This window comes from Micromonospora sp. C31 (assembly GCF_018070575.1).
In the GTDB taxonomy this organism is placed as follows: domain Bacteria; phylum Actinomycetota; class Actinomycetes; order Mycobacteriales; family Micromonosporaceae; genus Micromonospora.
The window spans coordinates 170,593-226,667 of sequence record NZ_JAGPXN010000002.1 but is presented as its reverse complement, the minus strand read 5'-3'; the positions used below and the strand labels follow the sequence as shown (position 1 = coordinate 226,667).

Genomic DNA, 56,075 nt, shown 5'->3' with positions numbered 1-56,075 from the left:
CCGACCAGCTCGACCGTTCCCTGGGCGCCCTGACCGTCGACCTCGCCGAGGCCACCCTCGCCCGCCTGGACGAGCTGTTTCCGCCTGTCGGTGACGGCGGCCCCGGCCCGGAGGCGTGGGCCTGGTAGCCCGGCGGCCAGACCAGGGGTTCGCGTCGGGACCGGTGCGGTTCCCCCTGGTCGGCGCCGCCGTACCGGCGGTAGGGGCCGGCCAGCGGACGGCCGTCAGAGGGGCCAGGCGGCCAGGCGGTCGTAGGTGGGGCGGGGGCCGGGGTGGCTGCGCACGAGGACCATCTCGCCGGCCGACCACTGCGGCCCCTCGTAGGCGTCGAGGGTGGTCACGTCGGCGGCCACGTCGGCCGGGGACATCCGGTCGGCCGGGCGGGCGATCGTCAGGTGCGGGCGGAAGGGCTTCTCGTCGTACGGCAGGCGGCCGTGCCGCAGCCGGGAGCGGATCAGCCGGGCCAACACCTGCACCGGCTGAACCTCGCCCCGCAGGTCGACCCAGAGGACGGTGAACCGGCCCCGCCCGAACCGCCCGCCGCCGGCGAGCCGGAGCCGGGGCGCGGCCTGACGGCCGTCGCGGAACCACTCGGCGGCCAGCCCGAGCGCGCTCTCCACGGCGACCAGCCGGTCCGCGTCGACGTCGCCGAGGAAGGCGAGGGTGACGTGCGCGTTGGCCGGGTCGGCGAGCCGGACGTTGGTCCCGGCGGCGGCCGCCGCGCCGACACGCAGCCGGGCGACCTGCGCGCCGAGGTGCGCGACCGCCCCGGGCGGTGGGTAGAGCGCGACGAAGAGCCTCACGCGGCCGAGCCCTCAGCGGTGCCGCTGTCGGTGGCCGGGCCGGGCGGCGGGCAGGGTCAGCCCGGCGGCGTGCAGCAGGCCCTCCACCCGGACCCGTTCCAGCTCCAGGTCGACGCCCTCCAGCTCGGCCAGGTACTCGGCGAGCCCCAGGGCCCGGCAGGCCAACCGGAGCCGGTCGTCGTACGCCTGGAGGACCATGCCGTGCCAGATGGGCTGGCGGCCGTCGGAGCCGACCCCCTGGCCGCGCAGGCGGCGCAGGTCGGCGGCGAGTTCCTCCAGCGGACGCCGGTCGGGGCGGTCGAAGCCGGTGAGGTCGATGTCGCGGGTCAGCTCGTCGGCCGCCACGGCCCGGTCCAGCCGGACGATGGTGCGCCGTTCCCGCCGGCGCTCCCGCCACTCGGCGTACGCGCAGGCGAACCGGTCGATGATCTCGTCCGCGCAGGAGACCAGGGCGATCACCACCGGCACGCTGGCCGCGGCGACGAAGATCAGGATCAGCAGCAGCGCGCGCCCGAGCTCCACGTATCGACGCTAAGCCTCTTTCCCCCTTACCGCCACCGCTTTCGTGTCATCCACGCCATCCGTCGGACGGGACGGAGCGTCCCGCCCCGGGCGGCGCGGCGCTCAGCAGTCGGCGGAGGTGACGTAGAAGCGCGGCATCGGCAGGACGCGGAAGCGCAGCCGGGCACCGGAGCGGCGCAGCTGCCAGGTGAGCGCCACCAGGATGGTGGCCAGCGAGATCAGGCCGCCGATCCAGATGCTGGCGCCGGCGCCGTAGGTCTCGGCGACCCAGCCGATGAGCGGCGCCCCCACCGGGTTGGTGCCGAGGAAGACCAGCACCCACAGGGCCATCACCCGACCGCGGAAGGCGGCGTCCGTGCCGAGCTGGACCCGCTGGTTGGCCGCCTGGGCGAAGAAGACCATGAAGAAGCCGGTCGGCAGCAGCAGGGCCACCACGATCCAGTACGCCGGGGCGAGCCCCACCAGCGTGCCGAAGCTGGCGCAGCCGACCCCCGCGCCGAGCACCAGCCAGACCGAGGGGCGGCTGCGCCGCCCGGTGCCCGCGAGCGCCCCGACCAGTGCGCCGACCGCCAGCGCGGTGCTGAACAGCCCGAACGAGGCGGCACCGGTCTCGAACACGGTCTTGGCCAACGCGGCGAGGGTCAGTTGGAAGTTGAACAGCGACATGCCGATCACCGACATCAGGGCCATCGGCAGCAGCAGGTCGGGCCGGCGCCAGACGTAGCGCAGCCCGTCGACCACCTTGGCCGACGCCCGCTCGTCGCGTGGCGGCAGCGCCTCCCGGTGCAGCTCGGCGGGGTGCATCCGGATCACGGTGACCAGCGGGGCGATCGAGCTGAGCGCGGAGAACAGAAAGACCGGCCCGACGTCGAAGGCGGCGATGGCCAGGCCGGCGACGGCGGGGCCGATGATCCGGGCCGAGTTGAACACGGCCGCGTTCAGCGAGAGCGCGTTCGGCAGCAGCGACGTGCCGACCAGTTCGGAGACGAACGCCTGCCGGACCGGGGTCTCCACGGCGTTCGAGACACCGAGCAGGGTGGCGAACGCGAAGACGTGCCAGAGCTGCACGAGGCCGGTGATCACCAGCAGGCTCATGGCGAGCGCCAGCACGGTCCAGAACGCGTTCGCGACGAGGAGCAGCATCCGCTTGTCGTAGCGGTCGGCGAGCCGCCCGGAGAGCAGGGTGAGCAGCAGCACCGGGGTGAACTGGAGTGCGACGACCACGCCGAGCGCGGTGGCGGAGTTGTCGGTGAGCTCGAGGACCAGCCAGTCCTGGGCGATGAACATCATCCAGACGCCGACCAGCTTGATCAGCTGCCCGGATGCGAAGAGCCGGTAGTTGCGGACCTGTAGCGACTGGAACATCGTGCTCAGCTTTGCCTGCACTCTTGGTGCGCCTCCTCGCGGTCGTACGCGTCATCGACGTCGGACGGCGCGGAGGCACGACGCGCGGGTCAGGCGCGGGCCAGCTGCTGAAGGATCTCGGCAGCCTGCCGCAGGGTGTCCCGCTCGGCTTCGGTCAGCTCGGCCAGCCGGTGGGCCAGCCACTCGTCACGGACCCGCTCGAACTGGTCGAGCACCGCCCGTCCCCCCTCGGTAGCCGCCAGGATGACCTGCCGGCCGTCGGTCGGATGGGGGGTGCGCTGCACGAGGCCGCGCTCCTCCAACTTCGCAACGATCTTGGTCATCGTGGGCGGCTGCACCCGTTCCACGTCGGCCAGTTCCCGAGGCGTCAGCGCACCCGCCAGCCGGAGGCTGGTGAGTGCGGAGAGCTGGGTGACCGTGAGGTCGCCGACCGGCCGGGCCTGGCGGACCCGTCGGTTGAGCCGGGTGATCGCATCACGCAGCTGCGGTGCCAGCTGCGCCGGTGGCATGCGTTCCGCCGTCACCGTCCGCTCCGTCACGATAGTTAGCCTAACTAATTAGCCAGGCGAATGAGTGGCGATATGACCATGCTCACGAGAAGTTTGCCCTGCTCCGGGCCGGGAATCCTGTTCGTTCCGGCCCGGAGCGGGCGGCGTGTCAGAGCAGCACGGACTCGATCGGCCCGCGCAGGAAGTAGAGCACGAACAGGGCGGCCACCCCGTACAGCAGCGGGTGGATCTCCCGGGCCTTGCCCCGCGCGAGCTTCACCACCACGTACGAGATCAGGCCGGCGCCGATGCCGTTGGAGATCGAGTAGGTGAAGGGCATCAGCACGATCGTCAGGAACGCCGGGATGGCGATCTCGTAGTCGGACCAGTCGATCGTCCGCACCGCGGTCATCATCAGGAAGCCGACCACCACCAGCGCGGTGGACGCCGCCTCGAACGGCACCACCACGACCAGCGGCGCCAGGAACATCGCCAGCAGGAACAACCCGCCGGTGACCAGGTTGGCCACGCCCGTACGGGCGCCCTCCGCCACACCGGCCGCGCTCTCGATGTACGACGTGTTGCTGGACGTGCTCGCCGCACCGCCGGCCGCCGCCGCGATCGAGTCGACCAGCAGGATCTCCCTGGCCCGTGGCGGGGTGCCCTGCTCGTCGAGCATGTTCCCCTCCTGGCCGACCGCGACCATCGTGCCCATGGTGTCGAAGAAGTCCGTGATCAGCAGGGTGAACACGAACATCAGCACCACGACCCAGCCGGCGCGGCCCCACGAGTCGAAGACGTTGAACTTGCCGAGCAGCGACAGGTCCGGCAGGTCCACCCAGGTCCTCGGCAGCTCCGGGACGTTCAGCGCCCAGCCCTTCGGGTTGGGCTTGCCGTCGACGAAGGACGGCCCGATGTTCGCCACCGCCTCGACGATGATCGCCAGTACGGTGGAGCCGAGGATGCCGATCAGGATCGCGCCCCTGACGCGGCGCACCAGCAGCACGATGGTCAGCAGCAGGCCCACCACGAAGACCAGCAGCGGCCAGCTGGCGAGCTTGCCGCCGATGCCCAGGCTCACCGGGACGGTGCTGTTCTGCACGTCCGGCACCCGGCGCACGAAACCGGCGTCGACCAGGCCGATGATGGTCAGGAAGAGGCCGATGCCGACGCCGATCGCCGTCTTCATCTGCGTCGGCACCGAACGGAACACCGCCGTACGCAGGCCGGTCAGCACGAGCACCGCGATGATCACACCCTCGATCACCACGAGGCCCATCGCGTCCGCCCAGGTCATCTCCGGGGCGATCTCGTACGCGACCAGCGCGTTGACGCCGAGGCCGGCGGCGAGCGCCAGCGGGAACCGGCCGACCACGCCCATCAGGATCGTCGTCAGGCCCGCGACCAGGGCGGTTGCCGCGGCGAGGGCGGCGATGGACAGCTTCTGGCCGTCGCCGTCGACGGCACCACCGATGATGAGCGGGTTGAGCACCACGATGTACGCCATCGTGAAGAAGGTCGCCAGGCCACCGCGCACCTCGCGGCTCATCGTCGAGCCACGGGCGGAGATCTCGAAGTACCGGTCGAAACCGTTACGCGGGTGCGCTGGGTCGGGTGGTGTGCCGTTCTCGGGCGGCGCTACTGACATCAGGTCCTCGCAGGTGATCTTCCGTTGTCGCGCGCATCGTCGCAGATCACCGGCCAGCAGGAAAAGTTGATCGCGTACGCTTGCCGCGTGCCGAAGGAGCAGCCACCGCGGCCCGAGCCGCTCGACCCGCCGATGGTGCCGTTCGCCCTCGCCGGGATGGCCGCCTGGGCACTCGCCGGGCTGGTGTTGCTGGTCTTCTTCCGCGGCTGGCTGACCGCGCACGGTCACCAGGACTGGCTGTGGATCTGCCTGGCCGGCTTCCTGTGGGGTTTCCCCGGTCTTGCCGTGATGATGCGGCACGACGCCCACCGGCGCCGCCGCCGCACCGGCCGCTGACCTGCGACGACACCGATCCGCCGGACCGGCCCGCAGCCGGTCGCGTCAGGGGTGCCCGTACGGCTCCGCCGGCTCGGCCGCCTCGACGGAGCCCGGTGCCCGGCTGACCGCCACGGGCTCGACCGCGCTGTCGTCGTAGACCGTCGGCATCTCCTCGACCTGGGTCTCGGCGGCCTCGATCAGGGTCTCCGAGTGCGCCCCGCAGCCGTGGTCGGCGCTGACCACCCGGCCGTCGTCGGGGGCGTAGAAGTTGCCGCAGGCCCCGAAGGCCTGCCGCAGGGCGCCGGCGAGCGGCAGATAGAAGCCGCAGGTCCCGCAGCGGGCGGCGGCGGGGGCGGCGGCCGAGATCGCGGCGGACGGACCGTGGTCGCCGTCGTACCAGCGCTGGGCGGCCTCGCTGCGCCCCTCGCGGGAGAGCACCCGGGCCCGCCCGAGACCGAGCTCCCACGCGGTCTCCTCGACCGCCGGGTCGTCGGAGAGCAGGTAGCCGGGCTGGAGCCGGTCGTCGTCGGCCGGAGTGGGCAGCAGGTCACCGGGGCCGAGGTCGCCCGGCTTGAGCCGCTCCTGCCACGGCAGCCAGCCGGGGGCGAGCATCGCGTCCGTGCCGGGCAGCAGCACGGTCTCGCAGATCGTGACGTTGCGGCTGCGCGGCACGCGGGTGACGGTGACCGCCCACCGCCAGCCCCGGTAGCCCGCGAGCCGGCACTCGAAGTAGTGCGTGACGAGTCGGTCGCCCTCCGCGACGGCCTGCAGATGGTCGCCGACGTCCGAGGGGTCGACCTCGGTGATGGCGTCACGTGCCACCTCGACGGCGGCGGCGCAGACCTGGTCGAGACGAGCGGCACGGGCGGAGGCGGGCCTGGTCACCAGACCATTGTTCCCCATGCGTACGGCGGGCCGACAGGCACCCGCCGCTGATGTTCTGCGACAGTGGTGCGGCGCGGACGGGCCGGATGGGCGAGGATGGTGGACATGCCGCTGTTCTCCCGCTCCGGGCGGTCCGTACTCGGGCGGACCGTCGGCACCGGCATCAAGGCCGTCCGCCTGTTGTTCCGGGGCTCGGTCAGTGGTGGGCGCTGGATGACCCGCCGGGCGGGCCGGGCGCGTGCCCGGGGCGCCGGGGGCGAGGTCGGCATGGTCCGCCTCTTCGACCTGCACGCGATCTCCTGCGCCGGCGACACGCTGATCGCCATCGGCCTCGCCGGGACGATCTTCTTCAACGTCCCGCTCGGCGAGGCACGCAGCAAGGTGGCCCTCTACCTGCTGGTGACCATGGTGCCGTTCGCCATGCTCGCCCCGGTGGTGGGGCCGCTGCTCGACCACTTCCGCCACGGCCGCCGGTACGCGCTGGCCGCCACCATGCTCGGCCGGGCCTTCCTGGCCTGGCTGATCTCCGACTACATCCACGGCTTCGGCCTCTATCCGGCGGCCTTCGGCGTGCTGGCGCTCTCCCGGGCCTACGGGGTGGCCCGCTCGGCGGCCGTCCCGCGACTGCTGCCCGAAGGGCTGGGCCTCTCCCAGGTGGGCGCCCGGGCCAGCGTCTACGGCACCGTGGCCGGCGCCCTGGTGGCCCCGATCGGCTTGGCCGCCTTCTGGTTCGGGCCGCAGTGGCCGCTCCGGGTCGCCTCGATCATCTTCCTGGTCGGCATGGTGATCTCCCTGCGGCTGCCACCGAAGGCCGACTCCGAGCCGCCGGAGCGGGTGCCCCGCCCGCTGCGGGTGTTCGGCCGGCGCACCGGCGACCGCCCGCTGGGCCGGGGGCGACCGGCCGGCCGGCTCGTGATCGCCACCCTGGTCGGCGCCGCGACGCTGCGCGGGTTGTACGGCTTCCTGCTGCTCTTCCTGGCCTTCGCGATCAAGGCCGGCGACCTGACCACCGTCGTCTTCGGCCGGGACCTGGGCGACGAGGGAGCGCTGGGCCTCGTCGGCGCGGCGCTGGCCGTGGGCACCTTCCTCGCCACCGCGATCGGCACCCGGCTGCGCATCCACCGACCAGTCGCGATCCAGTCGAGCGGCATGATCATCGTGGGCGGGGTGGCGGTCCTCGCGGCGCTGATGTTCTCGCTGCCGATGGTCGCCCTGCTCTGTCTGGTGGCCGCGCTGGCCAGTGGCATCGCCAAGCTCGCCGTGGACGCCTCGATCCAGGAGCGCATCCCGGAGCGGCTGCGGGCCAGCTCGTTCGCCCATTCCGAGACGGTGCTGATGCTCGCGTTCGTCGCCGGGGGCGGGTTGGGGCTCGTACCCTTCGACGGCCGGGTCGGGATCGCCGTCGCCGCCGGGGTCGGCACGCTGGCCGCCGTCCGGGGCGTGGTGGTGGCGGGCCGCCTGCGTGCCGAGCGGCTCGCCGGTCGCCCGCTCGCCGACGACGAACTGGCCGACGAGACCGACGAAGCCGGCGGCGACAACGGCACCGGCAGGAACGACGGGACCGGCACGGGCACCGCGGGCGACACGGGCACCGCAGGCGACACGGCCGACGCACGAACCAGGACCGGCACGGGCGCCGGAGGAGACGCAGCTGGCACGGGCGCCGGAGGAGACGCAGCCGGCACGGGCGCCGACGCCCGCACGGAGGCAGGGGCCGGCCCCGACGCCGGGGTGGCGCCCGTCTCGCCCGCCCCGGCGCAGGGCGGCTCGCCGCTGGACGACCCGGCCCTGGCTCCGCCGGGTTACCACATCTACCGGCCCTCCTCGGCGGTCGGCGGGCCGGGCGGGGCGGACGACGAATCCCGCCGCGAACCGCAGGGACCCCTGCCGTGACGGGCCTGCTGGTGGTCACGGCGGTGCCCGCCGAGGCCGAGGCGGTCCGCGCGGGCCTCACGGATCCGTCGACGGCGGTGCTGCCGGTCGGGGTCGGGCCCGCCGTCGCCGCCGCCACCACCACCCGGCTGTTGGTGCTCGCCGAGGCCGCCGGGCGTCCGTACCGTGGCGTGGTCAGCGCGGGCGTGGCGGGCGGCTTCGCCGGGCGGGTGGAGGTCGGCGCGACGGTGCTGGGCTCCGTGTCCGTCGCCGCCGACCTGGGCGCCGAGTCCCCGGCGGGCTTCCTCCCGGTGGACGAGCTGGGCATGCCTCCGGAGTGGCTCGGTGGTGGCCTCGCGCTCGCCGCCGACCCGGGGCTGCTGGCCGCTCTGCGGGCCGGGCTGCCGACGGCGACGGTGGGCGCGGTGTTGACCGTCAGCACGGTGACCGGCACCGCCGCCAGCACGCACGCCCTACGCCAACGTCACCCCGACGCCGTCGCCGAGGCCATGGAGGGGTACGGCGTGGCGGTCGCCGCCGCGCAGGCCGGCGTCCCGTTCGTCGAGCTGCGTACCATCTCCAATCCGATCGGCCCCCGCGACCGCGACGCCTGGCGCATGCGCGAGGCGCTCGCCGCCCTCACCGCCGCCGCCGCCGCCCTGCCCTGAGCCCGCCCTGGCCTGGCCTGCCCTGGCCCGGCTCAGCTGCCACCCAGCGGGCAATCCTGGGCTGGATCAGCCGGGCTGGCCGGCCCGGCGATCATCTTTCGGACTTCGGTCGCCGATCGAATCGCAGGGCCGCCGGCCGGCTCGACTCCAACTGGTAGCCGCAGGCGATCAGGAAGCCGATCCCACCTTTGTCGGCGACGGCGCGCACCGTCCGGATACCGGCTCCGTCCAGTTGCTCGCCGAGGATCTGTAGCAGCCGGCGACCGATGCCCAGGAACCGCAACTGGGGCGCGACGAGGACTCCGTCCAGCACCATCTCCCGCCGGTCGCCCAGATCCTCACCGAGCAGCAGGTCTTCGCTGCGTTCGTGTGCCCGGAGTTCGCCGACCAGCTCACCGTCCGGCAGCTGGGCCACTAACCGCCAGCACCCCTCCGGCACCCCCTCCGTCACCCGACGGAGACTGACCCCGGCGCGCGCCCGTTCCCGTACCCGCCGCTCGTCGCGTCGCCCACGGTGGAGGTCGTACGTCCTCTCCGGTACCCGCACCGGCCACTGCTCCGGTGGGACGTACCAGTGCCGCCACCACGCACCCGGCCAGTCCTTCAGCGTCCGGACCTCGCGGACGTCGAGGTGCGCGGGATAGCGGCGGCCTCCCTCGTCGCGTCGTCCGTCGTGCGGAACGGGCGGCAGCACGGCGATGGTCCCCGGGGTGCCGTCCGTGCCGTTTGTGCCGTCTGTGCCGTCTGTGCCGTCTGTGCCGGCCTGGTCGACGGTCGGGACGCCGACCGTCAGCTCTCCACCAGCAGCACGGACCAACCGCTCCACCGTCCGCAAGCGCGGATCGGCTGCCGGATCGGCCTCGATCCGCGCCACTGTGCTCTTGGGTACGCCCGACCGACGCGCCAACTCTCGCTGGCTCAGGTCTGCCTGGCGACGGAGAGCACGCAGCGCCGTCCCCACCTCGATCGGTCCGGCCCGCTCCGCCATGTGCCGATCGTTGCGATGCCACGAGCGAAGTTCAACAAGCGCGACACACCTGTGGACAACCCTGTGGACAACCGGCTGGGTGCTGTGCGGCCAGATGTTCTTCGGCGCGCTGTCGAGCTGCCCCGTTCATGAGACCACTGCTCGCCGGATCGCGACTCGCCCACTTGCCGCGTCGCGGCCTGCCCCATCTGTGCGGGCAGCTCGACAGGGCCGAACGGGAACATCGCTGCCGCCCCGTGTCGTCGCCGTCGAGATCCGCCACGGCGCGTGGCCCGAGGCCCGTGGCCCGCGGCGCGTAGCCCGAGGCCCGCGGCCCGTGGCCCGCGGCGCGTAGCCCAAGGCCCGCGGCGCGTAGCCCAAGGCCCGCGGCGCGTAGCCCAAGGCCCGCGGCCCATGGTCTGTAGCCCGCGGCGCGTAGCCCGTGGCCGGCGGGAGCGCGGGAGCGGGCTCGGCGGTCCTCACCGCCGCGTTCCCGCCTCCGCGTCCTCACCCTGTGGGGGGCACCGCCTCGCGGGCCAGGTCACAGTCGTGGGGACCGGGCGAAGCCGGGCCGCCAGCGGCGGGGATACGGTGAGAGCGTGGCGCTCTCGCTGGCTGTCTCGCCCTGCCCCAACGACACGTTCGTCTTCCACGCCCTGGTGCACGGTCTCGTGCCGGGCGCTCCGCCGGTCGACGTCACGTACGCCGATGTGGACGTGACCAACACGGCCGCCGAGCGGGGGGCGTTCGACCTGGTCAAGGTGAGCTACGCGGCGCTGCCGTGGCTGCTGGACGACTATCACCTGCTGCCCTGCGGAGGTGCGCTGGGCCGTGGCTGCGGCCCGCTGGTGCTGACCCGCGGCGACCGCCCCGACAGCCCCGGCCAGCCCGACAACTCCGGCCAGCCCGAGCGGCCCGGCGGCTCCGGCCACGCCGACCTGAGCGGCGCCACGGTGGCGGTGCCGGGCGACCGGACCACGGCGTACCTGCTCTTCCGGCTCTGGGCGGCCGAGCGGCCCCCGGCGCGGATCGAGGTCGTGCCGTTCCACGAGATCATGCCGGGCGTCGCCGCCGGCCGCTACGACGCCGGGCTGGTCATCCACGAGGCCCGGTTCACCTACCCACGGCACGGCCTGACCGCCCTGGTCGACCTCGGCGAGTGGTGGGAGGCCGAGACCGGCCTCCCCATCCCCCTCGGGGCCATCCTGGCCCGGCGCGGCGCGGTCGACCCGGCCGCCGCAGCCGGGTGGATCCGCGAGTCCGTGCGCCAGGCCTGGGCCGATCCGGTGGCCAGCCGGGAGTACGTGCTGGCGCACGCGCAGGAGATGGAGCCCGACGTGGTGGACCGGCACATCGGGCTCTACGTCAACGAGTTCACCGCCGACCTTGGGGACGCGGGGTTCGCCGCCGTGAAGGCACTGCTCGGCCGGGCCGCCGACGCCGGGCTGGTGCCTCAGACCTCCAGCTCGTTGGCGACCGCGTGGACCAGCTGAGCGATCTTCTGCGCCGTCTTGCGGTCGGGGAAGCGGCCCCGGCGCAGGTCCGGCTGGACCTTCGCCTCCAGCACCTTGATCATGTCCTCGACGAGGCCGTGCAGCTCCTCGGCCGGCCGGCGACGCAGCTCCGCCATCGACGGCGGGGCGTCGAGCAGCTTGACCCCCATCGCCTGCGCGCCCCGGCGGCTGTCCACCACGCTGAAGTCGACCCGCTGACCGCCCTTGAGGTCGGTGACACCCGTCGGTAGCGCGCCCTTGGGCAGGAACACGTCGCCACCTTCGTCGCTGGTGACGAACCCGTATCCCTTGGCCGCGTCAAACCACTTCACTCGACCCGTCGGCACCTGAGAACCCCTGCTTCGCTTGAGCTTGAGACGTCTACCGCTCCAAGGCTAGCCGGATCATGCCGTCCAGCGCCGCCGGGAATCCGGTGAGATCGTCCAGCACCACCTCGGCCCCGGCCGCGCGCAGCTCGTCGGCGGCGCACGGGCCGGTGGCGACCGCGATGCCGGGTACGCCCGCCGCTGCCGCGGCCACCATGTCGGCCACGTGGTCGCCGACGTAGTGGGTCGCGCCGTGCCGCCGTAGCGCAACCGCCTTCTCCGCCGCGAACAGGTCGCCGGCCACCTCGTCCACGGTCAACCCGAGGTGGTCGAGGTGCAGCCGGGCCAGGCGGCCCAGCTTGGCGGTCACCACCAGCACGCGACCGCCGCGTCCGCGTACCGCGTCGAGCGCGGCGGCGGCGCCGGGGAGCGGGACCGTGGGCGTGATCGCGTACGCCGGGTACAGCTCGCGGTACGTCCGGACGGCCTCGTCGACCTGCTCCGGCGGGAACCAGTAGGCGATCTCGGTACGCAGCGGCGGGCCGAGCCGCGCCACGGCGGCCTCGGCGTCCACGTGCACCCCCGTGCGGGCGGTCAACGCCCGGAAGGTGTCGGCGATGCCGGGACGCGAGTCGACGAGGGTCATGTCGAGGTCGAAGCCGACCGTGAGCGCTGCCATGCGGGAGAACGTACCCGCCCAACCCCGGGCCAGCCGGACGTCCGAGGGGCGCAGGGACCACCTGCCGGGCTAGCGTGGAACGACGATGACCACCTCACTCGCCGACCACCTGCGGTCGCTGCCCGACGAGTCGCTCGCCGCCCTCCTCCAGCTGCGGCCGGACCTCGTCGTACCCGTGCCGGCCGACGTCTCCGCGCTCGCCACCCGGGCCCAGTCGCGGGTCTCGGTGGCCCGCGCCCTCGACGCGCTGGACCAGTTCACCCTGCTGATGCTGGACGCCGCCCGGCTGACCCGGGACGCGGCCGAGCAGACCACCTCCACCGACGCGGTGCTGGCCATGGCGACCGCCGGCCCGCACCCGCCCGCCCCCACCACCGTCCGCGCCGCCGTGAACCGGCTGCGCGCGCTCTTCGTGCTGTACGGCCCCGAGAGTGCCCTGCGCGTGGTGGCCGGCGTCGACGAGGTCTCCCCGTACCCGGCGGGGCTGGGTCGACCGGCGGCGGAGCTGGACGCACGGGCGGCGGCGCTCTGCGCGGACCCGGCCAAGCTGCGGCGGACACTGCTGGCGGCGCCGCCCTCGGCCCGGGCGATCCTGGACCGGTTGGCCGCCGGGCCACCGGTCGGCAGCGTGCCGGCGGGCGCGTTGCAGGCGCCCGCGCTCGGCGCCGAGGACGACCTGCCTCCGGACCCGACCAACGGCGGCGTGCCGACCGGTTCGCCGGTGCGCTGGCTCGTCGACCACCACCTGCTGGTGCCCGTCTCCGGCGGCAGGGCCGGCGTCACGGGCACCGTCGAGCTGCCCCGGGAGGTGGGCCTGCTGCTGCGCCGCGACAGCGGCCCGCTCGGCCCGCTGCGCAGCAGCCCGCCGCCGGTGGCCACCGCGCCGCGCGAGCCGAAGGCCGCCGACTCCGCCGGGGCCGGGCAGACGATGGAGGTGGTACGCCACACCGAGGCGCTGCTGGAGCAGCTCGCCGCCGAACCGGCTCCGGTACTGCGCTCGGGCGGCCTGGGCGTCCGGGACCTGCGCCGGCTCGCCCGGGCCGTCGGGGTGGACGAGCCGGCGGCGGCCCTGCTGTTGGAGGTGGCGTACGCGGGCGGGCTGATCGGCGAGGTCGACCTGTCCGGGGCCACCACCACCCGGCACGGCGCGGACCAGCAGGTGCTGCCCACCGCCGGGTACGAGGTGTGGCGGGCCGGGACGCTCGCGCAACGCTGGGAGCAGCTCGCCCGGGCCTGGCTGACCATGACCCGGCAGGCCGGACTGGTCGGTCAGCGCGACGACCGGGACCGGCCGATCACGGTGCTCTCCGCCGAGGCGGAACGGGCCGGCGGGCCGGCCGCCCGGCGGGCCGTGCTGGAGGTGCTCGCCGACCTGGAGCCGGCCACCGGGCCCACCCCCGAGGAGGTGCTGGCCCTGCTCGACTGGCGGGCGCCACGGCGCAGCCGGGGGCGGGAGACCGCGCACCGGGAGGTGCTGGCCGAGGCGGCCACGCTGGGCGTGACGGGGCTGGGGGCGCTCACCTCGTACGGGCGGCTGCTGCTCGCCGACGTGACGGCGGCCGACGAGCACGGCGACGACCCGCTCGGGTTGCGCTCGGATGCCGAGAGCGGCGAAGCCTCCACCGCCGTACGCGCGCTGGACGCCCTGCTGCCCGCCCCGGTCGACCACTTCCTCGTGCAGGCGGACCTGACGGTCGTGGTGCCCGGTCCGCCCGATCCGGCGCTCGCCGCCGAGCTGGAGGTGGTGGCGGAGCACGAGTCGGCCGGTGGGGCGAGCGTGCACCGGGTCACCCCGGCCAGCGTGCGCCGGGGCCTGGACGCCGGCTACTCGGCCGACGACCTGCACGCCCTGTTCCGGCGACGGTCCCGCACCCCCGTCCCGCAGGGGCTGACGTACCTGGTGGACGACGTGGCCCGCAAGCACGGCGGGCTGCGGGTCGGCTCCGCCGGGGGGTACGTGCGCAGCGACGACGAGGCGCTGCTGACCGAGGTGCTCGCCGACCGGCGGTTGGAGCCGCTGGCGCTGCGCCGGCTGGCGCCGACGGTGCTGTCGACGCCGTACCAGGTGGGCCGGATGCTGTTGGCGCTGCGTGACGCCGGGTACGCCCCGGTGCCGGAGGACGCGAGCGGGGCGGCCGTGCTGGCCCGCCCGAAGACCCGGCGGGCCCCGGCCCGGGTACCGGTGACGACCAGGACGCTCGACCCGCTGACCACGCCGAAGCTGGCCATGCCCCGACTGCTGGGTGTGGTGGAGCAGATCCGACGCGGCGACGCGGCGGCGCGGGCGGCCCGGCGGGCGCCGGCCGTGGTCCGGGGCGGGGTCGGGCGCACCGGTCCCGCGCCGGTGCCCTCGCACAGCGACGCTCTCGCCGTGCTGCAGCAGGCGGTCCGGGACCGGGCGCTGGTCTGGGTGGGGTACGTCGACGCACACGGGGCGACGGCGTCCCGGCTCGTCCGGCCGGTCTCGATCGGCGCGGGCTACCTGCGCGCCGAGGACGACCGGACGGAGATGCTGCACACCTTCGCCCTGCACCGGATCACGGCGGCGGTGCTGGAGGACTGAGCGGGCCGGTCAGCGCCGGCTGCGGCGTACCGTCCCGACGACGGAGACGATCAGCAGCAGCGTGAACCCGGCGCCGGCCGACTCGCCGACCGAGTCGATGAAGCCCTGTTCGAGGACCAGCCAGCCGAAGAGGAACCAGCCGAGGAGCACCACCGCCGCCACCCCGTACGCGACCACGGTGGCGGTGGAGACCTCCTCGGCGGGCGACCGGTCGTGCTCGAATCTGTGCTCCGGGACCACTTCACGGTCGACCGTCATCTCCAGCCCTCCCCCGTCCGGTTCGACGCCTGGCATCCAGCGTGACACCGCCAGGGCGGGAGTGACAGGGGATAACACCCGGAGCGGACGAGTTGTGCGACGACTCGTGGTGCTGTCGGGGCGGCTCAGGTGCCGGGACGCCGCCCGACCAGCACGACCTTGCTGCCGACCTTGCCCAGCTCCCAGTAGCGGACGGCGTCGTCCCGCAGCAGGTTGACGCAGCCGTGCGAGCCGATCGACTTCTCGTGCAGGTAGGTGGTGGTCTGGTGGAAGCCCATGCCCCGGGTGAAGTGCTGCCAGTACGGCAGCCACACCTCGTACGGGTCGGACCACTCCTTCACGTTGCGGTAGTTGATCGTGAACGTGCCGGCGGGGGTGCGGTAGCCGGGCATGCCGGTGCGGGTCACGGTCGGCTTCAGGAGCACCTTGCCGTTGCGCATGACCCAGGTGGTCTGCCGGGTCAGGTCGATGCAGAAGGTGGTGCCCGAGCCGGCCCGGCAGCGCGCCGTGTCGGTGGTGGCGAGCCGCTTGGCCACGTCGTGGGTGATGGGCCCGGCGCGGCCGTGGGCGGGGCGGATGTCGTACCGCCTCTGGAACTTCCTGATGGCGGCGCAGTCGGCGGCGGACTGCCGGCCGTCGACGGTCACCCGCCCGAACCCGCCCAGCCGGGCGAGGTGGGCCTCCACCTCACGCTGGTGCTCGCCCTGCGGGCAGCCGGCGGCGGACGGCGACGTGGTGGGCTTCGTCGCGGGACGCGTCGGCCGCACCGCCGGCCGGGTCGGCCGCACCGCGGGACGCGTCGGTTCGGACGTGCCCCGCGTCGGCTTGACCTTGCGCTTCGGCGGCGCCGTGCCGGGTTGCGCCCGCTGGTCCGGCCCGGGCGTACCGCTCGCCCCCGTTACCCGCTCCGCAGCCCCGGCCGCGACGGGTCCCCCGCCCCCGCCGCCGTCGGCCCGCGGATCGAACGTGCACGCACCGGCACCGACCAGCGTGACCACCGCCAGGGCGACGAGCCGGCTGCTGATCCGGACGTGTTTCATGCTGCCTCCCTGACAGGTGTTCCTCTTGCTAGACGTTGCGAGTCCCGTTCCGGTTGCTCCAGGTGACCAGATTTTTCTGCCGTCACCCGGGTGCGTGCAACACTGGTAGGTCGGCCTGGGCAGGTCAGTCGCCTCCCGGACAGCCGGCGACCCGAGGTGGAGGAGAGGCACTGGCGTGAGCGGTGGACCCCTGATCGTGCAGTCGGACAAGACCCTGCTGCTGGAGATCGACCACCCCGACGCGCAGGCGTGCCGGATGGCCATCGCGCCCTTCGCCGAGCTGGAGCGCTCCCCCGAGCACGTGCACACGTACCGGCTGACGCCGCTCGGGCTGTGGAACGCGCGGGCCGCCGGCCACGACGCCGAGGGCGTGGTGGACTCCCTGATCAAGTACTCGCGCTATCCGGTGCCACACGGGCTGCTGGTCGACGTGGCCGAGACGATGGACCGGTACGGCCGGCTCCAGCTCGCCAACGACCCGGCGCACGGCCTGGTGCTGCGGGCGTTGGACCGGCTGGTGCTGATCGAGGTCGCCAAGAGCAAGAAGCTCGCCGGGATGCTCGGCGCGAAGCTCGACGACGACACGATCGCGGTGCATCCGTCCGAGCGGGGCCGGCTCAAGCAGGCGTTGCTCAAGCTCGGCTGGCCGGCGGAGGACCTGGCCGGCTACGTCGACGGCGAGGCGCACTCGATCGAGCTGGCCGAGGACGGCAAGGACGGCGGAAAGCCGTGGACGCTGCGGTCGTACCAGCGGGAGGCCGTGGAGGCGTTCTGGGCCGGCGGGTCGGGCGTCGTGGTGCTGCCGTGCGGCGCCGGCAAGACGCTGGTCGGGGCGGCGGCGATGGCCGAGGCGAAGGCGACCACGCTGATCCTCGTCACCAACACGGTCGCCGGCCGGCAGTGGAAGCGGGAGCTGATCGCCCGCACGTCGCTGACGGAGGAGGAGATCGGCGAGTACTCGGGCGAGCGCAAGGAGATCCGCCCGGTCACCATCGCCACGTACCAGGTCCTCACCTCGCGCAAGAAGGGCGCCTTCACCCACCTGGACCTGTTCGGGGCCCGCGACTGGGGCCTGGTCGTCTACGACGAGGTGCACCTGCTGCCCGCGCCGATCTTCCGCTTCACCGCGGACCTCCAGGCCCGCCGCCGGCTGGGCCTGACGGCGACTCTGGTACGCGAGGACGGCCGCGAGGGCGACGTGTTCAGCCTGATCGGCCCGAAGCGGTACGACGCGCCGTGGAAGGACATCGAGTCGCAGGGCTGGATCGCCCCGGCCCAGTGCACCGAGGTACGCGTGACGCTGACCGACGCCGAGCGCATGTCGTACGCGACGGCGGAGGCCGAGGAGCGCTACCGGATGGCGGCCACCGCCCGCACCAAGCTGCCCGTGGTGAAGGCGCTGGTCAACCGGCACCCGGACGAGCAGGTGCTCGTCATCGGCGGCTACATCGACCAGCTCCACCAGCTCGGCGAATACCTCGACGCCCCGATCGTGCAGGGCTCCACCACCAACAAGGAACGCGAGCGGCTCTTCGACGCGTTCCGCTCCGGCGAGGTGCGCACCCTGGTCATCTCGAAGGTCGGCAACTTCTCCATCGACCTGCCCGAGGCGGCGGTGGCGATCCAGGTGTCGGGCACGTTCGGCTCCCGCCAGGAGGAGGCGCAGCGGCTGGGGCGGGTGCTGCGGCCCAAGGCCGACGGCCGCCAGGCGCACTTCTACACGGTCGTCTCCCGCGACACCATCGACACGGAGTATGCGGCCCACCGGCAGCGCTTCCTCGCCGAGCAGGGCTACGCGTACACGATCGTCGACGCCGACGACGTCCTCGGCCCGAAGCTGCCCACGGTCGACTGACCTGCGCAACCTAGTCGGCTCAGTGCGCTTCGGCGGGCTCCTGACACACCCCGCGTTCGCCATGGAGCTGAGGTCGTGAACGATGCAGCCGCCCTCGACGGTCAGGCCGTGACTGGCTGTGCCGGACCTCGACTGCCGGCAATGTAGTCCCCTCGCCTCGATACCACACAGGTATTCTTATGCCGCACAGGTATCAGCGCGCGGGGCCTCCGGTCACGGTGTCGGCCGGAGTCCATGATTGCCACGGGGCGGGTAGGCGCGATGTCCGCGACTTCGGCAGCCCGTCGGGACACAAGGGACGCGCTGCATCCACGTCAACGGCGGCCACGAGGGCGGCTCCGCCTACGGTGCCGCTTCCCGGGCCACCGGTCAGCGCCGGGCGGGCTCCGCGACGAAGACGCCCCGCCCCGGGCGGCCGACCAGCACACCCTGCTCCCGCAACCTCGCCACCGCACGGCTGATCGTGGACTGCGAGACGTCGTACTCGTCGGCCAAGGCCCGACCGGAGGGCAGCTGGGAACCGGGCGGATACGCCCCGTCCTTGATCTTCTTCACCAGGTCGGCGAGCAGTTCGTCCATCGTGGGCGGGATAGGCACGTCAGGCCCCTTGCAGTCGGTTGGCTCGCCCAGTATCGATCAACCTTGGCGGCATAGGCAACGCACGTAGCACCGATGACATAGGTGGGTAGATGACTCGCAGACATGCTTGACATAGGTGACTTGGTAGCAATAGCGTCGCTCTCGGTGATGCGGTGCTGCTGCGGTCGGTTGGCGCCTCTCGTACCGGTCTCGCATCGCCGCCGAGACCCAACTCCCGCGCTCCCCCGGCGCGGCCCTGCTGCCGTACCGCCGATCGAGGCTGCGGTGGCAGGGCGGGGCGGTCTCCGTCGCCCGCAACCGGCGGAGACCGCCCCTTCCACTCCGACACGTCCCAGCGGAGACACGAACCACCGAAGGCACGAACCGACGAAGGGCGGTCATCCGTGCGCTACCTGATCCGTCGGCTGACGGGCCGACGCGAGCAACCACGTCCGGCTGACGTCGTCCGTCCGCCACGTGGGCTCCGGCCGTGGCAGATCCGCGACCGGTGCTTCAACGTCCGCCGGCGCGGGCTCGACCCCGCCGAGATCCGCGCCTTCCTGCACCAGGTGGCCGACGAACTCACCGTCGCGCAGACCGCCCTGGTCGCGGTGCAGGAGGAGAACGTACGGATCAAGAACACCCTGCGCGCGTGGCAGAGCGCCCAGTCGGCGAAGCACCGCTACCGGTGACCGAGCGTTGGGTGATCCACCTGCCGGTCACCGCGCCCGACCTGCTCCGGGCCCGGATCCTCGCCCGGGCCGCCGCCCGGGTGCTGGCCCGGCTCACCGCCCGCGTCGAGCCCGGCGGGGTCACCGTCTCGGCCGAGGACCAGCAGGGCGTACGCCATTGGGTCTTCTGCGACCGGCCACTGCCCGGCGGCGGGCGGTGTGCGTTGCCCACCGACCACCTGTCGCCCTGCGTGAGGCGGGTGCGGCCGGGCATCTGATCCGTAGTTCGTGCACCAGATCGGAAGCTCTCGCCCCAGATGCACGCGCGAGGACCGCCGTGCTCACCGTCGCCCGGATGCCGGCTCCTCGATGCGCGGGCGGTCGCGGGTCGCACCGGTGCGGACGTGCGTCGCGTAGAGGGCGAGCCCCACGAAGACCAGACCGCCGACAAGGTTGCCGACCACCGTCGGAATCTCGTTCCACAACAGGTAGTCGCCGATGGAGAAGTCACCGCCGAGCATCAGGCCGGCCGGGAACAGGAACATGTTCACCACGGAGTGCTCGAATCCCATGTAGAAGAAGACCAGGATCGGCATCCACATGCCGATCACCTTCCCCGGTACGGACGTCGAGATCATCGCGGCGACGACGCCGGTGGAGACCATCCAGTTGCACAGGACACCACGGATGAAGAGGGTCAGCATCCCGGCGGCCCCGTGGTCGGCGTACCCGACCGTCCGTGACTCGCCGATCGTCCCGAGCCGCTGGCCGACCTCGTTCGGTTCGACGCTGAAGGCGAAGGTCAGGACCACGGCCATCATGAGCGCGACGGTGAGCGCGCCGGCGAAGTTACCGACGAAGACCAGGCCCCAGTTACGCAGGACCGAACGCACCCTGACGCCCGGCCGCCGGTCGATCAGCGCGAGCGGGACGAGGGTGAACACACCGGTCAGGAGGTCGAACCCGAGCAGGTAGAGCAGGCAGAATCCGACGGGGAAGAGAAGTGCCCCCACGAGGGGTTGACCCGTCTCCACGGTGACGGTGACCGCGAACGCCGCGGCGAGCGCGAGGATGGCACCGGCCATGTACGCGCGGATCACCGTGTCCCTGGTCGACATGAAAACCTTCGACTCGCCCGCGTCGATCATCTTCGCGACGAACTCTGCCGGGGCCAGGTAGGACATGGATGTCGCTCCCGTCAGATGTGGGCGAGCCGATTCGGCACCGCGCCGGCACGCACCCGCATCCACCCTCCCCCAGGGCTTCGCAGGCAACGGACGACCCACACGTCGGCACCCGCCGGTCGGAGTGTGCATGATCCTCGATCGGCCCCAGGGTCCGCAATACCTACCGCTGGTTCACCGGAACTCTCCGCGCCCCACCGCCAGCGTCGATCTCCGGACCGGCTCGACGGCTTCGTGAGTCACCCGACGGGCAGGGAATCGACCATGGCCGAGGAGGTCACGCAGGTCCGTGGAAGGACATCGGGTCGCAGGAGGTCGCCCTCACGCCCGGTTCGGCGGAGTCCCCTGCACGCGACGAGCGGCTCATCCCGGCGGGGTCGGCGCCTCCTCAGGGGCCTTGGCCGCCCGGCGCGCGTCGGCGATCGCGATGCCCAGCAGGACGAGGGAGGCGGTGGCCGCGGCGGCCAGCGGTGTGGTGAACACCAGTGGCGGCGAGAGCGCCAGCAGCAGCACCACGCCGACGATCCTGGGGGTGGAGACGCGATCGAACACGATACGTTCCAGTCGGATCCGACCCAGGAGGAAGAGCGCCGGCCCGCCGAGGATCGTCATCAGCCAGACAGGGAGCTGGGTGGAACCGGCCCGTTCCTGTACGACCTCGTGGCCGATGGCGACCGTGAGGATCCCGATCACCATGACCATGTGGGCGGCACCGGTCCGCCGGCCGAGGCCCTCCCGGTTCCTCGCCATGGTGACCGCCTCGGCGAGGACCTGCCCGGAGCGGTAGAAGTAGATGCGCCAGAGCAGGATGGTGGTGATGAAGGCCACCACGAGTCCCAACGTGTTGGCGGCGCCCGCGGGCCGAACCGTGTAGGTGCTTCCCACCGACAGCACGCTCTCCCCCAGCGCGATCAACAGAAGCTGCTGGTAGCGCTCGGCCAGGTGGTGGCCGCCGTGCATGGCCCAGGCACTGATCGACCGGTGTCTGATGCGGGGAACGAGCCATCCGACCCGGGCGCCGAGGAAGTCGAGGGTGATGGCCAACGACCACAGCAGGACCCGGCCCTCGTCCTGCGCGATTCCCCCGCCCACCCACAGCACGCCCGAGACGCCGGACCACGCCGCCATCCGAAGGTAGAGAACCTGGAGCGGGACGCGTCCGCGCACCAGCGCCGCCAGGATCAGCGGTCGACCGACCTGGAGGAGGACGTAGGGCACGGCGAAGACCAGACCTCGGCCGATGAACGCGTCCTGCAGCGACGTCGTCATGAGCAGCAGACCGAAGGCGCTGACCAGCACCATCACCTGGATCCCCTGGTGGCGCGGATCGAAGCGGCTGGTGATGTGCGCGGTCGTGGTCCACAGCCACAGCAGTGGCAACGCCAGCACGAGGGCGTAGAGCAGCGACGCCCAGCGGATCACGAGGTCGTCGCTGAGCAGGTCGGGTGTCACCCGGTCGACGACACCTTTCAGGGCGAAGACCAGCACCAGGTCGAAGAACAACTCCAGGAAGTTGGCCTGCCGGGACTGCTCCGGACCACGCAGCAGGCCGCCGGTCTCCGGGCCGCCGTTCCCGCGTTGCACGCTCCTCATCGTGCCCGGCGATCTGCCCGCGGTCTGGTCGTCGTCCACCACGCCGAATCGATCCTGCACCGCACCGTCGAGCCGGGCGGCTGACCTGGCGGGCTCGGGACCGGGCCGACGTCCCGGACCGGGTCGGCAGGGAGCCGCTGGCCCACGACGCCCCCTCAGGTCAAGGTCGACAACGACGAGTCGGCCACCGGGGGCGCTCGCCCGTCGTGACGTCTCGGGCGACCCGAGGGCTCCGGTGGGCACGCTCCCCCTGCCGGCCGTGCGGCATACCCGCCGAGCCCTCTCCCACACCTGCCGCACCGGATGGCACCAGGGCACCGCTGGCCACCCGGCGCCCGGTGCCGTCAGTCGAGCGTGAGCCGCAGGTCGGCCTCGTCCCAGCCGTCCGACACGCACCAGCCCTGCAACCGGCAGCGGTGCGTCCGGCAACCCTCGACCGCCTGCGCGTACGCCTGCTCGTCGGTGACCGGGATGCCGGCCCGGGTCAACTCCTTCAGCCCTGGCGCCGCCACCGGGTCGTCGGCAGCCATGATGAAGGGGCCGTCGAGCGTGCGTACGAGTTGGTGCAGTGCCCGGTTCAGCGGCTCCACCGCGCCGACGTCCGGCCGGTGGCGGGGATCGACACCGCCGCGCAACAGCAGCAGCGCCCCGTCGAGCACGGTCACCGCCGCCGAAGCGGACTTCCCGCAGCTGTCGGCATGGAAGAAGTGCAGTACGGGGAACGCCAGATGCCGTTCACCCAGCCGGACGAGTTCCGGGGTCAGGCTGGTGAGGTGTTGGGTGAACATGGGGGAGAACTCCCCGTCGGCCCAGCCACGACGCACGATGTCGACCGGGTCGGCGCCCAGGGCGGCGATGTGACCGGCGATCGTGCGCTTGTCGACCACGGCGGACACCACCTGCATGAGGTACGTGATGCCCAGAGTGATGAGGAACAGACCGGTCAGCACGGCGCCGGTCGTCGCGAGTTGGGCGCCCGTGGTCCCCGGCGTGTAGTCACCGACACCGAGAGTGAAGATCGAGAACCCGGTGAAGTAGAACCTGGACCAGCCGTCGGCGGGACGGCCGAACTGGTCGAGCACCCCGTCGGGGGTGGCACTGAAGACCAGGAACCAGCCGAGCCACAGCCCGGTCACCCAGGCCGCGAAGGTGCCCACCAGCACGCTCGTGCCGGCCCAGCGCAGCAGTCGGTGCCGTTGAGGGCCACGACCGGCAAGCCGGCGGGTCAGCCACCACACCCCCTGCGACACGCGCCGGGTGACCGGTCCCGCCCCACCCGCCAGCGACAGGGTCGTCAGCGCCGCGTCCACGAGGACGATTCCCACCACCAGGACGCCGACCAGCACCGACAACACACTCACCGCTCCACCCCCACCACAACTCGCGCCCGCCCGACCCCAGGTCGCCGCACTCGCTCAGGCCAACCGCTCCAACCTCAGGCCTTCCACGTGCCTGCGCAACTCGGCCCGGGGCCGAGGCCGGGCCGGCAGGCCGTGGGACCGCCCGGCCAGCGGGGCGGTTCCTACCAGCCGGGCATGTTCGCCGCCGCGTTCGGCCGGGTCGAGATCCGCCCGGCCGGGACCGGCCGGTCCGGGGCCGACGGTGGCGGCCGGTCCGCGACCGGCCGCCACCTGCCGTACTGCGTCAGCCGGTGCCGCCGGCCCGGAACGCGACCCAGGCGTCGCTCATCCGGTCCGCCTGTCCGGGCGTGAACATGTTCATGCAGGAGTCCTGCGTGTAGTCCATGAAGTTGTGGATCGGGTCGAGCCCGGGGGCGGTGCAGGTGTCCGCGCCCACCGGGCAGTCGAACTGCGGCACCGCCTCGCGCGGGGTGTCCGCGACGAAGTCGCCGGCGGCGGAGCAGCCGTGCGCGAAGGTGTGCTCCAGCATCAGCCAGTGCCCGACCTCGTGCGTCAGCGTGTCACCGAGCGCGTACTTGCCCGCCGTCCCGCCCGGCATCGACTCGTCGAGCAGCACCACGCCGTCGATGTAGTCGCGGCCGTTGTTGTAGCCCTTCGGGAAGTACGCCCAGCCGAGCAGGCCGCCGCCGATGTTGGCCGCGTACACGTTGAGGGTTTCGGAGTTGCCGGTGTACAGCGCCTTCTTCATGTCGCGCTCGTTCTTGCCCGGCACGACCGTGTACCAGGCGCTGTTCACCGTCCACGTCGTGTCGACCAGGTCGAACCGGAACGGCGTGTCGGAGGCGTTCGCGGCGGTGCGGCCCGCGTACGCGTCGTTGAGCACCTTCATCTGCGCCGCGATCAGAGTGTTCCACCTGGTCGTCTCCGCCGCGGTGAGCGGGTGGTCGGAGATCATGTGGAAGACCGTCGGCACGGTGACGCTGCCGTTGGCCAGGCGCGGGGCGTCCTTGATGACGCCGTAGGCGTTCGCCTCGTTCTTGTCGTACAGCTCCGGCTCCTGGGCGGTGGCGCCCTCGGCGAGCCGGCCCGCGCCGTGCCCGTGGGCGTCCGGCTCGCACTCGGCGACACCCGGTGAGACGGGCAGGGGGGCCGCCGCCACCGCGCCGTAGGCGCCACCGGACGCCAGGAACGTCGCGGCGGTGGCGGTGAGGACCGCGAGTCGGAAGATGGGTCTCCTGTGCATCGGTGCACCTTTCGGAAGGATGGAGGCGGTGCCGAGGGGACGCGGGGTTGTCATGACCTGGTCGATGACGTCGTCTTCCGGTATGAGACCACGTCGTTGGCACCGGCAACAGACCTGCGAAAAGGGCCGATCTTCCCTGTAACGGCAGGGGCCCGGGGAGCGCTACCTAGAGGCACCCGAGGCGTTCCGCGGGCCGTGCGGGCCTCGTCCCGCCCAGCTACAGCACCCGGGTGATCTGCTCGGCGGCGAGCCGGGCGTCGAGCCGGGCCGGGTCGGCGTTGGCGCAGAGCACCACCGACGCGCCGACGGCCAGCGGCGCCAGCAGCCAGTACACCGGCTGCTCGTGCTCGGCCACGTCGACCAGCAGCCGGTCACCGGCCCGCAGGTCGAGCCGCTCCGCCACGGCCAGCGCCACGCTGCCCCACTGTCGGTAGCTGGTGCCGTCGGGGCTGGCCGCGTGGGCGCTGGTCAACGGGGCGGACGCGGGCAGCGCGTCAGTGTGCCGGCCCACCTCGGCCAACCAGTCCCGGTATCCCTCGGGGGCCGGGGCGCGCGGGGTGACGCCGAGGGAGAGGACGAAGCGGTGCCGCGCCTCGGGCACGTCCTCCAGCCAGTCGTCGAGCCGCTCGGCGCTGACGAAGACGGCGTCGTACGGCTCGTCGGAGCCCGGCTCGACCGGCGGCAGGCCGGCGGTCGCCCGGGGCCGGAACGACACCGCCACCCCGGCCGACCAGGCGCCCAGCAGCACGGCGGCGCTCTGCCAGTGCGCCGGCAGCAGCACCGCCGCCCGGTCGCCGACGCCCAGCCCGCAGCCCTCGCGCAGCAGCCCGGCGGCCCGCGCCGCCCAGCCGCCCAACTGCGTCGCGGTCAGGTCGACCCGCTCACCGGTCGCGTCGTCGAGGTAGGTGAGCAGCGGTCGGTCCACCTCCGCCGCCCGGCCACCGGCCAGCGGTTCCCGGACGAGGGCATCGGTCACGTTCAAGTCGCACTCCTCGGCAGGCTGCCGCCACCCTACTCAACGGGCGACGGGCCGGAACGGCATCGACGCGCCGGTCCCGGACATTGACCGGCGTTGCCACACTCGTGGCGCGGACGGTCCGCCGAGGCTCAGGAAGGCTGCGACATGCAGACAGACGAACGTATGTCCCGGGCCCGGCGAGGCGGGACGCTGCGAAGCGCCGTGGCGCTGGCCGTGCTGCTCGCCGGGGCGACGCTGGCCCGGCCGGCGCCCGCCTCGGCTGACCCGCTGCCGGACCCCAACCCCACGGTGACCGCCACGGTGTGGGCGCACTCCCCGACCACGACCGAATACCGCATCACCGGCGGCTACAGCGCCCACTCCGGCGACGGCGACGTCGTCGTGCGACGGACCGGCGCCGGGGCGTACACGGTGGTGCTGGAGGGGGCGGCGACCAGCGGCGGGGTGGCGCACGCGGTGGCGTACGGGGGCGGGCCGGTCCTCTGCACGGTGGCGAGCTGGTACCGCAGCCCGATCGGCGCCCCCGACCTGCTCATCCAGGTTCGCTGCTTCGCCGCGACCGGCACCCCCGTGGACAGCCGTTTCGTGGCGACCTTCACCAACGTCCGGCAGGTCGGCCAGGGCCGGCTGGCATGGTTCGTCACCGATCAGGCGCAGCCGACCGGCGTACGCACCCTGCCCGCCGCCTACCGCTACGACTCGACCGGCGGGACGGTCTCCTACGAGCGCCTCGCCAAGGGCCGGTACCGCTTCCTGATGGGCCCGAACCCGCCCAGCGAGGGCGGGGCGACCTTCCCGATGGCGCACGTGACCGCGCTGGGCAGCGCTGCCGTGCACTGCCAGCTCGATCCGCCGGACGGGTGGGTGGTGCACTGCGCGAACGCCGCCGGCTACCCGGTCGACGCCCGCTTCGTGGTCACCTACGGCTCCCGGGTGGACCTGCTGGGCCGGGCGTTCGGGCCGCGCTTCGCCAGCGGCGTGTACTACGGCGAGAACGTCAGCGGCAGCTGGATCGGCGGCGAGAGCTACAACTCGACGATCCCCGGCTTCGGCGGCGCGACGGGCACCGTGCTCGGCACCGGCCGCTACCAGGCGCGCTTCGCCGGCACCGGGACCAGCTACGGCACCGCCTTCGTGAACTCCTTCGTGACCAGTCTGGGGCGTCCGCCGCGCGGCTACTGCGTACTGGCCGGCTGGTCTCCGTCCGGGGCCGACACCGTGGTCTCGGTCAACTGCTACACCTGGCTGGGCGTGCCGGCCAACCTGAACGCGCGGATCTCGTACACCACCTGGCCGGCCGCCTGACCCGGCTGCCCGGCCGGCCGTTCCCGCCGGCCGGGCCCCGTCACTGGGCGGGCAGTTCGGGGCCGCCGTCGAGCAGCGGGGCCAGCAGGTCACCCTGCTCCGCCACCCGCCTGAGCACCTCCCCCGCCGTGTACGGCCTGGTCGCCGGCCGTTTCCCCGCCGCACCCGCCTCGACCTCGTCCCAGGTCAGCGGAGTGGAGACGGACGGCACGGACTGCGCCCGCAGCGAGTACGGCGACACGGTCGTCTTGGCCGCGTTGTTCTGGCTCCAGTCGATGAAGACCTTGCCCGGCCGCAGGTTCTTCGCCATCTTCGACACGACCAGCTTCGGGTGCGCCCGCTCGAGCTCCTGCGCGATCCGCTTGGCGTAGGCCGACACGTCCTCGGCGTCCTGGGTGCCGGCGATCGGGCAGCAGAGCTGCATGCCCTTCTTCCCCGACGTCTTGGGAAACGAGGAGATGCCGTCGTCGGCGAGCCGGTCGCGCATCAGCAGCGCCACCTGGCTGCACTGGCGCAGCGCCGCCGGCGGCCCGGGATCGAGGTCGACGACCATCGTGTCGGGCTGCTCGCCGATCTTCCACTGTGGCGTGTGCAGCTCCAGCGCGGCGAGGTTGGCCAGCCAGACCAGGGTGGGCAGGTCGTCGGCGACCACGTAGTCGATGGTCTCGCGCCCCTTGCTGGACCCGGGTGCGGGCAGCGTCTCGGTGCGTACCCAGCCGGGGGTGGCGGCCGGGGCGTTCTTCTCGAAGAACGAGCCGCCCGTGACCCCGTTGGGGAAGCGGATCCGGGTCAGCGCCCGGTCGGCCAGGTGCGGCAGGAGCACGGGGGCGATGCGGGTGTAGTAGTCGATCACCTCGCCCTTGGTGAACCCGGCGTCGGGGTAGAGCACCTTGTCCAGGTTGGACAGCTCCAGCGCCCGTCCCTCCACGTCCACCCGGAACCGCTCAGCCGGCATCGTCGACCTCCTCCGCGGGTTTGTCCGGCCGAAGCCGCAGCACCCGGGGGAACCGCAGCCGCCCGTCCGGGGTGCGCTGGCCGTACTTCACCTCCACCACGACCCGTGGTGTCACCCAGATGGCGCCCCGGGCATCCTCGCGCGGCACGTCCCCGGCGAACGGCGACGCGCCGCCGCGCAGTGGCTCCAGCTCGCGCAGCAGCTCCCGCTCGATGGCCGCGCCGATGCCGCCACCCACGCGCCCCCGGTAGGTGAGCCGGCCGTCCGGGCGCGGCACCCCGACCAGCAGGCCGCCGATCCTGCGCGCCCCGGGCCGCCAACCGCCGACCACGAAGTCGCCGGTGACCTCCAGCTTGACCTTCATCCAGTCCGGGGAGCGCACGCCCGGCCGGTAGACCGAGTCGACCCGCTTGGCCATCACCCCCTCCAGGCCGTGCTCGCCGGCCGCCTCGTAGGTGGCCGGGCCGTCGCCGAAGAGCGGCGACACCACCCACCGGGCGCCGCCGAGCGCCAGGCCGTCCAGGGCCTCCCGTCGGCGGGCGTACGACCAGCCGGTCAGGTCCTCGCCGTCGAGCCGGAGCAGGTCGAAGATCATGTACGTCACCGGGGCGACCGCCGCCAGCCGGGCGGCCTTGTTCCGGTCGCGCACGTGCATCCGCTCCGCCAGGGCCGTGAACGAGGGTTGGCCCGTCTCGCCGAGCAGCACCACCTCGCCGTCGAGCAGCGCGTCGCCCACCTGCTCGTGCAGGGTGGCCAGCTCGGGGTACGCGGCGGTGATCTCCACGCCGCTGCGGGCGTACAGGTGCTGCCGGCCGCCGGAGACGTCGGCCAGCGCCCGCACGCCGTCCCACTTGAACTCGTAGGCCCAGCCGGCACCCGCCGGGAGCTGCCCGGTCATCGCGAGCATCGGCTTGAGCGGCGCGCCGGGCACCTCCCGACTGTACTTGCGCAGCGAAGCGCTCGCGTGGCCTTCGATCATTTGCGATCCTGGCTGTACCGGCGAGAGGAGCACGGGGATGCGGGCCATCTGGAAGGGAGCCGTCTCGTTCGGGCTCGTCTCGATCGGGGTCAAGCTCTACTCGGCCACCGAGGAGAAGGACATCCGCTTCCACCAGGTGCACCGGGAGGACGGCGGGCGCATCCGCTACAAGCGCACCTGCCAGGTCTGCGGCGAGGAAGTGACCTACGACGACATCGCCAAGGGCTACGACATCGGCGGCGGCGAGATGGTGATCCTCACCGACGAGGACTTCGCCGAGCTGCCGCTGACCAGCTCGCGCGCCATCGACGTGCTGGAGTTCGTGCCGGCCGAGCAGGTCGACCCGATCCTCTACAACAAGGCGTACTTCCTGGAGCCGGAGGGCACCGCCACCAAGCCGTACCTGCTGCTGCGCGACGCCCTCACCGACTCGGAGCGGGTGGCGATCGTCAAGGTGGCGCTGCGCCAGCGGGAACAGCTCGCGACACTGCGGGTCCGCGAGGGAGTGCTGCTGCTCAACACCATGCTCTGGCCGGACGAGATCCGTAAACCCGACTTCGGCTTCCTCGACGAGGACCTGAAGGTCCGCCCGCCGGAGCTGGCGATGGCCAGCTCGCTGATCGACTCGATGGCCGGGGACTTCGAGGCGGACGCCTTCACCGACGACTACCGCGCCGCGTTGCAGGAGGTCATCGACGCCAAGGTGGAGGGCCGCGAGGTGGTCCAGCCGGAGGAGGCCGAGGAGGCCCCGGCCGCGGCGGTGGACCTGATGGCGGCACTCAAGGCGTCCGTCGAGCGCGCCCGTTCCGCCCGGGGTGAGGCGCCGGCCGGCGGCGCGGGGGAGCCGACCCCGATCTCGGCCGCCCGCTCGGCGCAGAAGAAGGCCGCCGAGAAGAAGGCCGCGAAGGCCCCGGCCAGGAAGACCGCCGAGAAGAAGGCGGCGCCGAAGAAGGCCGCCGCCAAGAAGGCCGCCCCGAAGAAGGCCGCCGAGGGCGAGAAGAAGCCGGCGGCGAAGAAGGCCGCGCCGAAGAAGGCTGCCCGCAAGACCGCCTGACCCCCTGCTCGTACGCGTACCGCCTCCCCCGCGCGGGCTGATCTCGCCCCTTCGCCAGTTCGTTGGCAGGGGTCCCTTCCTCTACCGGAAACGTTAATAGGGTGCCCTTCCTTACAGCCGAGGTTGCCTTGACGCCGGTGGCAAGGTCTAGCGTCGACCGGGTCGGACGAGGGAGGTCGGATGCTGATCGGTGAGCTGGCGCAACGCGCCGGTACGAGCACCCGGGCCCTGCGCTACTACGAGACGCACGGCCTCATCCGGGCGGCCCGCTCGGCCAACGGATACCGGGTCTACGACGAGGCGGAGCTGCCCGTCGTACGCGAGATCCGGGCGCTGCTGGCGGTGGGCTTCGGCCTGGACGACATCCGCCCGTTCGTCGCCTGCCTGCGGGCCGGCAACGCCTCCGGTCACGTCTGCCCCGACTCGGTGGCCGTGCTGCGGCGCAAGCTGGCCGAGGTCGACGCCGGCATCGACCGGCTGCACGCGGTCCGCCGGGAGCTGCGCGACCAGCTCGCCCATGCCATCACCAACCGGGAGGAAACATGCTCGAGACTGCGCAGGACGGCTCGCTGACCGTCGTCACCGACGACACCTTCGCCACCGTGGTGCTCGCCGCCGACGGGCCGGTGGTGGTCGACTTCTGGGCGGACTGGTGCCCGCCGTGCCGGGCCATCTCCCGCAGCCTCGCCGAGCTGGCCGGGGAGTTCGCCGGGCGGATGGTCGTCGCCACGATCGACACCGACGCCAACCCGACGGCCACCCGCACCTACCAGGTGATGTCCCTGCCCACCCTCCTGGTCTTCCGCCACGGCGAGGTGGTCGGCTCGATCGTCGGCTCCCGCCCGAAGCACCACCTGCGCCAGGCCCTGGCCCGGCATCTCGACGGCTGAGCCTGCGGGCGGTCTCGCCCGGCGACGTGCACCGCGGGTACGCTCCGCCGGCCCCCGCCGCGAGAGGAACCCCATGCCGTACACCCCCGACCTGGACCGGCTGCTGACGCCCGGCGCCCGCTTCGCCGACGAGCACGCCACGTACGTCATGGAGGTGCACCCGGTTGGCGACGTCGTGCTGCCGACAGGCCAGGTGGTGGGCTGCGACCCGGTGGTCTGCCCCGACGACGAACCGTTCACGGTCGGGGTGGCTGCCGGGCACTACCCGGCGCGGGCCTGGGTCGCGGTGGTACGCGGCGACGGCACCGAGGCGGACCGGCGGGTCGCCGCCCTCGAACTGGTGGTCCACGACGAGCCCGCCGTCCGCTGGGAGATGGCGCTGGTCGGCGACCAGGACGTCTCGACGCTCAAGCCCCACGAGTGGTTCGGCTACGGGGTGGACACCGGCACGGGCACCCTGGCCGACCCGACGGCGCTGGCGGCCCTGGAGGCCTGGGACACCGCCGCGGTGACGGCCGTCTTCGCCGCGGACGGCCCCGGGCACGGGCCCGTCCCGGGGCACGTCGTCGCGGTGCTCGACGAGGCGACCGGGGCCAACGTGGTGACGGTCGCCTCGGGCTGGGGCGACGGCTGCTACGGCACCTGGATCGGGTGGACCGCCGACGGCCGGATCACCTCGTTCGTGACCGACTTCATGGTGGTGCCGGGGCCGGCGTGACCCGTGCGGTGTCAGCGACGCCGTCGAGGCGGCGCGGCGGGCTGCCGGGCGGGTACCGTGTGCGTCGGCTTTCCCCCCGGCACTCCGATGCCGGCCACCACCTTCGCAGCAGGGAGTCGACGCCGTGAGCGAGCGTACGCAGAACCGGTCCCAGAAGTCGGAGCGGCGGCTGGCCGCCCAGTTGGCCGCCCAGAAGGCAGCCGAGGCCAAGCGCCGCCGGCAGGCCTGGGCCGGCGGGCTCGCCGGGGTCGCCGTGGTCGCGGTGCTGATCACCGTCTTCGTGACGATCGGACGCAACACCGACGGCGACAAGGACCAGACGGCCACCACGCCGTCGACGGGCCCGTCCGCCAGTGCCCCGGCAACCGACGCCCCGCGTCTCCCGCAGCTCCCGCAGGGGGCGGACCCGGCCCTGGGCAGCAAGCCGACGGTCGCCGCCGGCAAGGGCGAGCTGAAGAAGCTCATCGTCACCCCGCTGATCAAGGGCACCGGCCCGGCGGTGCAGAAGGGCCAGACGATCACCACGAACTACGTCGGCGTCTTCTACAAGGACGGTAAGGAGTTCGACTCGTCGTGGAGCCGCAACGAGCCGGCCTCGTTCGCGATCGGCGTCGGTCAGGTCATCCCGGGCTGGGACCAGGGCCTCGTCGGGGTGACCGTCGGCAGCCGCGTGCAGCTCGACCTCCCGGCCGAGCTGGCGTACGGCACGAACCCCCCGGGCGGCCGCCCGGCCGGCCCGCTGCGCTTCGTGGTGGACGTGCTCGCGGCCCAGTGACCCGCGGGGCCGGTCGAGGCCCCAGCCCCGCCCGGCAGCGGGCCCGGTTCGCCCGGGATGTCGCCCGTCGTTGATGTCGTAGCCCACATGGGGCTTCCGGCCCCTCACCCACCCGCAGTAGGTTCAGCGTCACCCCGGGCGGTCGGCCGCCCGGGGTGATGACCGGACCGGACGCGGAGGTGCACGTGACGGCGCTGGACGACGCGGGGCGGACCGCCCGGGTGTTGTGGACGCACTACGAACCCGTCCACGCGATCACCTACTTCCATCCCCGCGCCCGGGCCGCCTTCGAGGCGGTCGGGCTGCGGGGCTTCTGGCGCGGCTACTTCGCCGGCCGGGCCGCGCCGCTGGGGCCTGCCGAGGCCGCGCCGGTGACCGCGGCGTTCTTCAACTTCGCCCCGCACACGGTGGCGCGGGCGCTGCCGGCCGTCTGGCGGCTGGCCACCCCCGAGGAGGCGCTGCGCGCGCGACTCACGGGCGCGGTGCAGGCGCTGGCCGAGCTGACCTACGAGCTGCCGGAGTCGCACCTGGTCGAGGCGGCCGACCTGCTGGAGGCCGCCGCCGCCGAGGCGGAACCGGCCGGCCGGGTGCTGGGCGCCGCCAACGCCGCCCTGCCGCGCGGCGAGTACCCGCTGGCCCGGCTCTGGCAGGCCGCCACCACGCTGCGTGAGCAACGTGGCGACGGGCACGTGGCGGCGCTGGTCGCGGCCGACCTCGACCCGGTCGAGACGCTGGCCTGGCGGGTCGCGGTCGACATCTCCCCGCTGAACCTGCTCGGGCGGGGCTGGTCGGAGGAACAGTGGGCCGCCGCCCGCGCCCGGCTGGCCGAGCGGGGCTGGCTGACGCCGGACGGGGAGCCGACCGGGCAGGGCCGGGCCCGATTCCAGGCGATCGAGGACGCCACCGACGCCGCCGCCGCGCGCCCGTGGCGGACGCTGGGTCCGGAGCGCACGAACCGGCTCCGGGAGCTGCTCGAACCGATCGCCCGCGCCGCCCACACCGTCATCCCCGAGGGCAACCCGATCGGCCTGCCCGCGCTGCGGAGCTGACCGCCGTCCGCCAACCCGCGATGCCGCCGGCCGCCAACCCCGTGCCGCCGGTCGCCAACCCGCGGAGCCGCCAGCCGCCGGCCCGGTGCCCGCCGATGGGGCAGGATGGGTTCGTGGCTGATGCGGTGATCTTCGACCTGGACGGCGTGATCGTGGACTCCGAGCCGGTGTGGGAGGAGGTCCGGCGGGCGTACGTCGCGGCACACGGCGGGACCTGGCAGCCCGACACGCAGCGCCGGCTGATGGGCATGAGCACCGGCGAGTGGGCCCGCTACCTCAGCGGGGAACTGGGCGTCGACCGCAGCGCCGAGCAGGTCGCCGCCGAGGTCGTCGAGGAGATGACCCGGCGGTACGCGGCCCGCGTACCGCTGATCGACGGGGCTGACGAGGTCGTGCGCCGGCTGGCCGAACGGTGGCCGCTGGGACTGGCCAGCTCGTCGCCGACCCGGCTGATCGCGGCGGCGCTGGCCGCGACGGGCCTGACCGGGGCGTTCGGCGCCACGCTGTCGACCGAGGAGACCGAGCGGGGCAAGCCGGCGCCGGACGTCTACCTGGCGGTCGCCGAGCGGCTGGGCGTCGACCCGGCCCGCTGCGTCGCCGTGGAGGACTCGTCCAACGGCGTCCGGTCGGCCGCCGCCGCCCGGATGACGGTGGTGGCGGTGCCGCACGGGGCGTACCCGCTGGACCCGGACGCCGAGCGGCTCGCGGCGCTGGTGCTCGGCGCGGTCGGGGAGCTGACCCCGCAGGTCGTCGACCGGCTCGGTTAGCAGCTCGACCTGGTCGCACGGACACGCCCGGCGCAGCCGCCAGCACCACCCCGCCCCATCGCCCTGACCCAGCCCTCCGGTGATCAGGACGCCATGGACCCTGAAACCGCCGGGTAACGCCCATGACGTCCTGATCACGGCGGCACCCGCGCGCCACCGCCGTGGAACGGAGCGTTCGCGCGCCAGCGCCGTGGAGCGGAGCGTTCGCGCGCCACCGCCGTGGGCCGTGAAGTGTCGGTGGGCAGCGTCCGTGCCCTCTGCGCGGCCGGCTTCGGCGTGGTGCACGGATTGTCCGGTTCGCGGTGGTCGGCGCGGGCATGAGCGCGGATCCGCCGGGTACCGCAGCCGACGGCGCCCGGCCGGGGCCGCCAGGTGAGGAGGCGGGGATGAAGGCGATCGTGTACGAGCGCACCGGCGACGCCTCGGTGCTGCGACTGGTCGACTGGCCGGTGCCGGAGCCCGGCCCCGGCGAGGTCCTGGTGCGGGTGGCCGTGTCGGGGGTGAACCCGACGGACTGGAAGGCACGCCGGCAGGGGCCGATGCCCGACGGCTGGCAGACGCCCGGGCAGGACGGCGCGGGAGTGATCGAGGCGGTCGGCGAGGGCGTCGACCGGGACCTCATCGGCGAGCGGGTCTGGCTGTGGGAGGCCGCGTGGATGCGGCCGTGGGGCACCGCCGCCGAGTACACGGTGGTGCCGGTCCGACAGGCGGTGCCCCTGGCCGACGCTTCCTTCGACCTTGGTGCCTGCCTGGGCATCCCCTTCCTCACCGCGCACCGCTGCCTGACCGCCGGCGAGTACACGCCGGACCGGCTGCACGCGGGCGCGCTCAGCGACCACACGGTGCTCGTGCAGGGCGGGGCGGGCGCGGTGGGCAACGCGGCCATCCAGCTCGCCCGGTGGGCGGACGCCTGCGTGGTGGCCACGGTCAGCAGCCCGGAGAAGGCGCAGCTGGCGGCGGCGGCCGGGGCGTCCTTCGTGGTCGACTACCGGGAGCAGGACGTGGTCGAGGAGGTCCGCAAGATCGCGCCCGACGGGGTGCACACGATCGTCGAGGTCGCCGCGGCGCGCAACGCCGCCGCCGACGTCCAGTTGCTCCGGCGCGGCGGCGTGGTCTGCGTCTACGCCGACGACGGCGGGGACGAGGTGACCCTGCCGATCCGGCCGTTGATGGTGCCGAACGCGCGGTTCCAGTTCGTGCTCGTCTACACCGAGCCGAAGGCCGCCAAGGCTCAGGCGGTGGTGGACGTGGCCGCCGCGGCGGCGCAGGGCGGGATCCGGGTGGGCGAGGACGCGGGCCTACCGCTGCACCACCACCCACTCTCGGCGGCCGGCGCGGCGCACCAGGCGGTGGAGAACTCGGTCGTCGGCAAGGTGCTGATCACGACCAGCGGGGGCGGGTGACGACCGCTACCGGCGGCGGGTCGGGGCGGGGACCGGCGGCGGGCGGGGACCGGCAGAACGCCGGAGCGGGACGCGGCGGAACCCGGCCGAGCCGAGCGGATTTCCCCGTCATCGGGACAGAGGCGAACAAGTTTCGCGACAATGACGGTGCGGGTCACCCGCATTGGAGCGGGCGGCCCCGGCGCGGTGCGAACGCCGGGGCCGCCCCTGGGGAGGGATTTCAGGAGTGGTCCCTACCCCAACAGGCGACGGTGCGCCTGAGAACGTTACGGGACGGTCAACTCCCGGACATTCAGTTCGCCCCCGGCGTACCGGGAACGTACGACCTTCTTGTCGAACTTGCCCACGCTGGTCTTCGGCACCGCGTCGACGACGGCCCAGCGCTCCGGCAACTGCCAGCGGGCCACCGACCCGGCCAGGAACTCCCGCAACTCCTCGGCCGTCACCGGCGCCCCCTCGCGGAGCACCACGGTGGCCAGCGGCCGCTCGCCCCACCGCTCGTCGGGCACCCCCACCACGCAGGCCTCCAGCACCGCCGGGTGGGCCATCAGGGCGTTCTCCAGCTCGACCGAGGAGATCCACTCGCCACCGGACTTGATGACGTCCTTGGCCCGGTCGGTGAGCGTGATGTAGCCGTCCGACGAGAGGGTGCCGACGTCCCCGGTACGCAGCCAGCCGTCGCGGAACTTCTCCTCGTCCGGCACGTCGTCGCCGACGTACCGGGTTGTCACCCACGGCCCGCGGACCTCCAACTCGCCGACCGACGCTCCGTCGGCGGGCAGCGGCTCGCCCAGCGGGCCGACGATGCGGGCCTCGACCCCGGCCGGTACGCGACCCTGCGTGTACCGGTAGCGCCAGGCCTCCTCGCCGGTCGCGCCGGCCGGCGGCCGGGAGACCGAGCCCAGTGGGGACGTCTCCGTCATCCCCCAGGCGTGGATGACGTCGATGCCGTGCCGCTCGGCGAACGCGTGCATCAGCGCCGGCGGGCAGGCCGAGCCGCCGACGATCACCTCCCGCAGCGAGGAGGCGTCCACGTCGTGGGCGTCCAGGTGGGCCAGCACGTCGTTCCAGATCGTCGGCACCGCACCGGCCAGGGTGGGCCGCTCGGCGGCGATCATCTCCGCGATCGGCCCGCCCTGGAGGAACCGGTCGGGCATGATCAGCGACGCCCCGCAGAGGAAGGCCGCGTACGGCAGGCCCCAGGCCATCGCGTGGAACATCGGCACGATGGGCAACTCCCGGTCGGTCGGGCCGAGGCCGAACCCCTCCGGCAGGCAGACCTGGAGCGAGTGCAGGTAGATCGAGCGGTGCGAGTAGGCGACGCCCTTCGGGTTGCCGGTGGTCCCCGAGGTGTAGCAGAGGGCGGCGGCGTCGCGCTCGTCCACCTCGGGCCAGTCGAAGGTGTCCGGGCGGTCGGCCAGCAGCGCGTCCCAGTGGTGCACGGCGATCCGGTCGCCGGCCGCCGCGGTGAGCGGGGCCGGGTCGCCGCCGCCGACCACCACCACGTGCCGGACGGTCGTCATCTCGCCGATCACCCGGGCCAGCAGCGGGATGAGCGTCGAGTCGACCAGCACCACCCGGTCCCCGGCGTGGTTGGCGATGTAGGCGACCTGGTCCGGGAAGAGCCGGATGTTGAGGGTGTGCAGCACCGCGCCCATGCTGGGCACCGCGAAGTACGCCACCAGGTGCTCGGCGTTGTTCCACATGAAGGTGGCGACCCGCTCGTCGCCGGTGACACCGCACTCGGCGCGCAACGCGTGCGCCAGCCGGGCCGCCGTGCGCCCGACCTCGGCGTACGTCATCCGGCGCGGCTCGGCGCCCGTCCAGGTGACCACCTCCGCCGTCCCGTGCACGGTGGCACCGTGGTGCAGGATCCGGGAGACCTGGAGCGGGGCGTCCATCATGGTGCTACGCATGGGTAACAAAGTAGTGTCGGCGGTCACAGGTTGGGAACCCTGGAACGCAGGTCGACACCGGATCGTCCCCGTAAATTGTCCGGGTGAGCATCTCCTGGGCCGATTCGTATGTGGGACAGCTGCGCGCGCTCGCCGGTGACCGGACGCTGATGTTCGTCGGCGCCCGCGCCGTGGTCCGCGACAACTCGGGGCGCCTCCTGCTGATCCAGCGCTCCGACAACGGGCAGTGGGCCCTGCCCGCCGGCGCGATGGAGTTGGGCGAGTCGATCGCGGACTGCGCCGTCCGCGAGGTACGTGAGGAGACCGGGCTGCGCGCGCTGCGGGTCAGCGCCTTCGCCCTCTACACGGGCCCGGACCGCACCCACACCAACATGTACGGCCACACGTACCAGATCTTCACGACCGCGTTCCGCGTCGACGAGTGGGACGGCGAGCTGGCCCGGATCACCGACGAGACGATCGACGCGGGCTTCTTCCACCGGGCGCAGCTGCCGGCCCCGATCTCCGCCAGCGTCCCCGAGACCCTCGCCGACCTGGACGTCTTCGAGCAGACCAACCGGCTCATCCTCAAGTAGGGCCGCCCGGGCGGCCTCAGGTGCGGCCAGCCCGGTCCGGTTCCGCGTGACGGTCGCCCGGCCCCGGTCAGAGCATCGTCTGGCTCTTCGCCTCCATCTCGGCGGCGGCCTCCTGCTTCGACTCCCTGCCCAGCGGCTTGCCGCCGGGCGCGGGACCCTCACCGCCGAGGCCGTCCGTGCCGCCCGTGGCGCCGCCCGGGCCCGCGCCACGCAGCTTCTCGTTCGGCAGCACCAGGGTGACCAGTACCGCCACGATCGCGATCAGGCCGGTGGTCAGGAAGACCAGGTGCAGCGACTCGACGAACGCCGCCTGGACGGCCGCGCGCACCGGGGCGGGCAGCGCCAGGATGGTTGCCGGGTCGTTGACCGAGATGTCCGCCCCGCCGCTCGCCGCCACCGCGGCCTGCTGCTCCGGCGGCAGTTGGGCGATCGCGCCCGGCAGCCGGTCGGCGAGCTCCGAGGTGAGCCGCGACGACAGCACCGCGCCGAGGATGGCGACGCCGAACGAGCCGCCCAGCGACCGGAAGAACGTCGCCGACGAGGTGCCGGCGCCCAGGTCCCGCATCGACACGGAGTTCTGCACGGCCAGGATCAGCGACTGCATGCAGAGCCCCAGCCCGACGCCGATCACCACCATGTAGCCGAAGGCCAGCCAGAGCGAGGTGTCCACCTCCAGCCGGGTGAACAGCAGCATGCCGACCACCAGCACCGCCGCGCCGGCCACCGGGAACCACTTGTACCGCCCGATCCGGCTCATCGCACGGCCGGTCAGCACCGAGGTGACGATGATGCCGGCCATCATCGGCAGCATCAGCAGACCGCTGCGGGTCGGCGAGGCGCCCCGGACGATCTGGAGGTAGAGCGGGATGAAGATGATCGAGCCGAACATCACCAGGCCGAGCACGAAGCCGGCCGAGTTGGCCAGCGCGAACGTGGCGCTGCGGAACAGCCGCAGCGGCAGGATCGGCTCGGCCACCCGGGCCTCCTGGAGCACGAAGGCCACGCCGAGCACCGTACCCGCGACGAAGAGGCCGACGATCACCCCGGAGCCCCAGGCGTACTCGTTGCCGCCCCAGCTCAGCGCCAGCAGCAGGCAGCTCACCCCGGCGACCAGCAGCGCCGCGCCGAGCCAGTCGATCGAGTGGTCGCGCCGGGTGAACGGGATCAGCCGCAGCACCCGGGAGCACACGAGGATCGCCAGGATCCCCAGCGGCAGGTTGATGTAGAAGATCCACCGCCAGTCGGTCTCGGCGAAGTAGCCACCGACCAGTGGGCCGGCGACCGAGGAGAGGCCGAAGACCGCCCCGAACAGGCCCTGGTAGCGTCCGCGCTCCCGGGGCGACACCACGTCCGAGATGATGGTGAACGCGAGCGTCATCAGGCCACCGGCGCCGAGGCCCTGGATCCCCCGGGTGACGATGAGCTGGGTCATGTCCTGCGACAGGCCGGCCAGCAGCGAGCCGAGCAGGAACGTGCCGATGGAGAAGAGGAAGACGGGGCGTCGCCCGTACAGGTCGGCCATCTTGCCGTAGAGCGGCGTCGAGGCCGTGGAGGCGAGCAGGTACGCGGTCACCACCCACGAGTAGTGGTTGATCCCGCCCAGCTCGCCGACGATGGTCGGCAGCGCGGTGCCGACGATGGTCTGGTCGAGCGCGGCCAGCAGCATGCCGGTCATCAGGCCGAACATGAGCAGCCGGATCTGCCGCCCGTCGAGCGTCGGGGCTTGCGTGTCCATCCCGCCTCCTTTCCCCGCTCACCCGGGACATGCGCGAGGAGCGGCGTGCACCTCGTCGGTCGCGGGTCGGTGGCGCTGCGGACCACCGACCCGACGACCGACGACGGTCAGCGGGACAGGTGCGCGCCCCCGGCGAACTCCTCGACGATCCTGGCACAGAAGGCCGGCAGGTCGTCCGGCTTGCGGCTGCTGACCAGTCCACCGTCCGTGACGACCTGCTCGTCGACCCACGTCGCGCCGGCGTTGGTCAGGTCGGTGCGCAGGCTGGGCCAGGACGTGACGCGGCGGCCCCGCACCACGTCCGCCTCGATCAGCGTCCACGGCCCGTGGCAGATCACCCCGACCGGCTTGCCGGCGTCGAAGAACGCCCTGACGAAACGCACCGCGTCCGGGTCGGCCCGCAGGAAGTCCGGGTTGGCCACCCCGCCGGGCAGCACCAGCGCGTCGTAGCCGCCGGCGTCCGCGTCGGCCGCGGTCACGTCCACGTCGTACGTCCCGGACTGGTCCAGGTGGTTGAAGGACTGGATGGTGCCGGGCCTGAGCGAGACCAGCTCCACGGTGGCGCCTGCCTGCTCCACCGCCTCGCGGGGCTGGACGTACTCGACCTCCTCGACGCCGTCGGCGGCCAGGAACGCGATCCGCTTGCCCTGAAGTGTCGTCACTGCCATCTCGGTGTCTCTCCTCTCCGGGGTTCCGTCCGTCCCTTCCCGGGGCCCGGTGCCCGAAACCCCGTCCCGGGGGCGGCAGGTGTGCCACCCGTCCCCGGTGGCGGCAGGTTTGGCCCGGATGCCCCTGGGGACCCGGGACGGCATGGCAGGAGGAGCAGCGGAACAGCGCCGGCTCGCCGCGGTGGTGGAGGGCTGGCTGGGGCGTCCCGTCCTGGTCGTCGGTGACGCCATGCTCGACGAGTGGCGGTTCGCCGAGTCCGACCGGCTCTGCCGGGAGGCGCCCGCCCCGGTCCTCACCCTGCGCCGGCGGATCTCCGCGGCCGGCGGGGCGGCGAACACCGCCGTCAACGTCGCCGCGCTCGGGGGCCGGGCGGTGCTGGTGGCACCGGTCGGCGCGGACGTCGCCGGTGACGAGCTGCACGACTGTCTGGACCGGGCCACCGTCTGGGACCGTACGGTCGCCCAGCCCGGCCGGCCCACGCCGGTGAAGCGGCGCATGCTGGCGGGCAACCAGATCCTGCTCCGGGAGGACTCCGGCGACGCCGACGACGCGCTCGACGACGACGGGGTGGCCCGGTTGCTCACCGCGTTGGACTGCGCCACCGAGGAGCTGCGCGCCGCCGGCGGCGCGGCGCCCACCCTGGTGGTCTGCGACTACGGCCTGGGCGCACTGCCCGCTGCCGTGCGCGCCTGGCTGGTGTCCCACCGGGAGCGGTACGCGACCGTCGCGCTGGACGCCCACGACCTGGCCGACTGGCGCGGCCTGGCTCCGACCGTGGTGACGCCCAGCTTCGCCGAGGCGACCCGGCTGCTCGCCCGGGCCGCCGGTGCCCGGCCGGCGCCCGGCACCGGGTTGCACCTGGACCACCCCGACGGCGACCCGGCCGACGGGCCCTCCGAGCTCACGGTGGGCGTCTCCCCGGGCGGCGCGGGCCCGCACCAGGACGCCCCCCGCGCCGGTCTCGGAGCCACCGGCGAGCCGACGGCCGGCGAGGGCCGGGTGGCGATGACCGGGGACGGGCTCACCGTGACCGGCACCGGCGTCACCGTCAACGCCACGGTCGGCGAGGGCGTCGACCGGGCCGTGCTCGCCGAGTCCCGCCTCGCCGAGCTGCGCGCGCACACCGGCGCGGACGTGGTGGCGGTGACCCTGGACACCGACGGCGCGGTGGTCGGCGGGGCGGACGGCGAGCCCCGGCGCAGCCACAGCACCCCGGTGCCGGCCAGCCACGCGGTCGGCGCGGGCGACGCGTACCTGGCGGCGATGACGCTCGCGTTGGCCGCCGACGCGCCGCTGCCCACCGCCGCCCAGCTGGCCCAGCTCGCCGCGACCATCACCGTCTCGGACACCGGCACCTGCGTGTGCCGCCGGGAGGACCTGCTCGTCGCGCTGGACGCACCGGTCCGGCGGGCCGGCCACCGGGGCCTGGTCGGCACCGACGAGCTGGCCGCGATCGTCGCGGAACACCGCCGGGCGGGCCGGGCGGTCGTCTTCACCAACGGTTGCTTCGACGTGCTGCACCGGGGCCACGTGCGCTACCTGGAGCAGGCCCGCGCGCTCGGCGACCTGCTGGTGGTCGCCGTCAACTCCGACGGCAGCGTACGCCGGCTGAAGGGCCCGGACCGGCCGGTGAACCCGGTCGAGGACCGCACCGCCCTGCTCGCCGCGCTGGCCTGCGTCGACCACGTGGTGGTCTTCGAGGCGGACTCCCCGGCGGAGCTGATCGAGACGGTCCGTCCCGACGTGTACGTCAAGGGCGGCGACTACCCGCCGGAGATGGTGCCGGAGGCGCCGCTGGTGCGCCGCCTCGGCGGGCAGGTGCGCACCCTCGGGTACGTCCCCGACCGGTCCACCTCGGCGATCATCGACCGGATCCGGGCGCACGGCCAGGAGCCGCAGGAGGAGGACACCTCCCTGACGAGCAAGCCGTCGTGAACCGCCCGCTCGACCTCGGCACAGCCGGCGGGTTCCGCGCGGAGCGGCTGCTCGACGTGCTGATCCCGACTCGCAACCGCCCCGCCGAGCTGGCCGTCACCCTCTCCGGGCTGGCCGCCCAGGAGGGCGTGCCCGGCTTCGGGGTGGTGGTCAGCGACCAGTCCGACGGCGACGCCGCGTACCGGCATCCGGCGGCGGCCACCATGGTCCGGATGCTGCGCCACCGGGGGCACCCGGTGCTGCTGACCCGCCGGCTGCCCCGGCGCGGGCTGGCCGAGCACCGGGCGTACCTGCTGGCCGCGTCCGCCGCCCGGTACGTGCTCTGCCTCGACGACGACGTCTGGCTGGAGCCGGGGACGCTGCGTCGGCTGGTCACCGCCATCGGGGAGCTGGGCTGCGGCTTCGTCGGCAACGCGGTGCACGGGCTGTCGTACGCCGACGACGTCCGGCCGGAGACGCACCGGCACTACGAGGAGTGGGGTGGGCGGCCCGTCCCGGAACGGATCCGGCCGGGCACCCCCGAGTGGGACCGGGCGTCGATCCATCCGGCGGCGAACCTGCTGCACGTCACGCGCGAGCTGAACCTGCCGCCGGGCGCCTGGCGGGCGTACAAGGTGTCCTGGATCGGCGGCTGCGTGCTCTACGACCGGGCGAAGCTGGTCGACTCCGGCGGGTTCGACTTCTGGCGGCGGGTGCACGAGAAGCACCAGGGCGAGGACGTCGCCGCCCAGCTCGCCGTGCTGGCGCGCTTCGGCGGCGCCGGTGTCCTGCCCAGCGGCGCGTACCACCTGGAGTCGCCGACCACGGTCACCGACCGGGACGTGGAGGCGTGGGAGGTCGTGCTCGCCGAGGAGGAGACGACCCAGCCGGCCTGACACCGACGCGGGCGTCCGGCCGCGCGGCGGCGCCGACGGACCCGGGCGCTCAGGGGGCGCCGGGTTCCGGGCGGAGCAGCTCGCGGGCCGCCTCCACGACCTCGACCACCGGCACGTCGGTGACGAAGGAGTCCCGGTGGGGGCACTCGCCGTCGCCGGGGCGGTGCGGGTAGATGCCCGGGGTGCAGTCCACCTCGCAGACCGGGCAGCGCACCGTCCACGAGCAGATCGGCCGGTGCCGGCCGCGCAGCAGGTTCGCCACGGTGATCAGGTTGCCGACCCAGTAGATGCCGACGGTCGCGGTGCCCACGGCGGCGGCCAGGTGCAGCGGGCCGGTGTCGTTGGAGACCACCAGTTCGCAGTCGGCGTAGCAGCCGGCCAGCCCGCCGAGGCTGAGCGTGCCCACCTGCGGCCGGAGGGGCACCCCGGCCGCCGCGACCACCCGGTCCACCACCTCCTGCTCGGCGGGGGTGCCGGTGACCAGCACCTCGTACCCGTCGCCGACCAGCTCGCGGGCCACCTCGGCGAAGCGTTCGGCGGGCCACCGCCGGCGGGTGTCCGTGGCGCCGGGGTGCAGCGCCACCCTCGGCCGCCGCGCCGGGCCGAGCACGTCGGCCGCCTCGGCCCGGTCGGCGTCGGTCACGGTCAGCGTCGGCACGATCGTGGCGGCGCCCGCGCCGACCAGCGCCGCCACCTCCAGGTAGCGGATCACCTCGTGCTGGTAGTAGACGTACCGGATCCAGCGGTCCAGTGGCGGCGCGTCCCCGGCGCGCAGCCCGGCGGTGACCCGGGCGCCGAGGGCGGCGACGAACGGGTTGGAGTTGGCGCCACCGCCGTGCAGCTGCAACGCCAGGTCGAAGCGTTCCGTACGGGCGGCGGCGAGGAAGTCGTCCAGCGTCGACTCCGGCTCGCCCGGGTCGGCGCCCCGGATCCCCGGCGTGGGCGGCACCACCAGCACACGGTCCACCGGCCCGGGCCGCTCGCGCCAGAGCTTCGCGTGCCACGGCGCGCCGAGCAGCACGATCTCCGCCTCCGGGTACGCGGCCCGCAACGCGTCCAGCGCCGGCAGGACGAAGATGAAGTCGCCGAGCGCGTTGGCGCGCAGCACGGCGATCCGCTCGACGTCGGGCACGCGCCCGGTCGCCGGGCCGAGCAGGTCCGGGGTGACCACGCGGCTCGCTACGGCCGGTCGGTCTCGTCGAGGGCGATGTCCGGGCGGTGCATCTCCCGGTCCGCGGCCGGGTCGACGACGGTCGGCGTACCCCCGGCGGGGCCGGCGGGTCGGGGGCCGGTGCGGCCGACGGTGATGGTGCGCGGCGCGGGCCGGGCGGCCCGGGGCAGCCGCACCCGGAGCAGGCCGTGGTCCATGACCGCGTCGATGGCGTCGGGGTCCACCCGGGACGGCAGGTCGACCCGGTACTCGAAGCCCCGGGTCTCGAAGCCGCCGGGGATGCCGTGGTCGGCGTTGACCTCGGCCTCGGAGCGGGCCCGGACGCAGAGTTCGCGGTCGTCCAGCTCGACCGCCACCTCCTCCGGCGCCACCCCGGGCAGCCGTACCACGACCTCCCAGCCGTCGGCGGTCTCGCTCAGCTCGACGTCCGCCGACCCGGTCCGGCCGCCGACCAGCCGGCTCAGCTCCGACCGCAGCGACTGGAGTTCGCCCATCGGGTCCCAGCCCTGCTGCCGGCCGCGCCAGCCCCGGCCGGACCCGCCGCTCTGCTCGCTCATGCCGCCCCTCCCCTGATGATCCGCACGCCCATCTACACCTCTCCGATCCGCCGGGTGGCCGCCGGGGGTCGCAGCGAGCTGGGCGCGTCCAGCCCGGCCTCCCGGTCCACGCCGACGCCGAGCCGGTCGACCAGCTCCCCGCCCAGCCAGGCGCTGACGCCGAGGATGGCCAGCGCGACCACCTCGATGGCGATCAGCGCGCCGCCGGCGGCCCGGGAGTCGGCGTTGAGCCGGACCGCCCAGATCGCGGCGAAGAGCAGGATCACGGCCACGTTGGCGGCGGCGTGGGTCAGCGCCACCCGCTTCGCGCGGGTGCCCGACGGGATGGCGAGCAGGTCGAACGTCCCGGCCGCCGCGGCCAGCAGTCCGCCGACCAGGCCGACGGTGATGTTCCAGTACGCGACCTCGCCGAGGAAGTCCGGTCCGCCGACGGTGTCCACCAGGTCGAACAGGACCGCGGTGGCCAGCAGGCCGACGGGGAACATGACCAGCATCGGGTGGACGGGATGGCCCAGCACCTTGAGTCGGCTCTCCATCGGGCCTCCACTGCTCGGTCTCTCCGGGCGGGTCGGGTGAGGCGGTACCCTCGGCCCGGAGGGACAAACCTCGCGCTGGTCGCGCTCTCCTGGGCTCACGGACGACGGGTACGCCGCCACCGGGGTCAACGCACGGGGGAGGATCACGTGACGGTGGAGATCACCTCGCACGAGGAACTGCGCGAGCTGCTGGGGGCGCCGATGCCGCGGGCGCTGGTCAAGGAGCGGCCCGTCCTGCACGCACGCGACCGGGACTGGCTGGCCGCGTCACCGTTCTGTCTGGTGGCGACGGCGGGCGCGGACGGCAGCTGCGACGTCTCGCCGAAGGGCGACCCGCCCGGCTTCGCGATGGTGCTGGACGAGCGGACCATCGCCGTCCCGGAGCGGCCGGGCAACCGGCGTGCCGACGGCTACCGCAACATCCTGGACAACCCGCACGTCGGGTTGATCTTCCTGATTCCCGGGCGCACCGACACGCTGCGGATCAACGGCCGGGCCCGTCTGGTCCGCGACGCCCCGTGGTTCGACGACATGGTGGTCGAAGGGCACCGCCCGGTCCTCGCCGTGGTGGTGGAGATCGAGCAGATCTTCTACCACTGCGCGAAGGCGTTCCTGCGCTCGCGGCTGTGGCAGCCGGAGAGCTGGCAGCCGGACTCGCTGCCCTCCCGGGCCCGGCTGATCAAGGAGGTCGAGAACCCGGCGGAGAGCCTGGCCGACCTGGAACGCCACTACGGCCCGCGATACGCCACCACCATCTACACCTGAAGCCGCCCCGCCCGCCCCGGGCCCCGCGGCCGGCGGCTCGGTGCAGACCGCGCTCACCCCGCCGGCGCTGCTGGCCCGGGTGACCGGGGCCCGGCGCACGGTCAACTACGGCATCCGGCCGATCGGCGCGCTGCTCGGCGGCGCGCTCGGGACCGCCCTCGGCGTCCGGCCGGCGCTCTGGATCGCGACGACGGGCGCGCTCGCGGGGGTGCTGTGGGTGGCCTTCTCGCCGGTCCGGCGCCTGCGCGGGCTCCCCGAGCAGGCCGCCTGACCGGCCGGGCCGGGGGTGCGCCGTGGCCCTCCCGTGTGGTGTCCCGGCAGGTCGGCGATTTAGCGCCGCGGCCGAGGGTAGGAGTTTGTTCAGACGAGGACGGCTCTCCCACCGAACGAGAGCGGTTCGACCTGAAGAGGAGGACCAACCATGACCACGAAGGTCGAGAAGTCCATCGAAGTACAGGTTCCGGTCAGCACCGCCTACAACCAGTGGACGCAGTTCGAGGAGTTCCCCCGCTTCATGGGTGGCGTGCGTGAGGTGCGCCAGCTCGACGACAAGCGGATGCACTGGGTCGCCGAGATCGGTGGCGTCCAGCGCGAGTGGGACGCCAAGGTCCTGGAGCAGGTGCCCGACCAGAAGGTGGCCTGGGCGGCCACCGAGGGCGTGACCAACGCCGGGGCGGTCTACTTCCAGCCCGTCGACGCCGACCGCACCATGGTCCGGCTGCACCTGGAGTACGAGCCCGAGGGCATGCTCGAGAAGGCCGGCGACAAGCTCAACGTCATCGAGCGGCAGGCCGAATCCGACCTGCGGAAGTTCAAGACGTACATCGAGGAGCGGGGCGTCGAGACCGGCGCCTGGCGCGGCACGGTCGACAGCGGCGTCGGTGTCGGCACCCCGGGCGTCGAGCACGCCGCCGCCACCCGCGGCGACAGCGGCAGCGCCGGCGTGTCCGGCAAGGCGGTGGCGGCGGGCGCCGCCGTGGCCGGGGTCGCAGCGGCCGGGGCCGCCGCGGCTGCGAAGCGCCGCTCCGACACCGACGAGGACGCCCGGCCGACCACCGCCACGACGACCGAGACGGAGTACGTGGTGACCGAGGTCGAGGTCGCTCCGGACCCCCGCATCGCCGGGCAGCCCCGCGTTCTCTGATCTCTCTCGGACGCCTCCCCTGTCAGCGGACGGCCCGGGTCCTCGTGACCCGGGCCGTCCGCTCGTCCGGGGTCCGGCCGGGCGGCGTCAGCGCGCCTCCGCGAGCACCGTCCACAGGTGGCCGTCCGGGTCGGCGAAGGTGCCCGTGTAGCCCCACGGCTGCGCGCCCGGCTCGACGACGACCTCCGCGCCGGCGGCCCGGGCCCGCCCGACGAGTTCGTCGACCTCGGCCGGCGTCGCGGCCGGGAGGCTGACGACGCACTCGCTCTGCCCGCGCCGGGCCACCTCGTGGCCACCGATGACCCAGCCGAAGCCGCCGGTGGGCACCAGCATGACGCGGAGGCCCTCGTTGAGCGCGTACTGCAAGGGCTCGGGGACGCCGTCCTCGGCCGGCTCGCCGACGGCCGCCAGGCCGAGCCCCTCCGAGTAGAAGCGGTACGAGGTCGGACGGTCGGCGATCGGCAGGGCGACGACGACGGGCGCATACCGCATGGGGCTGCCTCCGTGGGTTGACGACTGCGTACGGTCAGTGTGCGGGCGGCCGGGCGGGGCGACCGCCCGCGATCGACCGTACGGCACGCCTCGTCACCTCGGCGGCCCATCGTCGCCCGCGAGATCCACCGGCGCCTCCACACACCCGTCCCGCCCACCCGCCCTGCCATCCGTAGGGGCATGCGACCCATAGGGGCGTGTCCAGGTGTGCGGTCAGTAGGGGTCTCCTCCCTGTGGGATTGCCGGCATCATCGTGCCTGCGACGACCGCCCGGCCCACCAGCCGGCGGCGTCTGCGGGAACTCTCGCGAACCCTCTCGGAAGGGACTGCCTTGTCCACTCGTCGTCAACTGCTGCGCCTCGGCGCGGCGTCGGGCATCATCGGGGCGACCAGTGGCCTGGCCAGCCTCGCGGGACGGTTGGGCGCAGCCCCCGCAGCGGCAGGGGTCGCCGCCCCGACGCCCCCGCCCGTGGCCCCGTTCACCGTCCCGTTGACCGTGCCGCAGACCCTGCGTCCGGTGCTGCGGACCGCCACCACCGACTACTACTCGGTCACCATGCACCGCAGGCGCCTGGAGATCGTGCCGGGCACCCGCACCGAGGTGTACACCTACAACGGCGACCTGCCCGGCCCGACGATCCGCGCCACGTCGGGTCGCCGGGTGGTGGTACGCCAGCGCAACCGGCTGAACATGCCGACGGCGGTGCACCTGCACGGCGGCGCCACCGCTCCCGGCGACGACGGCTCGGGCGACGCCACGATTCCGCCCGGCGGCGAGCGGGTCTACACCTATCCGAACCGGCAGCCGCACGCCACCCTCTGGATGCACGACCACACCCACCACATGGAGGCCGAGCACCTCTACCGGGGCCTGGCCAGCCTCTACCTGCTCACCGACCGCACCGAGGCGGCGCTTCCGTTGCCCCGCGGCCGGTTCGACGTCCCGCTGGTGCTGCGCGACGCGCACCTGGACGCCAACGCCCAGCTGGTCTGGAACATGGACGACGCCGACAACCGGACCACCCTGCTGGTCAACGGGCGGCCCTGGCCGCGCTTCGAGGTGCAGGCCCGCCGCTACCGCTTCCGCCTGGTCAACTCCAGCAACCTGCGGTTCTTCCTGCTGCGGCTCGCCGACGGCGGGGACATCACGGTGATCGGTTCCGACGGCGGCCTGCTGGAGGCGCCGGTCACCATGCAGCACCTGTTGTTCTCGCCCGGCGAACGGCTCGACGTGGTGATCGATTTCGCCCGCTACCAGCCGGGCACCTCGGTGGTGCTGCAGAACCTGATGGGGCCGGGCCCGGCCGAGCAGGTAGGCCAGGTGATGCGCTTCGACGTCGTACGGGCGAAGGGGCGGGACCGCACTTCGGTGCCGCAGCGGTTGCGCACCCTGCCTCCGCTGCCCACGCCGACCGTACGCCGCAACATCGAGCTGCGGATGGACGAGCCGGGCTCCGGTGGGCACCAGGCGTACATCGACGGGAAGGTCTTCGATCCGGCCCGGATCGACACCACCATCGCCTGGGGCAGCACCGAGGAGTGGACGGTCACCAACGCCAACGCCTTCATGCCGCACAACTTCCACATGCACCTGGTGCAGTTCCGGGTGCTCGGCCGCAACGGCGCACCGGCCGATCCCACCGAGTCCGGCCTGAAGGACACCGTGATCGTCTGGCCCGGGCAGAGCGTGCGGCTCCAGGCCACCTTCGACACCTGGCGCGGGGTCTACCCGTACCACTGCCACATGGTCGACCACAGCGCGATGGGCATGATGGCCAATCTCAAGATCGTCTGATCCGCCCGGGCCGGGCGGCCGGCCGGCACCTTCTCGGAGCCGGCCGGTCCCGACGGGACCCCCGCCGCCCACCCGGCGGCGGTCGTGGACGCCGCACTAGGGTTGCCGGAGACTCGCGCCGCCGACGACGAGGACCACGATGCCCCGGACCGACCACGATGTCACCCTTGACGCGGCGCTGGACCCGCTGGTCCTCGCGCTGGACATCGGGTCCACCGCTGCCCGTGGGGGCGTGCACGACGCGTCGGGCCGGCGGGTCCACGGTCTGCAGCACAAGGTGCCGCACAACTTCACCGTCGCGGCCGACGGCACCTCGGTCATCGACCCCGACCAGGTGACGGCGGAGGTCGAGCAGATTCTCGACGCGGTGACCGGCGACCCTCGGCTGGGAACCCGCATCGCCGGCGTCGCGATGGACACCTTCGCCGCCTCGCTGATCGCGGTCGACGCGGCCGGACGCGCGCTGACCCCGTGCCTGACCTACGCCGACTCGCGCAGCGTCGACGCGGTGACGGCGCTGCGGGACGAACTCGACGAGCAGACGGTGCAGCAGCGCACCGGCACCCGCCTGCATACGAGCTACCACGCCCCACGCCTGCGCTGGCTCGCGGCCGTGGAGCCGCGCGTCGTCGCTGGGGCCGCCCTCTGGTGGTCGCTGGGCGAGTACGTGCTGGCTCGGCTGGTCGGGCAACCACTCGCCGGGACGTCCACGGTGGCGTGGACCGGCCTGCTCGACCGCCGTACCGGCGAGCTCGACGCCGAGTTGCTGGCTGCCGCCGGCGTCGGCGCCGAACAGTTCTCCGTGCCGCGGGACGTCACGGAGCCGATGCCTGCAACGTCCCCGGCGCGCTGGCCCGCCCTCGCCCGGGCCGTGTGGTTTCCCGTCATCACCGACGGCTTCGCCAGCAACATCGGGTCGGGGGCGGCCGACGCCACGGTGCTCACCGCGTCGACCGCCACCAGCGGTGCGTTGCGGGTGCTGCTCGACGGCCCTGCCGAGCCGCTGCCCTTCGGGTTGTGGAACTACCGGGTCGATGCGGGACGCACGCTGCTCGGCGGGGCGATCAACGACGTCGGTCGCGCCGTCAGCTGGGCGCAGAGCACGTTGCGCCTCAGCCCGGCGCTCGCGGGCGTCCTCACTGCGCCGCCGAGCGACGCCACGCCGCTCGTGCTGCCGTACCTCACGGGTGAACGCGCACCAGGCTGGGTCAGCGGGGCACGCGCCGTGCTCGGCGGCGTGTCGGCGGCCACGGACGCCGACACCCTGTTCCGCGGCATCGCCGAGGGCGTGGCCCTGACCTACGCGCGCGTCGCCGAGGAGCTGCATCCGGCCGCCCCGCAGATCCTTCAGGTCGCGGCAGCGGGGCGGGTCAGCAACGACCAACCCGAGTGGCTCCAGATCCTCGCTGACGTGCTCGGGCGACCCGTCACGCACGTGACCCGGCGGCGCACCACGCAGCACGGCACGGCGCTGCTCGCGCTCCACGTGCTGGCACCGGACGTCCCGCGCGCGCCCAGGTCCACCGGGGCGACGTACGAGCCCCGGGCCGCGCACGTCGAGCACTACGCGCGGCGGCGCGCGCAGTTCGCCGAGGTGTACGACGCGCTCGTGCGCCACTGAGGGGCCGAGTCGCGGCTCCTCGGCCCGGCACGCAGCGACGTCCCTCGGCTGCACCACAGCCAGGGGGCCGCTGATCCGCCCGGCCGGCTCCCACACCCACCGACGTCCTCGGCCGCGTCCCACCGGGGCGTCGGGCGTCCGGGGAGCGGTCAGTCGGCCGAGGCCCGAGGGATCTCAATCGACATAGACCGATGTATTGTTCCAACGACGGGTCGCTGGGTGGCCTGTCGGGGCAACGCCGCCTCCACCGTACGAGACCGACGACGTCTAGGGAGAACAGACCATGAACGAACATCGGGAGGGGCGGCTACGGACGCGATGGCGGCGGGCAGCCCGTACCGCCGTCGCGGCAGCGGCCGCTGTGGGGATCACCGTGCTGGCCATCGGGCTCACGGCGGGTGCGGCCACGGCGGGCACCAGCTCTGCCGGCCGCACGCCGGACGCCTCGCTCGCCGCCGGGCCGGTGTCCCGGGTCGCCGCAGGCAATCTGCACACCTGCGTGATCCGCACCGATGACGCACTCTGGTGCTGGGGCAACAACTTCTACGGCCAGCTCGGCGACGGCACCACCACGGAACGGACCGCTCCGGTCCGGATCGGCGACGCCACCACCTGGGCGCGTATCGACGCCAGCATCAGCACCACCTGCGCGGTACGCACGGACGGAACGCTGTGGTGCTGGGGCAGCAACCACAACGGGCAGCTCGGCGACGGCACGACCACGAAGCGGAGCAGCCCCGTACGGATCGGTGACGGCACCACCTGGGCCAGCGTCAGCACCGCCGCCAATCACACCTGTGCCGTCCAGACCACCGGGACCCTGTGGTGCTGGGGCTCGAACCGCCACGGGCAGCTCGGCACCGGCGTGACCCCCTATCTGGCGACCGCCCCGCTGCAGGTCGGCACGGGGACCACCTGGGCGAGCGTCACGACCGGGTACGCGCACACCTGCGCCATCCGCACCGACCGGACCCTCTGGTGCTGGGGCAGCAGTTCGGACGGACAGCTGGGTCTCGGCATCCGGGACTACCGGGCGACACCGACGCAGGTGGGCACCGCGACCACGTGGACCGGCGTGACGGCCGGATACGTACACACCTGCGCGGTCCGCGCCGACGGGACGCTGTGGTGCTGGGGCGAGAACGGGTACGGCCAGGTGGGCGGGGGCGTCGGCTTCCAGACCACCCCGCTCCAGGTCGGCACCGCCACCACCTGGGCAAGGGTCGAGACGGGCGTCGACTCGTCGTGCGCGACGCGCACCGACGGCAGCCTGTGGTGCTGGGGCAACAACGCGTCGGGGCAGCTCGGCGACGGCACCACCACCCACCGGTCGACCCCGACCCAGGTCGGTGGCGCCACCACCTGGACGGACAGCCTCGCCGCGTCCTACCACGCCTGCGCAATGCGCACCGACGGCAGCCTGTGGTGCTGGGGCGACAACTCGTTCGGGCAGCTCGGCGACGGCACCACCACTCCCCGGCCGACCCCGGCACCGGTGGCCCTGGCGGGCTGACCACCACCGGTGGACGAGCCGGCCGTCGGTCCGCGCCGCTACCGCGTCGGCGACGGCGCGGACCGACGGCACCGCACCATCAGCCGGTGTCGCGCAGTGTGCCCCAACCGCCGGGCAAGATCCCGCGCGGGCTCAGCGGCCAGCGCATGGCGCGTCGGGCCCGGGGGTCTCGGCGGGCACCAGCAGCGGCCGGTACGTCCGCACGGAGTCGGTGAGCATGCCGAAGTGCGAGGAGGCGTTCCCGTCGAGGTACCGGGTGGGCACCGTGACCTGCTCGATCGGGCAGCGGTTGCGGGCGGCGGCGACCAGGACGGCCATCTCGTAGTCGAAACGCTCGCCTGGAATCGTCAGCAGCCATCGCACCAGTTCGTGCGGATAGGCCCGCAGACCGGTCTGGGTGTCGGCCGCCGCTACACCGGTGGTCATCTTGAACAGGGTCCGCGTGACGGCGTTGCCGATCCGGCTGCGTAGCGGCACGTCACCGTCGAACCGACGTACGCCGAGCACGATGGCCCTGGTGTCGCGCACCCGCTCGGCCAGGCGCAGGATGTCCGAGGCCCGGTGCTGGCCGTCGGCGTCGGCGCACACCACGTCCTTTCCCGGGTGGGCCCGCAACACGTACCGGCAACCCTCCTTGAGCGCGCTCCCCTTGCCGCGGTTACGGTCCAGGCGCCGCAGTGCACAGCCGAGGTCGCTCACCCGCCGCAGCAGTCGCGCCGAGTTCGCGCCGCTGCCGTCGTCCACCACGACGACAGCCGTGTGTGGTGCCGCCGTACGCAGCTCGGCCACGAGCTCGACGAGCCTCTCACCCGGCTGGTACACCGGCAGGACCACGACGGCATGTGTCATGCCACCCTCCTCGTCAGCGTACGACGCGTGTCCACGGCGGACCCGGTGCCGACACCTCTACCCCCGGCGGGCGATCCTCACTCTGTCCGCCCGCGCGCGCTCCCGGGCCGCTGCGGCGGTACCGGCGGACGGCGTCGTCGGCGGGTGAGCGTCGCCACCAGCGCGACGAGCCGCCGCTCGCGGCGCAGCAGCGCGGCCGGGCTGCGTGCGCCCAGGAGGCTTAGCCACGCTGCGGCGTGCAGCGCACGCGGTGGCCAGGAGGACCCCTCGGTGCTGGCGGCCGGCACCGGGATGTCGAGCATCGCGCCGGCGGGCAGCCGAAGCAGCCGCCCGGCGAGAAACCTGACGCGGGGCAGGTGCCAGGGGTGGGAAACCAGGCCCAGCGGCTGTCCCGGATTGAACGGGACATCCGCGAGCAGTCCGTCCTCCACCGCGTAGAGCACGTTCTCCAACGTGCTCGTCGACCGTGTCTCGGACCTCAGGTCCGCGTACCGGCCGAGACCGGCTGCCCGGGCGCGGCTCAGCATCAGATCGCCCTCACGGCAGCCCGCCGGCGGCATGTCCGCCCAGCGGTGTCGCCCCGGCCAGCCACCGCTGAAGACGACGCGGGGTGGTGGAATCCGCGCGGCACCGCTGCGGTAGGCGGCGACGTGGGCGACCGCCGCGTCGACGCGGGCGGCGCTCGCTGGCGTCAGCGTCCACCGCCCGTCGACCCGCTGCACGCCGCACCCGAACACCAGCAGCACCGGCGCGGTCGGGCAGTGGGCGGACGGAGCCCTCCGGCGCCACTGACGATGAGTTGCCGACATCCTCCTGCCCATCCGTGCAGGGGGCGCACCCGCTGACGGTCGACGTGTCGCGGTGCAGACCACTCGCCGCGCAGCCCCTCACCAGGCGACGCTACTCCTCACCCACCGCGTGGCAGCGTGGGCTCGGCCACTCCCGCCGGCACCGCGCCCGCGGTCGGCCGTCGTCGGCCGACCGGTCCGGGCGCCGTCCGGTCCGGCGGCCGTCTGAAGGTACGGCCAGGTGGCGTGTGGCGGGCCGACCCGACGAGGGTCTTCCATCGCGAACGACTCGGCAATACTGTGTGGGAGCGCTTCCATTCGTCGCACTGGATGCGTTGTGTCACCGCCCACCACCGCCTGGAGGCGTCAGTGTCCATCAAACGAAGAGCTCTCGCCGCCGCCGCTGCTGCCGTGCTGGCCGGCACCGTCGCGGCAGGCCCCGGCGTCGCCGCCCCGGCCGGAGCCACCCTCACCACCACACCCGCCGCAGCCGCGGTTCCCGCCAACGACTGGCTGCACACCGAGGGCAACAAGATCGTCGACGAGGCCGGCAACCAGGTCTGGCTGACGGGAACCAACTGGTTCGGGTTCAACGCCTCGGAACGGGTCTTCCACGGTCTCTGGTCCGGCAACATCACGCAGATCACCAAGTCGATGGCCGACCGGGGCATCAACATCGTCCGCGTGCCCGTCTCCACCCAACTGCTGCTGGAGTGGAAGGCCGGAACGTTCGGCCCCGTCAACGTCAACACCTACGCCAACCCCGAACTGGCCGGCAAGAACGGCCTGCAGATCTTCGACTACTGGCTTCAGCTCTGCGAGCAGTACGGCCTGAAGGTCATGTTGGACGTGCACAGCGCGGAGGCCGACAACTCCGGGCACATCCATCCGATGTGGTACAAGGGCACGATCACCACCGAGCACTTCTACCAGGCGTGGGAGTGGGTGACCGCGCGTTACCTCACCAACGACACCATCGTCGCGATGGACCTCAAGAACGAACCGCACGGCACGCCGAACCAGCCGCCGCGCGCGAAGTGGGACAACTCCACCGACCAGGACAACTGGAAGCACGTTGCGGAGACCGCTGCCCGACGGATCCTGGCCATCAACCCCAACCTGCTGATCCTGGTCGAGGGAATCGAGGTCTACCCCCGTGAGGGCGAGAGCTGGAGCTCGCCGAACACCGACCCGGACCTCTCGCCGAACTACCACTACAACTGGTGGGGCGGCAACCTGCGCGGCGTGCGCACCCTGCCCATCAACCTGGGCGCCCACCAGGACCAACTGGTGTACTCGCCGCACGACTACGGGCCGCTGGTCTTCGAGCAGCCCTGGTTCCAGAAGGAGTTCGACAAGACCTCACTGACCAACGACGTGTGGCGGCCCAACTGGCTCTTCATCCACGAGAACGGCACCGCGCCGTTGCTGCTGGGCGAGTGGGGCGGCCGACTCGGCCAGGACGCCCGGCAGGACAAGTGGATGACCGCACTGCGTGACCTGATCGTCGAGCACGGGCTGCACCAGACTTTCTGGGTGCTCAACCCCAACTCGGGCGACACGGGCGGACTGCTGCTCGACGACTGGAAGACCTGGGACGAGCAGAAGTACGCCCTGCTCAAGCCGGCACTGTGGCAGCACGGCAACAAGTTCGTCGGGCTGGACCACGCGGTCCGGTTGGGCGGTGCCGCCAGCACCACCGGCATCAGCCTGGCCGAGCGCTACGCCAACGGTGGGGGCGGCGACACCACCGCGCCGACCGCCCCGGGGCAGCCCACCGTCAGTGCCATCACCGCCACCGGCGCCTCGCTGGCCTGGGCCGCCGCCTCCGACAACGTCGGCGTCACCTCGTACGAGGTGCTCCGGGCGACCGGAACCGGCGCG

Annotated in this window: 52 protein-coding genes and 5 pseudogenes (2 of these 57 only partly in view); 29 read left to right on the top strand and 28 right to left on the bottom strand. The window is 73.3% G+C overall.

What is annotated here, in order from left to right:
• Positions 1-128, top strand: partial view of an aldo/keto reductase gene (locus KBX06_RS05880; protein ID WP_307854468.1) — the 3' portion only. The gene continues 115 nt to the left of window position 1, outside the view; 128 of the gene's 243 nt are visible here — the last part of the coding sequence; its start codon lies beyond the left edge, outside the window; it ends in the stop codon at positions 126-128.
• Positions 129-224: 96 nt separating this feature from the next.
• Here the strand turns inward: KBX06_RS05880 and thpR are convergent, their stop codons facing one another.
• From thpR to KBX06_RS05855, 5 genes are all read right to left on the bottom strand, one after another.
• Entirely contained in the window at positions 225-803 is a 579-nt protein-coding gene (gene thpR / locus KBX06_RS05875) for an RNA 2',3'-cyclic phosphodiesterase (RefSeq protein WP_210833150.1), read from the bottom strand.
• Between the two features lie 12 nt (positions 804-815).
• Entirely contained in the window at positions 816-1,325 is a 510-nt protein-coding gene (locus tag KBX06_RS05870; RefSeq protein WP_210833149.1) for a hypothetical protein, read from the bottom strand.
• 102 nt (positions 1,326-1,427) lie between these two features.
• Positions 1,428-2,711: an MFS transporter gene (locus KBX06_RS05865; protein ID WP_210833148.1), complete on the bottom strand. Its 1,284-nt coding sequence runs from the start codon at positions 2,709-2,711 to the stop codon at positions 1,428-1,430.
• Between the two features lie 68 nt (positions 2,712-2,779).
• Complete coding sequence (locus tag KBX06_RS05860) at positions 2,780-3,229, bottom strand: MarR family winged helix-turn-helix transcriptional regulator (RefSeq protein ID WP_210833147.1); 450 nt, start codon at positions 3,227-3,229, stop codon at positions 2,780-2,782.
• A gap of 118 nt (positions 3,230-3,347) precedes the next feature.
• Positions 3,348-4,826 (bottom strand): NCS2 family permease, encoded by a 1,479-nt coding sequence (locus tag KBX06_RS05855; RefSeq protein WP_210833146.1) that lies wholly within the window; start codon positions 4,824-4,826, stop codon positions 3,348-3,350.
• An 87-nt stretch (positions 4,827-4,913) separates the two neighbouring features.
• Here KBX06_RS05855 and KBX06_RS05850 point away from each other — a divergent pair, with 87 nt between their 5' ends.
• Positions 4,914-5,162 (top strand): DUF2530 domain-containing protein, encoded by a 249-nt coding sequence (locus KBX06_RS05850; RefSeq protein ID WP_210833145.1) that lies wholly within the window; start codon positions 4,914-4,916, stop codon positions 5,160-5,162.
• Between the two features lie 45 nt (positions 5,163-5,207).
• Here the strand turns inward: KBX06_RS05850 and KBX06_RS05845 are convergent, their stop codons facing one another.
• On the bottom strand, positions 5,208-6,047 hold the full coding sequence (locus KBX06_RS05845; protein ID WP_210833144.1) for a DUF3027 domain-containing protein: 840 nt from the start codon (positions 6,045-6,047) through the stop codon (positions 5,208-5,210).
• 87 nt (positions 6,048-6,134) lie between these two features.
• Here KBX06_RS05845 and KBX06_RS05840 point away from each other — a divergent pair.
• The 3 genes and pseudogenes from KBX06_RS05840 to KBX06_RS05835 all read left to right on the top strand — a co-directional run.
• Positions 6,135-7,556, top strand: a pseudogene (locus KBX06_RS05840) (MFS transporter); the annotation flags it as partial.
• A gap of 129 nt (positions 7,557-7,685) precedes the next feature.
• Positions 7,686-7,922 (top strand): annotated as a pseudogene (locus KBX06_RS28660) (MFS transporter); the annotation flags it as partial.
• Entirely contained in the window at positions 7,919-8,569 is a 651-nt protein-coding gene (locus KBX06_RS05835; protein ID WP_210833142.1) for a futalosine hydrolase, read from the top strand. The pseudogene KBX06_RS28660 and the gene KBX06_RS05835, both read left to right, overlap by 4 nt.
• Positions 8,570-8,660: 91 nt before the next feature.
• Here the strand turns inward: KBX06_RS05835 and KBX06_RS05830 are convergent, their stop codons facing one another.
• Positions 8,661-9,557 (bottom strand): helix-turn-helix transcriptional regulator, encoded by an 897-nt coding sequence (locus KBX06_RS05830; protein ID WP_210833141.1) that lies wholly within the window; start codon positions 9,555-9,557, stop codon positions 8,661-8,663.
• Positions 9,558-10,135: 578 nt separating this feature from the next.
• Here KBX06_RS05830 and KBX06_RS05825 point away from each other — a divergent pair.
• A complete protein-coding gene (locus tag KBX06_RS05825; protein WP_210833140.1) occupies positions 10,136-11,029 on the top strand; it encodes a 1,4-dihydroxy-6-naphthoate synthase in 894 nt (297 codons plus the stop codon).
• Here the strand turns inward: KBX06_RS05825 and KBX06_RS05820 are convergent.
• The gene (locus KBX06_RS05820) at positions 10,990-11,376 is read right to left on the bottom strand and encodes a cold-shock protein (protein ID WP_101413859.1); all 387 of its coding nucleotides are present in this window, start codon (positions 11,374-11,376) and stop codon (positions 10,990-10,992) included. The two genes, KBX06_RS05825 and KBX06_RS05820, sit on opposite strands and share 40 nt — an antisense overlap.
• Positions 11,377-11,410: 34 nt before the next feature.
• Positions 11,411-12,034: an HAD family hydrolase gene (locus KBX06_RS05815; RefSeq protein WP_210833139.1), complete on the bottom strand. Its 624-nt coding sequence runs from the start codon at positions 12,032-12,034 to the stop codon at positions 11,411-11,413.
• An 85-nt stretch (positions 12,035-12,119) separates the two neighbouring features.
• On the opposite strand from KBX06_RS05815, the gene KBX06_RS05810 reads away from it, so the two are divergent.
• Complete coding sequence (locus tag KBX06_RS05810) at positions 12,120-14,597, top strand: helicase-associated domain-containing protein (protein WP_210833138.1); 2,478 nt, start codon at positions 12,120-12,122, stop codon at positions 14,595-14,597.
• A 9-nt stretch (positions 14,598-14,606) separates the two neighbouring features.
• Here KBX06_RS05810 and KBX06_RS05805 read toward each other — a convergent pair whose 3' ends face one another.
• On the bottom strand, positions 14,607-14,855 hold the full coding sequence (locus KBX06_RS05805) for a hypothetical protein (RefSeq protein ID WP_210833137.1): 249 nt from the start codon (positions 14,853-14,855) through the stop codon (positions 14,607-14,609).
• Positions 14,856-14,980: 125 nt separating this feature from the next.
• Complete coding sequence (locus tag KBX06_RS05800; protein ID WP_210833136.1) at positions 14,981-15,895, bottom strand: L,D-transpeptidase family protein; 915 nt, start codon at positions 15,893-15,895, stop codon at positions 14,981-14,983.
• Between the two features lie 175 nt (positions 15,896-16,070).
• Between KBX06_RS05800 and KBX06_RS05795 the strand changes: the two genes are divergently transcribed.
• A complete protein-coding gene (locus KBX06_RS05795) occupies positions 16,071-17,750 on the top strand; it encodes a DNA repair helicase XPB (protein WP_210833135.1) in 1,680 nt (559 codons plus the stop codon).
• Between the two features lie 369 nt (positions 17,751-18,119).
• Here the strand turns inward: KBX06_RS05795 and KBX06_RS05790 are convergent, their stop codons facing one another.
• Positions 18,120-18,329 carry a winged helix-turn-helix domain-containing protein gene (locus tag KBX06_RS05790; RefSeq protein WP_210833319.1) on the bottom strand — a complete coding sequence of 70 codons (210 nt, stop codon included), beginning with the start codon at positions 18,327-18,329 and terminating at the stop codon, positions 18,120-18,122.
• A 425-nt stretch (positions 18,330-18,754) separates the two neighbouring features.
• Here KBX06_RS05790 and KBX06_RS05785 point away from each other — a divergent pair, with 425 nt between their 5' ends.
• Entirely contained in the window at positions 18,755-19,021 is a 267-nt protein-coding gene (locus KBX06_RS05785; RefSeq protein ID WP_307854467.1) for a DivIVA domain-containing protein, read from the top strand.
• Positions 19,018-19,278 carry a hypothetical protein gene (locus KBX06_RS05780; RefSeq protein WP_210833133.1) on the top strand — a complete coding sequence of 87 codons (261 nt, stop codon included), beginning with the start codon at positions 19,018-19,020 and terminating at the stop codon, positions 19,276-19,278. The genes KBX06_RS05785 and KBX06_RS05780 overlap by 4 nt, the downstream gene beginning before the upstream one ends.
• Positions 19,279-19,341: 63 nt before the next feature.
• Here the strand turns inward: KBX06_RS05780 and KBX06_RS05775 are convergent, their stop codons facing one another.
• From KBX06_RS05775 to KBX06_RS05755, 5 genes are all read right to left on the bottom strand, one after another.
• Positions 19,342-20,184 carry a formate/nitrite transporter family protein gene (locus tag KBX06_RS05775; protein ID WP_210833132.1) on the bottom strand — a complete coding sequence of 281 codons (843 nt, stop codon included), beginning with the start codon at positions 20,182-20,184 and terminating at the stop codon, positions 19,342-19,344.
• 363 nt (positions 20,185-20,547) lie between these two features.
• Positions 20,548-21,768 carry a low temperature requirement protein A gene (locus KBX06_RS05770; RefSeq protein WP_210833131.1) on the bottom strand — a complete coding sequence of 407 codons (1,221 nt, stop codon included), beginning with the start codon at positions 21,766-21,768 and terminating at the stop codon, positions 20,548-20,550.
• A 353-nt stretch (positions 21,769-22,121) separates the two neighbouring features.
• The gene (locus KBX06_RS05765; RefSeq protein WP_210833130.1) at positions 22,122-23,138 is read right to left on the bottom strand and encodes a potassium channel family protein; all 1,017 of its coding nucleotides are present in this window, start codon (positions 23,136-23,138) and stop codon (positions 22,122-22,124) included.
• Positions 23,139-23,421: 283 nt separating this feature from the next.
• Complete coding sequence (locus KBX06_RS05760; RefSeq protein WP_210833129.1) at positions 23,422-24,381, bottom strand: zinc metalloprotease; 960 nt, start codon at positions 24,379-24,381, stop codon at positions 23,422-23,424.
• Positions 24,382-24,598: 217 nt separating this feature from the next.
• The gene (locus KBX06_RS05755; protein WP_307854465.1) at positions 24,599-25,357 is read right to left on the bottom strand and encodes a TIGR03089 family protein; all 759 of its coding nucleotides are present in this window, start codon (positions 25,355-25,357) and stop codon (positions 24,599-24,601) included.
• A gap of 147 nt (positions 25,358-25,504) precedes the next feature.
• Between KBX06_RS05755 and KBX06_RS05750 the strand changes: the two genes are divergently transcribed.
• Complete coding sequence (locus tag KBX06_RS05750) at positions 25,505-26,665, top strand: hypothetical protein (protein WP_210833128.1); 1,161 nt, start codon at positions 25,505-25,507, stop codon at positions 26,663-26,665.
• A 40-nt stretch (positions 26,666-26,705) separates the two neighbouring features.
• On the opposite strand, the gene ligD (KBX06_RS05745) is transcribed toward KBX06_RS05750, so the two are convergent.
• Positions 26,706-27,620, bottom strand: a complete 915-nt coding sequence (gene ligD, locus KBX06_RS05745; protein WP_210833127.1) for a non-homologous end-joining DNA ligase — start codon at positions 27,618-27,620, stop codon at positions 26,706-26,708.
• Positions 27,610-28,551: a non-homologous end-joining DNA ligase gene (ligD, locus tag KBX06_RS05740; protein ID WP_210833317.1), complete on the bottom strand. Its 942-nt coding sequence runs from the start codon at positions 28,549-28,551 to the stop codon at positions 27,610-27,612. The genes ligD (KBX06_RS05745) and ligD (KBX06_RS05740) overlap by 11 nt, the downstream gene beginning before the upstream one ends.
• An 85-nt stretch (positions 28,552-28,636) precedes the next feature.
• Between ligD (KBX06_RS05740) and KBX06_RS05735 the strand changes: the two genes are divergently transcribed.
• From KBX06_RS05735 to KBX06_RS05700, 8 genes and pseudogenes are all read left to right on the top strand, one after another.
• Positions 28,637-29,653 (top strand): Ku protein, encoded by a 1,017-nt coding sequence (locus tag KBX06_RS05735; RefSeq protein ID WP_210833126.1) that lies wholly within the window; start codon positions 28,637-28,639, stop codon positions 29,651-29,653.
• Between the two features lie 180 nt (positions 29,654-29,833).
• Positions 29,834-30,226, top strand: coding sequence for a MerR family transcriptional regulator (locus KBX06_RS05730; RefSeq protein WP_210833125.1), 393 nt, complete (start codon positions 29,834-29,836; stop codon positions 30,224-30,226).
• On the top strand, positions 30,196-30,543 hold the full coding sequence (locus KBX06_RS05725; RefSeq protein ID WP_210833124.1) for a co-chaperone YbbN: 348 nt from the start codon (positions 30,196-30,198) through the stop codon (positions 30,541-30,543). The genes KBX06_RS05730 and KBX06_RS05725 overlap by 31 nt, the downstream gene beginning before the upstream one ends.
• 73 nt (positions 30,544-30,616) lie before the next feature.
• Positions 30,617-31,261, top strand: a complete 645-nt coding sequence (locus KBX06_RS05720) for a DUF4241 domain-containing protein (RefSeq protein WP_210833123.1) — start codon at positions 30,617-30,619, stop codon at positions 31,259-31,261.
• Positions 31,262-31,348: 87 nt separating this feature from the next.
• Positions 31,349-32,036 (top strand): annotated as a pseudogene (locus KBX06_RS05715) (FKBP-type peptidyl-prolyl cis-trans isomerase).
• A 158-nt stretch (positions 32,037-32,194) separates the two neighbouring features.
• Positions 32,195-33,085, top strand: coding sequence for a hypothetical protein (locus KBX06_RS05710; RefSeq protein WP_210833121.1), 891 nt, complete (start codon positions 32,195-32,197; stop codon positions 33,083-33,085).
• Positions 33,086-33,198: 113 nt separating this feature from the next.
• Positions 33,199-33,852, top strand: coding sequence for an HAD family phosphatase (locus KBX06_RS05705; RefSeq protein ID WP_210833120.1), 654 nt, complete (start codon positions 33,199-33,201; stop codon positions 33,850-33,852).
• A gap of 386 nt (positions 33,853-34,238) precedes the next feature.
• On the top strand, positions 34,239-35,255 hold the full coding sequence (locus KBX06_RS05700; protein WP_210833119.1) for an NADPH:quinone reductase: 1,017 nt from the start codon (positions 34,239-34,241) through the stop codon (positions 35,253-35,255).
• A gap of 266 nt (positions 35,256-35,521) precedes the next feature.
• Here the strand turns inward: KBX06_RS05700 and KBX06_RS05695 are convergent, their stop codons facing one another.
• The gene (locus KBX06_RS05695; RefSeq protein WP_210833316.1) at positions 35,522-37,156 is read right to left on the bottom strand and encodes a fatty acid--CoA ligase; all 1,635 of its coding nucleotides are present in this window, start codon (positions 37,154-37,156) and stop codon (positions 35,522-35,524) included.
• Positions 37,157-37,254: 98 nt separating this feature from the next.
• On the opposite strand from KBX06_RS05695, the gene KBX06_RS05690 reads away from it, so the two are divergent.
• Positions 37,255-37,746, top strand: a complete 492-nt coding sequence (locus KBX06_RS05690; RefSeq protein ID WP_210833118.1) for an NUDIX domain-containing protein — start codon at positions 37,255-37,257, stop codon at positions 37,744-37,746.
• A gap of 67 nt (positions 37,747-37,813) precedes the next feature.
• Here KBX06_RS05690 and KBX06_RS05685 read toward each other — a convergent pair whose 3' ends face one another.
• Together KBX06_RS05685 and KBX06_RS05680 are read right to left on the bottom strand one after the other, a co-directional pair.
• A complete protein-coding gene (locus KBX06_RS05685; RefSeq protein ID WP_210833117.1) occupies positions 37,814-39,481 on the bottom strand; it encodes an MDR family MFS transporter in 1,668 nt (555 codons plus the stop codon).
• Positions 39,482-39,588: 107 nt separating this feature from the next.
• A complete protein-coding gene (locus KBX06_RS05680) occupies positions 39,589-40,149 on the bottom strand; it encodes a type 1 glutamine amidotransferase domain-containing protein (protein ID WP_210833116.1) in 561 nt (186 codons plus the stop codon).
• 142 nt (positions 40,150-40,291) lie between these two features.
• Between KBX06_RS05680 and rfaE2 the strand changes: the two genes are divergently transcribed.
• Positions 40,292-42,085, top strand: a complete 1,794-nt coding sequence (gene rfaE2, locus KBX06_RS05675; protein WP_210833315.1) for a D-glycero-beta-D-manno-heptose 1-phosphate adenylyltransferase — start codon at positions 40,292-40,294, stop codon at positions 42,083-42,085.
• The gene (locus tag KBX06_RS05670; RefSeq protein ID WP_210833115.1) at positions 42,082-42,960 is read left to right on the top strand and encodes a glycosyltransferase family 2 protein; all 879 of its coding nucleotides are present in this window, start codon (positions 42,082-42,084) and stop codon (positions 42,958-42,960) included. Before rfaE2 ends, KBX06_RS05670 begins: the two co-directional genes overlap by 4 nt.
• Before the next feature lie 49 nt (positions 42,961-43,009).
• Here the strand turns inward: KBX06_RS05670 and KBX06_RS05665 are convergent, their stop codons facing one another.
• Genes KBX06_RS05665 through KBX06_RS05655 form a run of 3 tightly spaced genes read right to left on the bottom strand, consistent with a single transcriptional unit; the run spans position 43,010 to position 45,224 of the window.
• A complete protein-coding gene (locus KBX06_RS05665; RefSeq protein WP_210833114.1) occupies positions 43,010-44,131 on the bottom strand; it encodes a glycosyltransferase family 9 protein in 1,122 nt (373 codons plus the stop codon).
• An 8-nt stretch (positions 44,132-44,139) separates the two neighbouring features.
• Positions 44,140-44,688, bottom strand: coding sequence for an Hsp20/alpha crystallin family protein (locus KBX06_RS05660; RefSeq protein ID WP_210833113.1), 549 nt, complete (start codon positions 44,686-44,688; stop codon positions 44,140-44,142).
• Positions 44,689-44,720: 32 nt separating this feature from the next.
• Entirely contained in the window at positions 44,721-45,224 is a 504-nt protein-coding gene (locus KBX06_RS05655; protein WP_210833112.1) for a DUF2231 domain-containing protein, read from the bottom strand.
• A gap of 147 nt (positions 45,225-45,371) precedes the next feature.
• Between KBX06_RS05655 and KBX06_RS05650 the strand changes: the two genes are divergently transcribed.
• The 3 genes and pseudogenes from KBX06_RS05650 to KBX06_RS27600 all read left to right on the top strand — a co-directional run.
• Positions 45,372-45,989, top strand: a complete 618-nt coding sequence (locus KBX06_RS05650) for a pyridoxamine 5'-phosphate oxidase family protein (protein WP_210833111.1) — start codon at positions 45,372-45,374, stop codon at positions 45,987-45,989.
• Positions 45,990-46,017: 28 nt separating this feature from the next.
• A pseudogene (locus KBX06_RS05645) lies at positions 46,018-46,260 on the top strand (MFS transporter); the annotation flags it as partial.
• 150 nt (positions 46,261-46,410) lie between these two features.
• Positions 46,411-46,860: pseudogene (locus KBX06_RS27600) on the top strand (SRPBCC family protein); the annotation flags it as partial.
• Positions 46,861-47,220: 360 nt separating this feature from the next.
• On the opposite strand, the gene KBX06_RS05635 reads toward KBX06_RS27600, so the two are convergent.
• The gene (locus tag KBX06_RS05635) at positions 47,221-47,625 is read right to left on the bottom strand and encodes a VOC family protein (protein ID WP_210833109.1); all 405 of its coding nucleotides are present in this window, start codon (positions 47,623-47,625) and stop codon (positions 47,221-47,223) included.
• Positions 47,626-47,956: 331 nt separating this feature from the next.
• Here KBX06_RS05635 and KBX06_RS05630 point away from each other — a divergent pair, with 331 nt between their 5' ends.
• From KBX06_RS05630 to KBX06_RS05620, 3 genes are all read left to right on the top strand, one after another.
• Positions 47,957-49,420: a multicopper oxidase family protein gene (locus KBX06_RS05630; RefSeq protein ID WP_210833108.1), complete on the top strand. Its 1,464-nt coding sequence runs from the start codon at positions 47,957-47,959 to the stop codon at positions 49,418-49,420.
• A gap of 139 nt (positions 49,421-49,559) precedes the next feature.
• Positions 49,560-51,041, top strand: coding sequence for a gluconokinase (locus tag KBX06_RS05625; RefSeq protein WP_210833107.1), 1,482 nt, complete (start codon positions 49,560-49,562; stop codon positions 51,039-51,041).
• A gap of 283 nt (positions 51,042-51,324) precedes the next feature.
• Positions 51,325-52,554 carry a hypothetical protein gene (locus tag KBX06_RS05620; protein ID WP_210833106.1) on the top strand — a complete coding sequence of 410 codons (1,230 nt, stop codon included), beginning with the start codon at positions 51,325-51,327 and terminating at the stop codon, positions 52,552-52,554.
• A gap of 132 nt (positions 52,555-52,686) precedes the next feature.
• Here the strand turns inward: KBX06_RS05620 and KBX06_RS05615 are convergent, their stop codons facing one another.
• Positions 52,687-53,403 carry a glycosyltransferase family 2 protein gene (locus tag KBX06_RS05615; RefSeq protein ID WP_210833105.1) on the bottom strand — a complete coding sequence of 239 codons (717 nt, stop codon included), beginning with the start codon at positions 53,401-53,403 and terminating at the stop codon, positions 52,687-52,689.
• A 77-nt stretch (positions 53,404-53,480) separates the two neighbouring features.
• Complete coding sequence (locus KBX06_RS05610; RefSeq protein ID WP_307854441.1) at positions 53,481-54,149, bottom strand: YdcF family protein; 669 nt, start codon at positions 54,147-54,149, stop codon at positions 53,481-53,483.
• A 411-nt stretch (positions 54,150-54,560) separates the two neighbouring features.
• Here KBX06_RS05610 and KBX06_RS05605 point away from each other — a divergent pair, with 411 nt between their 5' ends.
• A protein-coding gene (locus tag KBX06_RS05605; protein WP_307854440.1) for a cellulase family glycosylhydrolase crosses the window boundary here: on the top strand, positions 54,561-56,075 show its 5' portion. Its footprint extends 465 nt past the window's final position; the window shows 1,515 of its 1,980 coding nt (coding positions 1-1,515); the start codon lies at positions 54,561-54,563; the stop codon falls past the right edge of the window.

Excerpts from the sequence above, each read along its gene's own strand:
- KBX06_RS05750 (WP_210833128.1), top strand. The coding sequence starts at position 25,505 with ATGCAGACAGACGAACGTATGTCCCGGGCCCGGCGAGGCGGGACGCTG.
- KBX06_RS05830 (WP_210833141.1), bottom strand. The coding sequence starts at position 9,557 with ATGGCGGAGCGGGCCGGACCGATCGAGGTGGGGACGGCGCTGCGTGCT.
- KBX06_RS05620 (WP_210833106.1), top strand. The coding sequence starts at position 51,325 with ATGAACGAACATCGGGAGGGGCGGCTACGGACGCGATGGCGGCGGGCA.
- KBX06_RS05810 (WP_210833138.1), top strand. The coding sequence starts at position 12,120 with ATGACCACCTCACTCGCCGACCACCTGCGGTCGCTGCCCGACGAGTCG.
- KBX06_RS05815 (WP_210833139.1), bottom strand. The coding sequence starts at position 12,034 with ATGGCAGCGCTCACGGTCGGCTTCGACCTCGACATGACCCTCGTCGAC.
- KBX06_RS05845 (WP_210833144.1), bottom strand. The coding sequence starts at position 6,047 with ATGGGGAACAATGGTCTGGTGACCAGGCCCGCCTCCGCCCGTGCCGCT.
- KBX06_RS05760 (WP_210833129.1), bottom strand. The coding sequence starts at position 24,381 with ATGCACAGGAGACCCATCTTCCGACTCGCGGTCCTCACCGCCACCGCC.
- KBX06_RS05625 (WP_210833107.1), top strand. The coding sequence starts at position 49,560 with ATGCCCCGGACCGACCACGATGTCACCCTTGACGCGGCGCTGGACCCG.
- rfaE2 (WP_210833315.1), top strand. The coding sequence starts at position 40,292 with ATGGCAGGAGGAGCAGCGGAACAGCGCCGGCTCGCCGCGGTGGTGGAG.
- KBX06_RS05725 (WP_210833124.1), top strand. The coding sequence starts at position 30,196 with ATGCTCGAGACTGCGCAGGACGGCTCGCTGACCGTCGTCACCGACGAC.
- KBX06_RS05685 (WP_210833117.1), bottom strand. The coding sequence starts at position 39,481 with ATGGACACGCAAGCCCCGACGCTCGACGGGCGGCAGATCCGGCTGCTC.
- KBX06_RS05855 (WP_210833146.1), bottom strand. The coding sequence starts at position 4,826 with ATGTCAGTAGCGCCGCCCGAGAACGGCACACCACCCGACCCAGCGCAC.
- KBX06_RS05805 (WP_210833137.1), bottom strand. The coding sequence starts at position 14,855 with ATGACGGTCGACCGTGAAGTGGTCCCGGAGCACAGATTCGAGCACGAC.
- KBX06_RS05655 (WP_210833112.1), bottom strand. The coding sequence starts at position 45,224 with ATGGAGAGCCGACTCAAGGTGCTGGGCCATCCCGTCCACCCGATGCTG.
- KBX06_RS05695 (WP_210833316.1), bottom strand. The coding sequence starts at position 37,156 with ATGGACGCCCCGCTCCAGGTCTCCCGGATCCTGCACCACGGTGCCACC.
- KBX06_RS05775 (WP_210833132.1), bottom strand. The coding sequence starts at position 20,184 with ATGTCCTACCTGGCCCCGGCAGAGTTCGTCGCGAAGATGATCGACGCG.
- KBX06_RS05660 (WP_210833113.1), bottom strand. The coding sequence starts at position 44,688 with ATGAGCGAGCAGAGCGGCGGGTCCGGCCGGGGCTGGCGCGGCCGGCAG.
- KBX06_RS05615 (WP_210833105.1), bottom strand. The coding sequence starts at position 53,403 with ATGACACATGCCGTCGTGGTCCTGCCGGTGTACCAGCCGGGTGAGAGG.
- KBX06_RS05710 (WP_210833121.1), top strand. The coding sequence starts at position 32,195 with ATGACCGGACCGGACGCGGAGGTGCACGTGACGGCGCTGGACGACGCG.
- KBX06_RS05700 (WP_210833119.1), top strand. The coding sequence starts at position 34,239 with ATGAAGGCGATCGTGTACGAGCGCACCGGCGACGCCTCGGTGCTGCGA.
- KBX06_RS05735 (WP_210833126.1), top strand. The coding sequence starts at position 28,637 with ATGCGGGCCATCTGGAAGGGAGCCGTCTCGTTCGGGCTCGTCTCGATC.
- KBX06_RS05720 (WP_210833123.1), top strand. The coding sequence starts at position 30,617 with ATGCCGTACACCCCCGACCTGGACCGGCTGCTGACGCCCGGCGCCCGC.
- KBX06_RS05730 (WP_210833125.1), top strand. The coding sequence starts at position 29,834 with ATGCTGATCGGTGAGCTGGCGCAACGCGCCGGTACGAGCACCCGGGCC.
- ligD (WP_210833127.1), bottom strand. The coding sequence starts at position 27,620 with ATGCCGGCTGAGCGGTTCCGGGTGGACGTGGAGGGACGGGCGCTGGAG.
- KBX06_RS05800 (WP_210833136.1), bottom strand. The coding sequence starts at position 15,895 with ATGAAACACGTCCGGATCAGCAGCCGGCTCGTCGCCCTGGCGGTGGTC.
- KBX06_RS05635 (WP_210833109.1), bottom strand. The coding sequence starts at position 47,625 with ATGCGGTATGCGCCCGTCGTCGTCGCCCTGCCGATCGCCGACCGTCCG.
- KBX06_RS05680 (WP_210833116.1), bottom strand. The coding sequence starts at position 40,149 with ATGGCAGTGACGACACTTCAGGGCAAGCGGATCGCGTTCCTGGCCGCC.
- KBX06_RS05790 (WP_210833319.1), bottom strand. The coding sequence starts at position 18,329 with ATGGACGAACTGCTCGCCGACCTGGTGAAGAAGATCAAGGACGGGGCG.